This window comes from uncultured Ruminococcus sp., from assembly GCA_902785355.1.
In the GTDB taxonomy this organism is placed as follows: Bacteria; Bacillota; Clostridia; order Oscillospirales; family Acutalibacteraceae; genus Ruminococcoides.
The window spans coordinates 1-55,446 of sequence record CACZYF010000014.1 but is presented as its reverse complement, the minus strand read 5'-3'; the positions used below and the strand labels follow the sequence as shown (position 1 = coordinate 55,446).

Here is a 55,446-nt window from a genome sequence, read left to right as displayed (position 1 = left end):
TATTTTCGATGTCGATCCCGCTGTCTTGAATCTCGATCAGATCGTCCGTCGCAGCGCCGCTTTTTGACTCCAAATCGGAACCGATCATATAGATCATCAGTGTGGTTTTTCCGTTTGCGGCAGCAGAGTCGCCGACCGCTCTCCCTCCACCGCAGGCTGCCAAAGAAGCGAGAATAGCCGCAACCAGTAGTAACGCAAGCGCTTTTTTCATATTATATCCCCATATTCACCAAAATCTGCTATTAAGTATACAACAATCAGTCGATTTATGTCAACCTTTTTCAAAATATGACTATATTTTTTTGAAATACTGGTTATTATCACAAATAATAATTATACTCTGTTCTTCTTCTGTTTCATTCTCAATCTTCTAAGAAAACTATAATCAAAAGCGTAATACTATTTTCTAATGGAACGACTTAACAACTGTTGTGTCTGATTCCGTTTTATTCGAAAAAACAGTATAAATCACGACTCCGGAATCACCTTCGGATTGTTCCTCTCTTTCCGCGCTCCTACTTATACTAATCCTTAATAAAAACCTTTATCATCTATTGCGCTATATTTCGTATAGCTTTGTTGGGCTCCTTGACAGGGCTCCTTGACAGGCGCCAGCCTGTCTGCGTCTCCCGTCGCGCTATCCGAAATATATCACTAATATCTGATTAAATCTTTTTATTAAGGATTAGTATTATCGTATGAACAAATGTTATTGACATCACTGTAGATAAAAGATTAACAAGGCGCACATTCAGTCGTTAGCTGTGAATCAACCAACACCGCTCAAAGCACCGGAGCGGTAACAGCATCAATTACAACGTAGACTTCTAAAACAAAAACCCTCCCCTAACCTCGAAGTAATCGCCTCAAGGCACGAAGAGGATTATTGTCATAATCCTTGCGCTTTAATTCTGTTTCGGAAATATAGTCCATTATCACGCAATCCACGGACAACGATTATAATTCTAGTTTAGAATTATAGCTGCAACCGATCATATTTTAATATTCACCAAATGTGCGATCGAAGGTATCGTCTGCTTCTGAAGAACCGTTGTCGGACTGAGCAGAGCACCGGTCGCGATGAATAGGATATTATGATACCGATGCAGGCACATTTTTTTCAGAATATGTCCGCACAGAACAGACGCACAGCAGCCGCATCCCGAGCCTCCGGCGTGTACATCCTGCTCCTCATCGAAGATCATCACACCGCAGTCCTGATGCTTCGACTCGATATCGATACCCTTTTCCTTCATCAGATCATACAAAAGCCCGCTTCCGATACGTCCCAAATCTCCGGTAAAAATAACATCATAGTCATCCACACCCGTCCCTGTCGCCCGTAAATACCGCGCTATGGTATCTGCAGCCGCAGGTGCCATAGCGGCTCCCATATTATTCTGGTCGCTGACGGCGTAATCAGTGATAATGCCCGGACACGCGGCGTGAATATACGGCATATGAGCGTTCGGGAGAATTGTTTGACGATGAGTTGTATCAGAGCGTTCATGCTTGCGAAGCTTGCTGTCTGCTTCTATCACACAGGCACCTGATCCTGTCACTGTCCATTGTGCCGTCGGCGGACGTTGAGAACCATATTCAAGCGGCATACGATATTGCCGCTCTGCCGTACAGTAATGGGATGACGCGGCACAGACCGCGCGTACGGCAGCTCCGCTGTCTACCGCCAGAGCTGAAAGCATCAGGCCTAACGCCATCGTAGAACACGCGCCGTAGATCCCGATATAGGGAATCCCGAGTCCGCTCATCGCAAAACTTGAAGCGACACACTGATTCAGCAGATCGCCGCAAAAAGCAAGGTCGATCTCCTCATGCATCAACCCGCCTTTTTCCAGTGCCGTCTCTACAGCGGTACGCATCATCTCCGTCTCGGCTTGTTCGAATGACTGCTGACCGAAATAACTGTCATAAACAGCCTTGTCAAAATCATCTCGCAGAGGCCCCTCCGCCTCCTTCTTCCCAACAACAGAAGCAAAGGCGCTGATACGCGGCCGGTGTTCATACAAAATGACTCCGTTTTGATTAATCATATAAATCTCCCCTTTGCGTTAGTGTTCGCAAAAGACCTTACTTCATACATAAATATTCCTGTCTAAAATCCCCATAAATACACAGATATAGTATTCAGTGTTATATACGACCATAATTCTGCTTTGGAATTAATTTTATAACAAAATGTGAATATTCGTTTTTTTTAGCTCGAAATATAGACAAAGGAGAAAAAATGATGTATATTATATTAGTTAAATCATACTATCATGCGGTAGTTTACTATATTCAGCTTCGCATGAAGATAAACAAAGGACGGTAATTAAAATGAAGAATTTTGCGAAAATCCTCTGTGTGGTTCTGGCGCTGGTCATGGCGCTGACCGCGGCATCCTGCTCCATGTCTAAGCAGTTCGCCTACCAGAAAGACGACGTCGAGTTGCCCATCGGCACATATATCCTTTATCTCCAGCAAGCTTACAACCAGGCTCAGGGATTTGCTCAGAAGTCTGATCTGTACGATTCCGAGAAAGGCACCTACGACGGAAAGAAGTCTTTCCTGAAAATGGAGATCACCGATGACGACGGCGAGACTGCCGTAGCGGAGGATTGGATCATTAAGAAAGCAGAAGATTTGACGATCGATGCGATCGCCGGTATGAACAAAGCTAAAGAGCTCGGTTGTACGCTTGACGAGGCGGCCGTTGCCGACACCAAAGAGCAGATCAAGAGTTTCTGGGATCAGGGCTACGGCGAGCAGTACGAGCAGTACGGTATCGGTATGGAATCTTTGATCGCTCTGAGCAACGCTTCTACCATGCGCGATGCTGCGTTCCATAAGCAGTACAGCGCTGAAGGCCCCACTCCGGTAAGCGACGAGGAGCTCGCGAAGTATTTCACCGAGAACTATACCTCCTACAAGTACTTCTCCGCTAACCTTTACACCTCAACAACCGCAACCGACGGAGCCGAGGAAGGCAGCGATACCGCTCAGACAGTTGATACTCCCCTGTCCGATGAAGAAATCGCAAAGTACCAGAAGGATTTTGAAGGCTACGCCTCTACTCTCTCCGGCGGCGGCAGCTTTGACGATGTTCTCAAGCAGTATATGGAAGCTTACAACGTCACCGAAGATCCTCATACCGAGAATGTTGCCGTTCTCGACGACAGTGCTACTGACGAGGTCATGAAGACTATCAAGGAAATGAAGGACGGTCAGGCAATGACCATCACCGTCGGAGATGACGCTGATTCAAAGCAAATCTATCTGATCTACAGAGAGCCCATCGAAAAGCAAGTCGACGCCTACACTAAGACCGAAGAGCCGAAGGCTGAGGCTACCGGTGACGAGGCGGCACCGGACACCACTGCCGAGAGCAACCGCGACACGGTACTTGAAAAGATGAAGTCCGATGAGTTCGACGAGCTTATGAAGAAGTATGCAAAGGATGCGGGTATTGCCCTCTCCTCCGCATGCAAGAACTACAAGCCCTCGATGTTTGAAGCGACTAAATAATATTTCCGCTGATTAACGATTAATCCGAACGGAGTTGATTGAATGAAAAAGTCACTGAAATACTTATCCCTTGTGATTGCCGCGCTGTTTATTATCGCAGGTTCCACGCTGGTAGCCTTTGCGGATGATCCGCCCGCAGTCGAACCCGTTACTCCCGAACCCGTTACTCCCGAGCCTGTTACCCCCGACCCTGTTACCCCCGACCCTGTTGTTGAACCGGATCCCTATATCGAGCCCGATCCCGGTCCTTACACTCCTGACGACGGCTCCGGAACGAGTACCGGCGTTGACGGTGACAGCGGCAATACAGGCGGTTACACCTCGACCGATGATTACTATCGTAACACCGACGATCCGCTCGTCTACAGCTTCGGCGATGACGCTAACGTCAATCGTCCTTCCGCAAGCGATGAGGCGGCCGGCTCCGTCACCTCCAAGACAAAGCTCTATGACTCAACAGGAATAAGCGATAAGGAAGCCGCTCCTAACAAGTGGACCGAGATCACTCTGGATGAGAAAAAGACTACGACAACCACAGGTGTAGCAGACTTCTCCTCCATCAAAAATGATACCAACAAAAATGCGCATCATTATGATTGGCTGATCTATGTCGGCTACGCATTGATCGGTCTCTCTGTACTGGGTATCCTCTACTTCATCATTGCAACTGCTGTTCAGCGTAAGGCTGACAAACAGTACGAGTATCGGGAGTCCTCCTACGAGGCGCCCCGTACCTCTCGCTTTGCCGACGAGGCGACCTATTGTCCGCGTAAAGCATCCGCTAAAGCAGACACGGATGAGGTATATGTTCCCCGCAGAGCAAGACACGCAAAATAACCCCATAACGTCAGAACCTCCCGATATTGCTCGGGAGGTTCTTTTTTTGATCGTGCCTTGCCGATTATCGGAAAGCGATCACGGTGTACTGACTTCCGCTTGAATTCAGGCTGATTCGGGAGCCGGAGGCAGCCGCCGTTTCAGATACTGTCACGTTACTGCCGCTGATGCTGACGCCGCCCGTACCACTTGCGCCGTAACCGGAACAGCCGCAGTTAACAACCGTAACGCCGTTTTCAACCATTACAGGCGGGGTATTGCGCTTATAGATAATGACGAGCTTCGGCGCAAAATCCAGTATGATGGTACGGCTGCTCTCACCCGAACCCGAATAGGTCTTTAGGACGAACGGAGCGGCTAGCTTCTGCTTTTCATCCGCTGTCATATGGATACCCGCGTTTGCGAGATGACCGCCCAGCTGTGCGTCGATGATCGCATTGTCCGAAACAAAGTCCGCACGCTTAGGTCGATCATTCTCCGTCCATGCACACAAACTTAGATTTGTCGTATAATTACTTGAAGCCATTTTACCTCCTTATGATTCGTTTTGTCGGTTGTCTATCTGATCCCAAGTCAGATCCTCACTGTCAATGGAGCTGAAGGTACGGTTCATATTGTCCAGCTCCTGCCAGGTCAACGTATTAAAGGATAATTGACAGATAAGATGAGCCGGGACCATTCCGCTGACCTGACTGCGAATAAACGCCTGTTCCTTAAGCGTATGATCGGATGTCACGGTAATATTCACCCTGCGCTGTGCGGGATATTCGTTCAGGTCATAGCTGACGCCGAGACTGTCAAGTGCTCTGCGTATTCCGGCAGGCGTAAAGTCATCTTCACGCAGCGACATACGCAGCAAAAGACTCTCGCGCCGCTGTTCGACTGTCTTGCCCTCTGTCACTGCGTCGAATAACCGTTCATATGCTCCGAGGCCTTCATCCTGCGCTGTCGTGACAAACCGCTCACGCAGCAGTCTGTCTAGTATTTCGCGCGATCGCTCGAGCTCCTCGGCATAAACCCTTATTTCGACACTCAGGCGCTCTGCGTCGTCGGAGTAGATTCCCGCGGTGCCGGTGCGCTCTTTCATTCTCTCATAGATCATGATAAGCTCCCTGTCAAAATACTGCCCGGAACAGGATACTGGCTGTCGTCGATCTCACGATTACCTCCGTAGGATTCCTGAAACTTATAGTCGATAACACCCTCTGTATGATGAACGATATCTCCGATGTTACTCAACAGAACATCCTGACCGATACCGAGCGACGTGATATATTCGCTGACTCTCTCCTTAACAGTGTTTGCAAGCGCGGTCGAATTGTATCCCGATTCCGCTTTCAGAGCAATATACAGATTCACATTCACCGCCGTGGGACTCTTCACCTGCACATCAACGTTTAACTCACGCGCTTCATTGTACTTCTCCTGTAAAAGTGTCAGCGTATTTTCGTCCAAGGGCGTCCCCTGACCGCAGACATAAACGTCTACCGTACCTGCGCCTCTTGAACCGCCGACAACCGCTGCTGAATATACGCCGTCCGTAGCCATCGCGATCGAACGATAATAAGCGGCGTTCGTTCCGTTGGAGATTTCACGATAACTGTTGATGATACGCTCTCTGAGTTCGTCGTCACTTTCATTATCGCTTCCGCCGTAAAATGCAGTCACATTTGTCACGCTGCCGACTCCCATGACCGGCGTAACAATCACACCCACGGTACCAATTGCCGCGTTATAATCGCTGCCGATCTCTGCCGCCGTCACCGTGACCGCCGCGGTACTGCCGGCGCTCTGGATATAGGTCACGTCGTCTGTCACGAAACGATGACCGTCTTCCGACGTACATACGACAGTCCCCCTCGGCACGGTAATCACATCATGCTCCGGCTCGGCGGCGGAGAACACTACTTCTCCGACCGCCTTGGTTCCGTTTTTACGTCTGATTCCGCGCACAGCGGCATGACCATCGAGATATGTACCCTGAGCTGTCTCGACAAAGGATTGCCTTCGAATGAAATCAGCATATACAGCCTGTTCATACAGCTCGCCTGCGAGAACTCTCAGACGCAGCATGATATCCGACTCATTCTCGGGAATGATCCCGCTGAGTTCCCGGTATTTTCTCTTCATTCTCTCTAAAATATCATTGTAGGATTCCAGATAGATCCACCTCCGTAGTTGTTTCTTGTCCGCCGTAGATCACGCGGATAACCGCAATGCAATTCTCACATCTCAGCACCTCAACATCCGTACCGAAGATATCGGCACAGGACTCCTTGATGACCATATCGAGCTTTTCGCAAAGCAGCGGGTCCGAACTGTCGATGCCGCTGTAATCCGTTCCGAGTTCACGGTCATAGACAAAGTCTCCCCGAACCGTCAGCGCAGAGATGCGCACACGCTGAACCGCCTCCTCGATACCGCATATGTACTCGTAACTGCCTGAGGAAAGCGCTGCGATATCGCCGTTGCTGATACGTACATCCATCATTGTACCTCCCTGCCGTTGATCAGCACCCTACCGTCGTTTTTCAGTACGATCGAAGCGCCGCCCGCAGACCTCAGCATCAGTTCGCCGGGTTCAAGATTTGACGGCGGCTGAATGATCACCCCGGGGCATACCGCACCGCCGGAGCTCTGCACCACCACGGTTCCCGCGCCGCGTCGAGGGATCGAAACAACCCCTTCCGGCAAAATCAGCGGAACGTGATGATACCCCCTTGTCGCACTTACGTCGACGCGGCCGTTCTGCACCGCGCCGACCCTGCCGATCACGCTCTCCTCCTTCTCTCCGGAGCGGGCAGCGATATATTCGTTTATCCACATAAGCTGTTTCTCCTTTTCAGTCTAACGTCCGTATATTCTCCGTTAGCAGTCAGCCGATACTGCAGCGAGCTGACATATAACTCCGTTCGCTCGCCCAATACCGGGTCATCAAGTTCAGCAATGCTGCCTTCTGCACCGAGCAGGCACCCAAGGCAGCGGAGCTTGAGTGAATATGCCTTATCAGCGCCGTTACGGAGCATCATATCAGCGCAACGCATGGGACTGTCGGAAAGAAGCGCATTCAGATACCGTTCGCGTTTGATTCCTCGTTTTTGTGCGTCCTTATTGCTTACACAAAGGTTGTAGTTTCCGGGATTCTCCGTTTTAACACGTACAGCGGACAGCTCGGCGCTGCGTTTGTTCAATTCGCTGATACGCAGATAACTCACGCCTCCTTTGCCGAATCGGATCCGCTCCCTCTCCTGCAATCCTTTCATATATAAAACGCCGTCGGAAGTAATGCGCGGCGGGGTTGCATAACTGGCGTTACAGAAGTTTTTCAGCACGCTCCAACAGGATGCTCCCTTCGCAATCGTCTGTTCCGAGATACTCACCGCATCATCGAGATCGGCGCACCTGATCCCGAACGGCGCAACATAGCGTTCATAGATAAATCCCGCTGTAGGGTGATCATATACGCACGGCATCGCCTCGTTGTCAAGCAAAAGCGCCGCCAAGCTGCGCGCCGAAATCCGAAGATACTCGCCGTCCCGATAGATTACCTTCTCCTCCTCGTCGACAATCCCGTGAAAAACCGTCCGATCGTCATTTAATACCGTAATCTCACAGAGCTCATCTGTTTCTACATACGGGAACTCAACATTCAGAGAATCGGCGGGGACTTTTTCATCCACGCTGACACTCATCGTGAGCGGGTAGGGCGTGATGATCTCACGCCCTTTGATATCTTTCCATACACATCTCAGCACAGCCTGACTCTCTCCCCTCTTTTCAGTTCATCAATATGCGGTATCTGCGGATTCAGTCGAACCAAGTTTTCGATCGGAACCTTGTATCGAAAAGCGATATTCCACAGCGATTCACCCTCTGTTTCCGTATCATAAGTGATACCGCACGACTCGTGCCGGCGGGGACTCTGCGCTTGTACGAATACAAATCGAAATGTCAGAATATTTTCCAAAGGCTCTGCCAGCAATCTCAGTTCTTTAAGATAAGCGTAGATCGGCGTCATATGAGGCAGTACCAGCTTGCTGCGCTCATGGGCGAGGCAGAGCTTTTCCAACGTGAGATACTGCTCCACACAATCCAAGCCGTACAGTTCCCCTTCTCCGCTGACCACGCAAGGCATACGATTCAGGTACAGGCTGTCCGGCGAGGCAGTCGGCGAGACGACCGAACGTATATGATGTTCATTCTCGATACTCAGCTTATGAGGATTATGATGCAGGCTGACGCCGCCAAAGCGTATCGGCGCATTCTTCATCGCAGTCTCACCTCGGCTTCTTCGGTGTAGGCCATATCGTAACGGCGCGCGTCACGCTCCATCTGATCGCTGATATCGTCATCATCCGCGTCGTCCGCCGGCAATATTTTTTCATACTCAGTCATCGTCTATCTCCTGCTCTCTCATAAATTGTGCTTCGATCTGAAACACTTCTTTTACGCTCTCATTTCCCTGCACATCGGTATAACGCTCCACGACGCGGCACTGCTCATAGATATACAAATATTCGCCGTCGTTCAGCGAGAGAGAAAAGGATCTGTCCATCGGGATCTGCTCACTGAACATAGACAGCAGCTTCAACCGGATGCGGTAGCGGTTGCCCTGACCGATCGCGTCATAAGGTGTTTCACTCAGGTATTCGTAGATATAGCGAAGCCTCGGTTTATCGGTCACATCCAGCTCGCTCAGTCCGAACAGCGGCGAGTTGTTGATCTTCGCTTCAATATCTCTGCCGCGAAGGACTTTCAGCGTACTCATTGCTCTGTCCCCTCTTCCGTTATGATTTCAAGCTTCAATATCACATCGCGGTACTCGGTACGCGACGCGGTATCAAAGCCGATTCCGGTCAGCAGAAAAGATCGGATCCAGCCCTCACTGTCCTCGCGTTCCGCTGCGTCCATCACCATAGAGGATGCACGCAGAAGCGCCGAGCCGGAGGTGCGAGAGGGAGCGTAGACCCTCAGCCGCAGCTTCACCTGTTCCAGATAACCCTTCTCGCGGAATCCGACGCGGTTACCGATGAAGAAGCGCTTATTGCTGACCTCGCGGTTCTCGACGGCGACCGTATATTTCGTGATAGGATTCGGCGTTTTACGCGGAGGATACGCGGAGATGAAGATAAACTCGGACAACGCTTGATTGTTCTTGAGACGTCTGATCAGCACGTCGATCCGATTATCCGTTAATGTCATCATAGTAATCCTCCTTACCTGTCGATTCGGGCATCAGTATTGCCCAGACATAAATATCCTCATCATGTGCCGTAAATATTTCCGAGGTCACAACCGTATATTCCGTGTTTTTACAAGTCACACGCATCCCGTCGTCAAGCGGTAGATCGGGCGATCCGATATACAGCAGATATCGATTATCGAAATAACCTGCCGGAATATAGCGATCATTAATATACAGCCTGTGGCGCCGCCTGAGCGGCTGGACAAAGGCCTTACTGACCTTTGCCCTGCCGTCATAACAGATTTGCACAGTGTTACCGTACCTTTTGAGCGCGCTTTTAAGATAACCTGTCATCCTCATACGCGCACGCTCCTGAATATCCCGCTTCCGATATTCCCGATATCGACGATATCCGCGATGCTCTCGCGTTCCTCAGCCCAGAGTCTCTCGGCATAAGCGCCGAGGGGCTCCGGCTCCATCTGTACGTCGCCGACGCGGAACGATTTCAGCGCGTCGGCACTGCCCATCATGCTGATCTTATAAAAAGCGTAAACGGCGCAAGCGTGCTCGGCACGCCTCTGATCCGCCTCGCTGAGATCATCATGCAGGCGTTCCTCAAAGTACAGACGGCAATCCTCGATAATCGGCAAATAGCGCGATACATCCTTCATTTCGAGACCCGACACCAGAGTGAAGCGGTCGATTACTCCTTTCAAGCTCAAGTGTCACGCCCCCTTTAGTAACTGAGCTTCTTTGCCGCGCCGTTGTAGATCTTGGCGAAGCCCGCGATACAGCTGATGGTCGCGCGCTCCAGCTGACGATCGATCAGCTTGTCGTAGTCGACCGCTACGTCGCCTGCGACGACCATCTCGAGCGCGCAGTTCTTATCCAGACCGATGATAGAGTTGCCGCTCAGTGCGGGAGTATGGATGAGCTGAGCACCCATCGGAGTGATCATCTTGCCGGTACCCTGGAAGTTCAGACCGGCGACTGCGTCCTTCATCTCGGTCATCGAGAGCAGATCGCTCATCGCAGCTGTGGAAGCCAGCACGGTATTCAGACCGAAGGGAGTCAGCGCGCTCCACATGGCGATCAGGTCGGCATAGCTCAGACTACCTGCAGCAGCGGGAGTCACCGTGTCGCAGGGATTGGCGTTACCGTCGCCGTTGATCAGTACATCGACCGCGTCAGCGAGCTGTGTTCTTGCGATATAAGCGCCGATCTGCTTCAGAGTCACGGTAAACAGGTCGATGCGCTGGAAGCGAAGCGCCTCATAGGAACTGACCAGCATTCTGCCGCGCTTATGGAGCTTGACGAGATTATCGTTAGTCTTGATCTCGGTCACGGGGATGAACGCACCCTCCGCAACGCGCTTGAGGCTCTTATCGTCCTCGGTCAAACCTGAGGAAATGGAGCGATAGTCCATGCCGTCGATCTTGGTGACAGTCGCGACAACGTCGCCCAGCACGTCCGCTTCCTCGATACCTGCGTTGACGGCACGGCTGACATACTCGGGGAACAGCGCCGCGGAGTTGGAGGTCGCGAAGAACTTCTCGATCGTATCGGAGCCCTTGCCGCTGACCTTGATATCAAAGCGCTTGAGCTGACGGGAGAAAGCGTCCAGCCCCTCCATGGATGTACCCTGATAGTTCTCGGAAGGATCCATCGCTTCGAGGATCTCGGTCAGTGATTTACCGTTCTGGTACATGCCCTTCTCTAATGTAATATTCTCATATTTTGCCATATTATCAGTCCTTTCCTCTTACAGAATGATGCCGACGGTACTCTCGTCGCTGTAGATGACCAGTCTTTCGATGCCCGAAGAGCCTGTCTTGACGCCCTCCGCGGCTGCGGTAAGCTTGTTATAGCCGACGTTGATCGTTCCGTTCTTTGCAGCCTCGGTATAGCCCTCGAGCTGTACAGCGGCATAGCCGTCTCTGACGCCCACGCATACGCCGACGAAGTTGCTGTTCTCTGCTGCCTTTGTCACCTTACCGGAAGAGGTCATCATCACGAGACCGCCCTCCTCCACGGTGTTATCACACGCAAAGGTCAGCACATTTTCCTTAAAACCGTTGAAATTAATATCCATCATAACCTCCGTTAAATTCTGAATTCCGTATTGCCGGGAACATCCTCGGCGCGACCGCCGCCGAGCTGCGGCATAAGCTTCTGTTCCTTCTTCTCCAGTGCCTGATACAGGGCTTTCGCCTCATTGACACTGAGCTTTTTGAGGATACACTCCTCTACGGTATAGTCGAGTTCGACGCCTTTCTTTCTCAGCGCCTTGCGGAGCTTGTCCGTCAGCTCCTCGCGATATGCCGCGGCACATTCGCTGTCCTGCTCCAAGCCGGCGATATACGCCTTGAGCTTATCTGCCTCGGGCTTGGAAAGAGTCACCTCGCGCTCACAGTCGAGCGCCTTACAGATCTCGTTCATATCCTTCTCCTTCATCATTTTGATCACGCCGGCTGACCGCTGGGCGGGTACGGCGACAAAGCTGAATTCATACGCGTCCTGCGGGTCGGTCAGCTCACCGTAGCACAGCGCGCCGTCATACTCGCTGCCCTTGTGGTGCGGGCACAGCGGAGAGTGCATGTCGTTGCGGCAGATCGAACAGAGCGTATGCCCCATACTGCAGCCGACGGAAACCTCCTTGACGATCCCCGCCTCGATCGCCTCGATCAGCTCGCGGTTGCCCTCGGTGCGGCGCATATAAGCGCGCGCCGTCAAACGAAAGAGCTGATCGCCGAGCGCGGTCACAGCACCGTCCACGCTCTCTACGCGACAGGAGATGATCCTCGCCTTCTGATTCTTCGCGGTCGGGTCATGATCGATAATACCCGTCTTGCCGACGAAGAGCTTCTCCAGCTCGAACAGCGATTCCACGGTAAACCGCTCACAGTCTCGGTCGATATCGTTATCGCATAATACAACTGAGAAGAGATAGACCTCATCCGCCGTAAGCTCACGGCGTGAATAACCGTTTACCAGCGTCAGTTCCTCGGCGGATACCGATTCCACGGCACTTTTGATCACCTGACCGTTTTTCATTCGTTCACCTCCATACTCTGTTCGAGCTGTGCCGCACGCGCATTATTCAGGCGCGCTTCGGCAAGCTCCGTTTCATCCTGCAGACTGATATTGCTCCACTCTACGCTGACGGCGGGATCAACGCCCTGCGCATAGAGATAGGATCTCGCGATCTTCTCGATGACCGGCGTCAGGAGCGAGCGGTAATACTCGAGCTCCGACGTCAGGATATCCGCCTGCTGCGTCGACATACGTTCCGTCGACGACCAAGACAAACCTAAGAGAAACGGCGGCACCGAGAGCTTCGACACGATCTGCTCGAGGATATGCCTGACCGGCACATCACAGTCCAGGATCTGGCTGTCCGCGCCGATTGCGCGGATGCTCACATCGCCGACCGATACGAAGTCGCAGACGTGCTTTTTGTCACGCATGGCGCGGCTCCACTCGTCGGCGATCTCCTTGACCCGCTGACGGGAATTGAACGTCGAAGCGCCGGCGGGCGGATTGTAGGTCACCGCGAAGCGCACGTTCCCCGCACGTTCAAAGTTCTGTCCCACGCAGTCGAAGATCTTCATCAGGATCTCGCTGACGAACGGCAGCCCCTGCAGGATCGAGGTTCCGTGTACCGTACCGGGCGCGGGATTCAGCAGGGTCAGCAGGATCCTCTCGGGATGCTTCGCTTCCTTTACGAGTCCCGCACCGCGAATCCCGATCTTCAGATCGAGGGGATTTTCGCCGACGCCCAGCTCCACGGCTGAGACAGGCGCATGATACAGCGCCTTGACGCAGCCCTCGTCGTCGCATACCATCTCACCCACCGCCGTCCCGTAGGTCAGCAGCTGGTCGAAGTACGCGCAGATAAAGCCGTATAACCCTGTACCCGCCGCACCTACCGGCACACGCCGTACAAAATCATCCATCATCCGCTGAGCTCTGTCATCGTTACAAACAACCGTAAAGCTGCCTAAAAGTCGGATCAGCTTCATGATCGCCGCGTCGATGATCGGCACATGATCCCTCAGCTCCCTGTAGAATCGGGCGGCAGCGGGATTATCCGCAGCAAACAGCGGAGGGATGATGCCCCTCGACGCCGCACAGGTCTGGACCTGCGGGGTATCGGGGGGATTTTTCTTGGGAAATAATCGCATACTTTCCTCCTGTTTGTGGACGTATTCGCCAAACCGATCAATGCGGTCTGAACAGATTATCCGTCCGTCTTTGTATAGAGGCACAGCCGAAGCCGTCGTCCGCCGCCTTTATATAACTGACAAAATAGCGTATGTCATCCATCGCGTGATCGTCGCGCTTGATGACCGTATCCATGGGCTTATTCTCATCCCAGCGATAAAGAGAAAACTCACGTATCGCGTCGGCACAGGTATTACAGATCACAACCTCGCCGTTACGAAGCGCCTGGGAGGTCTTGCGGATACCGTCAATGACATTGTTATCCGCCCGCGTTACCGCGTAGCGACCGTGGCGCTCGATCACCTCGATGAAGCTCGCCGCGGAGGGGTCTACAATCACCGCTGTCGGTATGATCGAACCGCATAATTCTTCCAAGGAATTATAATGCTCCTCATCCGTTCGGCTTTTCCCCTCCTTGCGCGCGTCATAATACGACTCGCGCAGGCGGTACCACGTTTCGCCGATACGACCCCACAGCCCGATCGAAGTCGGATTCACCGTGCCGTAATCGCAGGACACGCAGTATTCCTCACACGCCTCTGTCGGCGGGGATACGAACATACGCCCATCCTCCATGAAAGGATAAACAGCGCCCGAGACGCTCACCCACTCGCCCTCGACGAACCGGCGGTAAAACGCGCCCGAATACAGGCCCTCATACCGACGAAGCATCTCAGGCGACAGCGACGGATTATCGCTCATTCTGAAATGGATGTACAGCGCGTTCTTACGCTGTCGATTCTGTATCCACTCCCGATAGAACCAGTGGGACGGATACTCGGGATTACAGTTGAAGAAGAACCGCGAGCCCTGCACCGAGCATCGCGCAAGCGCCTGCTCCACAAAGGAACGCGGCATCAGCGCCACCTCGTCGAACATCACGCCCGACAGCGTCACGCCCTGGATCAGCGCCGCGCTGCCCTCGTCCTTCCCCGAGAAGAAGAAAAAGGTGTTTTCCCTTCCCGCGCAGCGCACCGTCATGCGGTTCGAGCTGATATTCTCTCTGACTTCGAGCCCGAGCTCCTGCAGACAAGGCAAGAGAGGCATGATCACGTTGCGTCTGAGCGCCGTGATTGTCTTGCCGCAAAAGCCCAGCAGTGCGTTGTCAAAGCTGAACATCGCCCACAGCACGAAGGACAGTGACAGCGAGAAGGTCTTGCCGGAGCGAACGGCGCCGTCGCAGATGATCGCGTCATAGCGCTCGGTACCGCTGCCCTCGACCCACCAGAAGAGGGATCGAAGCTGCTTCTCGGAAAACGGCTTATACTTCACCGTCATCCACCACGCTTCTGCCGCCGAGCGCCGCCGCGGACATCCGCATCGCTTCCAGCAGACCGCCCGCCGTTCCGGACTCATTACCGCCGCCGAGCAGCTCACCGAGCTTATCGACCGCCTTCACGCGGTCACAAAACTTGATCTCCACACCTTTATCGGTGCGCTTGATCTCCGACACACGGCTCAAGTCCATCTCCCTGAGCTGATCGGCAGTGAAGGAATCGCCGTACAGGAGCATCAGCGCGTCGCCCACACCGCCGTATGCGAACTTATACAGTCCGCAGATCGAGATACTCTCGTACACCGAGCGCATGTTACGGCTCAGACGTTTTATCTCATCGGCGATATCCTCCCGTGCCATCAGCTTACACAAGCTCTGCTCGGGATGTCTGAAGCCCGCCTCACGCACCGCCCGTATCGGGTCGGCACATAGCGCGAGCCTACGGCAAAAATCCTTTTCTTTCGGTTTCATCTGTTTACCATTCCTCCTCATCATGGATGATACCGATGCAGACGATTATCGGTATCACCTATAGCCGCATAAAGAAAAAAGTTGCATAAAACTATGCAACCGTACAAAAAATAATAGAAAATTTTGAAAATAATCTTTTTCTCATTCAAAGCCAAAGGAGAGAATGAATGTTTACAGCCGATTATGAGCAGAATCGAAAGCTGATCGCCCGTCTGCTGCGATCCGACGAATGCTTCGACATTATCGAACGTCATATTGTCATCGCGGGTAAAAAGGCAGTCATCTTCTACATCAACGGACTGATCAAGGATGATATCATGGAGAAGCTGATGGAGTTCTTCTACAATAACACCCGCCCCGAGTATCTCAGCTCCGCCGAAGAATTTACCCGCCACTGCGTACCCTACGTCGAGATCAGTATCGTCGATCATCCCGACGAGGTCGTCAAGAACGTATTGAGCGGTATCCCGTGCATGATGGCGGAGGGCTTTGCGTCCGCCATCGCGTTCGATATGCGCACCTATCCCCAGCGCAGTACCTCGGAGCCCGAGGACGACAAGGTGCTCCGCGGCAGTAAGGACGGCTTTGTCGAGACAGTCATCTTCAACTCCGCGCTGATCCGCCGCCGCATCCGTTCATCACACTTTATCACCAAGGCGATGACTGTCGGCAGAGAGAGCAAGAGCGATATCATCATCTGCTATATGGACAACAAGGTCGACAAACAGCTCCTACACAACATCACCGACCGTATCAAGGGGCTCAACATCGCGAATCTGAGCATGAATCAGCAGAGCCTGATCGAAGCGCTTTATCAGAAGAAGTGGCTCAATCCCTTTCCGAAGATCAAATATACCGAACGCCCCGACGTCGCGGCGGCAGTCTGTCTTAAAGGAAATATCGTCATTCTTGTCGACAACTCCCCCTCGGCGCTCCTGATCCCGACCTCAATCTTCGATGTGCTTGAGGAAGCGGACGACTACTACTTCCCGCCGATCACGGGTACCTACATCCGCGTCACCCGATACCTGATCACCCTTGCATCTGTTCTTTTAACCCCTCTGTGGCTGCTTTGTCTGCAAAATCCCGAGCACGTCCCCGAGATCTTCCGCTTCGTGCTGAATATTGAACCCACATCCCTGCCGATCTACTGGCAGCTGATCATCATGGAGCTGTGTATCGACGGACTCAGGCTCGCCGCCCTCCATACGCCGTCCTCCCTCACCTCGGCGATCGGCATCATCGGCGCGATTGCGTTCAGTCAGTTCGCCGTGGACGCGGGATGGTTCACCACCGCGTCGACTCTCTACGTCGCCTTCGTCACCATCGCGAACTACAGCCAGCCGAACTACGAGCTCGGCTATTCGCTCAAGTACGCCCGCTTCATCCTACTGACCGCGACCGCGATCGGCAACCTACCGGGCTTCATCATCGGGATCATCCTACTGATCGCTCTGCTCGCTTCTAATAAGACAATCAGCGGAAAAAGCTATCTCTATCCCCTTATCCCCTTCAAGCCGCAGGAGCTAAAGAAAAAGCTCATTCGTACACGTATGCAGCAAAATTGAAGATATCTTGATCGGGAGACGCAGACAGGCTGGCGCCTGTCAAGGAGCCCAACAAAGCTATACGAAATATAGCGCAATAGATGATAAAGGTTTTTATTAAGGATTAGTATGGGGAGGCGTATTCATGAACTGTCCTTACTGCGGCAATCCGATCAAAGAGAATCAAAGGTTCTGTACCCGTTGCGGTGCTCCCCAAAAGCAGATTTCCCAATCGCCCGTTAACGGTCAAGAAGCAACCAAGCACGACCGAAAAGTCCTTCCGATCGTGCTCATTATAATCGCAGTATTATTATGTATCAGCATCGCAGTGCTGATCCTACTCCTCTCCAATAATCAAAAGCCCGCTCCCAAGGTCGCTCCCAATTCACAGCCGCAGACGACAGCAGAAACGGAAAAGCCTACGGAGAAAGCAACTGAGGCGACCAAACCCGCCCCCACCGAAAAGCCCTTCTCGATCACGCCCGAAGAGATCGATTCAGAGATTGAATGGATCCGCGCCTGCTACTATACGCCCGGCAGTGACGACACCCGCCGAGAACTCACAAAGGGCGAGAACGGCTGGGATTACGCGCGGGATTACCGATATCATAACGGAAAGCTGATTTTCGCGTTCGTCTTTGACGGTTCGGAAGAACACCGGCTCTACTTCAAGGATGACCGTATGATCCGCTATATCGACGAGAACCATACCACCTTCGATTATCCCGCTACCGAACCCTATACCTCATGGGAACAGAAGGTACTGTCCGAAGCATATGAACAAGATTCAAAGTCTGCCGAAAGCGACTCATCCCCGTGGCTTGGCACATGGACGGCGGAAAACGGCGCAAGCCTGATCATCCGCAGTGTGACCGAGAGCGGGATAAGCCTCGTATTCCACAAGCAGAGTGAGTCGGGCAGCTGGATGGATATCGACTACGAGATGGAATTCGATAATGCCGACGGTACGATCGCATCCGAGATCGGCGACGCACAGGATCACGGAGGCTGGGAATACACCTTCAAACTGAGTGACGGCTTCATCACCGTTAAGTCACGCTATCCCGACCAGATCTTTTACAAAAGCTGAAAATGATCATCAAGAACGATCAACCCATCAGCCACCCCACCGTGACGACGCTCATCACAATCGCAGTAAAATCCGCCAGCAGTGCTGAAATCAGCGTATGGCGGATTTTTTTGATACCTGCCGCGCCGTAATACATCGTCACTGCATAGAATGTCGTCTCGGTCGAGCCCGCAATCACTGAAGCACACCTGCCGACGAAGCTGTCCGGACCGTTGTTCTCATAGATACCCGTCAACAGCGCCGTTGCGCCTGAGCCCGATACAGGCCTCAGCAACCCCATCGGCACCAGCTCCGCAGGGAAGCCGACCGCCTCGGCAGCGGGTCTTACCATCTCAGCCAGTCGGTCGAACACGCCCGACGCCTTCAGCGTTCCTACAGCAATCAATAGCGCGATCATCGTCGGCGCGATCAGTTTCACTGTCGTTATGCCGTCCTTCACGCCCTCTACAAAGCTTTGAAAGATATCAACACGGCACATAAGCGCATAGATACACAGCGCGACGGTCATCACCGGTACTACCGCGTCCGTTGCGACCACCTCCCGAAAAGCTTTGACGAAAACAGTCCCACCGCCAGCGCCGTGATTGACGTCAGCCATACGCACACAAGGATGTCAAAGGGCTCGCGGGAGCCGTAGTTCTTTCTCAGAGCCGCAACGGTCGTTGGGATCAGCTGGATAGAAGCGGTATTCATCAGCACGAAGGTCACCATACTGTCGCTCGCTTTTTCCCCGATGTGATGGGATTTTAATTCTTTCATAGCATTAAGTCCCATTGGCGTAGCGGCATTTCCAAGCCCCAAAAGATTCGCGCTGAGATTCATCGAGATATAGTGAAACGCCTTCGAATCTGAATCGACATCGGGATAAAGTCGTCTGAGAATTGGTGCCGCCAAGCGCGACAGCTTCTCGATCAGTCCGCAGTCCTGTGCTACCCGCATAAAACCCGACCACATACACAGCATTCCGCTGATACTCAGCAGCAGCTCGATCGCCTCCCCCGCCGAATCCATCAGTAGAGTGCCCATCATTCCCAAACTGCCTGTGCAAAGTGAAAAAAAGAAAGAAGCCGCGATCATCCCCGCGAACAAATATGACATATAATCCTCCTATCTGACAATTTCCACTGTTTTGAGAAAAAACTTGATATATCTTGACAAATTTACCTTATTTTGGTAAAATCTGATAAAATAAGCAGATGATGATTAATCCAAGCTCGGCCTAATCAGCGACTGCCTAAAACTTAAGGAAAGGAAGAGCTTTATGAGACCGGCAGGCCTGGTATGTAAAATTGACAAGCTCGGGCGTATCGTAATCCCCAAGCCGCTGCGCAAAGAATTTGAGATAGACACCGGAGATACCATCGAGTTCTTTACCGAGCCCGGTGCGATCGTGATGAAGAAATACGCTATGCGCTGTATCTTCTGCGGTAACCGCGACGACCTGACCGAGTATCAGGGCAAGCCTGTCTGCGCCGAGTGCATCGATAAGCTCAAGACCCTGTAATATCATATTCACGCGATAAATCCAATATTCCAAGGAGGTCATTATGAAACGAGAAGATCACATCTCATGGGACGAATACTTTATGGGCGTTGCCCTCTTGGCGGCAAAACGCTCTAAAGATCCAAACACCCAGGTCGGCGCCTGCATCGTCAATAAGGCGAAGCGAATCCTCAGCACCGGTTACAACGGTTTCCCCTACGGCTGTTCCGACGACACCTTCCCGTGGAATCGCGATGGCGAGGACACCAAGTACAAGTACGTCGTCCACGCGGAGCTAAACGCCATCCTTAACGCGCACGGCAAATCGCTCGAGGGCGCCAGACTGTACGTTGACCTCTTCCCCTGCAACGAGTGTACCAAGGCGATCATCCAGTCCGGCATCGCCGAAGTCGTGTATCTATATGATAAATATGCCGACACGCCTGAGATCATCGCATCCAAGCGGATGCTCGACGCCGCCGGCGTTCGTATGACCCAGCTGCAGCTCCAACGCGAGTCGATCACCATCGACTTCAACAAAAATAAATAATCATTTCTATGCAAAAAGCCATCTGCATTCTCCGTGCAGATGGCTTTATCTTATTGATTTAGTTATGTTTATTCAGCTACATTGCCGTCATCCGGCGTATCCTGGATCGCTTGCTGATCGAGCGCCTTATCCTCCGCTGTATTATTCCTATCCTTATTCTTCTGCTTCTCGGCATACTTATTGATCTCATCGATGCTCACGGCGTCCTCCGAGATCGTAATTCCGCCGTCGCCGGTCTTGCCCTGCTTCTTACGACTGTTCATCATCGCAACGCTGTAGTTATAGATCTTGCGATAATACTCAACCGAAACCTCCCACTCCGCCTTCTGTGCGTCGGTAAGCTCAGCCTTGGTCATACCGTAATCGTTGAGCAGCATATTCGCGATATAATCGGTCAGCTTCTCGCTGCCGTAGACGTTCAGATGATCCCAGTTGTAGAAATCCTTGTTAACATCAAAGCCCTCGCGTGCGCTGTAACGCTCGAGATTAACGAAGTCGTAGCCGTAGCTCTTAATGATCTTCTCCGCCTCGTTGGTACGCTCACAACGAGCGATCGCGTGACGGCGCACGACATGCGGGAAACGCATGAATACAACGTTGCGGATATCCTTATCCTTTAGATACTCAAGCGTTTCTCTCAAACAGCGTTCGCCGTTGACGCCCATCGGAGCGGTAGCATCGAGTGTCTCCAGCATGTCGTTATAGACCTTGACCGGGGGATGGAACTCATTCGCTGTGGTTTTGTAGCCGCGGAACAGGGAGTAACCGCGCTCCTTCAGCTGGAGCTCCGCGGTCAGGAACTTCACCTTCCACGGATAATCCGTCCATGAGCCGTGATACTTGATGATCGGTAAAAAGTACTCGGGGCGTTTATCCGCGCTGAAATAACGCTGGATATACCCAAACTTGATTTCATCGTCGGGGATGTTATCCAGGAACATGCGGCTGCTCGCCTCGGATGGAATCTCGCTGTCCTTATACAGGAACGCGTTGATCTCCACGATAATCATTTTGGGATTCTGATACTTTATGACCTCTTTGATCTGAGGTAGGACAATGTTCGCCGGAGCGCTCTGAGTAGCGTAAGGATAGCTCGTGTAGCCGTACTTCTCATACGCATAGGGCGCCGAATAACCGGCGTACACATCGCTCGCGCCGATCAGTACTGCATCAAGCGAACCCTTCTCCTCCAGATAGAACGCATCCATACGCAGCGAGTTGTTGTCGATGCGCTTGAGCAGAAACACCTGCAAGAGGTAAGTTGTCAATATCACCGCGAGGGCAAAGGCGATAAGCTTGATCCCCCGCGTGATGGTTTTCTTCTTTTTCATAGAGTAATGCCTCGTTCCGTCAGAACTGCATATATACAAAGTCAGCCGCCGCGTAACCGGAGCCGTAAATACCGAAGATGATCACCGCCATGATACAGAGGAAATAGAGGACAAAGCGGAGCACAAACGGCTTTTTATCCAGCAGATGGCGTATATCCGTATCAGTATGACGTTCCTGGATAATACTGATGATCAACACCACGAACAGGCATACGCCCAACAGGAGATAGTCTTTCCACGAAAGTCCGAGTTTATCAAAGATCTCGGTCTTGGCGCGCATAAGATCCTGGTTATTGAAGAATCGGGTGATGGTCATCATACCCTGTTCAAAGGACGGCGCTACGTCAAAAACATAGCCGACCAGTACGATGATAAAGGTACGGAACATCTGGAAGAAGCAGAACAGCCAATTCTTGCGGTTGATATGGAGCTTGTCGACAGCACCGTCGAACAGCGGCTGCATCAGGGTTGACAGCATGATGATCACACCGTTCCACAGACCGAACGCAACGTACTTATAGTTAGCTCCGTGCCAGATACCGACCACCAAAAAGACGATCAGTGAAGCAAACGCTGTAGGCAGAACCTTTGCGATATGAGCGCCTGCCTTGGTTTTGCCGAAGCGGGTGCCGCGCATCTTCTTGCTCGCGTTGAGGAACGCGGACGAGATTGCCAGCGGATTGAAGATATAGTCCTTCATCCATGCGCCCAGCGAGATATGCCAGCGGCGCCAATACTCGTTGATAGACTTTGAGAAATACGGGCGCTTGAAGTTGTCGATCATATCGATACCAAGCATCTGCGCCACACCGCGGGAGATATCGATACCGCCCGAGAAGTCGGCGTACAGCTGGAAGGCATACAAAAGGATGATAAAGGTCAGCGTCGTGCCGGAATACTTGTTATAACCATCCGCAGTAGCAGTCACGGTATTGATTGCGATAACCGCCCTGTCGGCGATGACGAGCTTCTTGAAGAAGCCCCACAGGATCAGCTGACAGCCGTGTTTGAAGCGCGTATAGTCAAAGTCATGACCGTCAAAAAGCTGATGAGCAAGCTGCTCATAGTTGCTGATCGGTCCCTGGATGATCTGCGGGAAGAAGGAGACGAACAGCAGAAACTTGAACGGATTACGCTGCGCCTTGGTTTTTTCGCGGTAGACATCCACGATATACCCCATGCTCTGGAAGGTGTAAAACGAGATACCCAGCGGCAGAAAGAGCTCCAGTGTCGGCGCTGAAAAGGTTGCGCCGAACGAACCTAAGATATCGTTCAACGAACCCGCGAAGAAGTTATAATACTTCAAAAAAGCGAGGATACCGAAGTTTAAGATCAGACACAACGCCATGATCCAGCGCTTTTTGATCTTTAGCTTATTTTTATAGTCTTTCTTCTGCTCGCGATCCCATTCGCCCTTCTTTGACTTCAAGAAAGCCTTGCCGTTTTCGTTCACCTTTTCGAGCCAGATGCCGATACCCATGGTAGACATAGCGGTAAATACGATGAAGACGGCATACTTATAGCTTGCCAGGCTGTAAAAAATCACGCTGGCAGCAAGCAGAACCGTCCAGCGGTATTTCTTCCACGGTAAGATGAAGTAAATCAGCGCTGTCGCAAGCACAAAGAATAAAAAGTTAATGGATGTATATGTCATAATGAACCTAATTCGGATTTATTTGAGTTTTTTCAATTGTGATTATCTGCGGGGAGTGTTCAGCTTATCGGAGAACAGCATACTTCTGAGGATACGCAGTCCTTCCTTCTCACTATACTCGGCGATAACGGGCAGCTCGCGGCTGAGGAAGGTCGAGATGCCCTCCATACACGAATAAGCGCCCGTGCGGCAGAATACCAGCACGTCGCCGATCTCAAGATCGGTGAACACGGCGTTCCTCGCCAGAACGTCAGCGGTCGTACAGATCGAGCCGCACAGCGTCCACGGCTGCTCCTCGCCCTCAGGCTCGCTGTCCTTGAGATGGAGGATCTCGGGAATCTGCATACCCTGCAACTGACCGTTATACTTAAGCTGGTTCATACCGCCGTCGACGATCGCGTAATTGATGTCGAAGTTGGTTTTTGCATCGACAACCTTGGTGAGATAATAACCGCAGGGAGCCGCGAAGAAGCGACCCATCTCGACAGTCAGCTCGGCGACCTCAGCAAGCTCCTTCAGCTTCGGCGCGACGGACGCGAGACGTTCCTCCTCCTCCGCATCAGCATTATCGGAGAAGTAATCGACCGCAAGCCCCGTGCCGTACTCGATACGCTGTACGGTAAAGCCGAGCTCCGCCTTGATGCGTGCTGTCAGGTCGATCAGGTAGTCGCACTCCTTCTCGATCGGCTTCGCTTTTCGCTTCGCCGTACCGGTGAAGTAATGCAGACCGACGATCTCTACGCCCTGATACTCGTCACGGCGACGGATGAGGTCAAAAACAGTCTCCTCGCTCATACCAAACTGGCTGCCGCCCTTGATGTCGGTCACACGGAGCAGAAGCGGGAAGACCTTGCCCCGGCGAACGCCGGCGTCGCTGACCAGTTTCAAATGCAGCGGGCTCTCAGCGGTAAAGGTTCCGACGTTATCATCGGCGGCACGTTCAACGTCGGCAAAGCCCTTGTTGACGCCGGAGAAGATGACCGTGCTCATATCGGCGCCGGTTCTTTCGCATACCGTCAGCTCACCGGGCGAGCACACCTCGATCTTATCAAAGCAAGCGGGCATCCTACCGAGCAGAAAAGGGTTCGCCTTGATGGAAAAGCACATACCGACTGTATCGCCGAAGTATTTTTTAACCAGCAAAGCACGCTTTTCAAATTCGTCGAGATCAAATATATAAGAGGGGGTTCCTACCGCGGGCAGAAGCTCCCTTAGTTTATTGATATCCATGCTATCAGTCCTTACTCGGGCTCCCTGTGACGAGGGAGCCCGGATCATTGTAATGACAGTTATTCGATCACTCGTCCTGGAGCTGCTCGATCAGCGCCATCATTGCCTTGGCGGAGTTGAAGTTCTCGGGAACCAGGTTGTTCGGCTTGATCTCGATATCGAAAGCGTCGTTCAGCTCGCCGACGAGCGCAACGATATCAAAGGAATCGAGGATACCGTCCGTGATCAGCGCGGTCTCGTTCTCAAAGTCAACATCAGGTCTGAGTTCTTCTAAGATTTCCATTAATTCATCCATGATTAAATCTCCTTTTTCTGAATAATTGATTTGTTTATTAGGGTTTGTTTATGAGGGAGGATTATGTCCTCCCGTTCACGCAACGACAATGAAGCCGCAATGCGCGTTATCGATTATTTAAACATCGCCTTAAGCGCCTGCATATCGGTCTTGCCGTTGGGCAGAGCGGGCAGCGCCTCAAGGTTGATGAGCTTACGCGGTACCATGAAGGCGGGCATGTTCGCTCTGAAATACAGCACGATCTCCTTGCTTGTCGCCTCGCCGGTGTAGAAGAGGTAGAGGGTCGCCTTCTCCTTATGATACAGGGAACAGCAATCCTTCACGCCGTCCACCTTGCGGGCGGTCTCTTCGATCTCACCGAGCTCGATACGATGACCAAGGTGCTTGATCTGGCGATCCATACGACCGTGAAAATACAGGTTTCCGTCCTCGCCCCATCTGCCGAGGTCGCCGGTTTTGTACAGCAGCTCGCGATAATTCCCGTTCAGCGGATTCTGGATAAAGGACGCCGCAGTCACCTCGGGATTGCCGTAATAGCCGAGTGCAAGAACAGGACCGCTGACGCAGATCTGACCGATCTCGCCGGGCTTAGTCGCGGTGTTATCATCGTTGAGCAGAGTGATACGGTAGTTATCATACGGCTTGCCGATAGGGAGCACGGTATCGTCGCTGACCTTCTCCCCTACCACATAGTAGGTGCAGGAGGCGGTCGCCTCGGTGGGACCGTACTGGTTGACATACAGCACGTCGGGCAGGTTCTCCTGCCAGATCTTCAGGTACTTACAGGGCATGACGGAGCCGGAGAAACACAGCTTCTTCAGATACTCGGGCTTACCTTCGTCAAAAGCGCCCAGCTTTGCGGGCAGCTCAACGCCCGCTACGCTCCAGCACAACGCAGTGATCTTCTCACGATTAAGCGTATTGAACAGCGCCGTCGGCACGGCGAATTCATTCTTCGGGATGATAAAGGTCGACGCGCCCTTGCTGATCGGGAAGTAGATATCGCGAACCGCCGCGATATAATCCAGCGGGCTCTGATTACCCATGATATCGGTATCGTTGATATCGAGCACCTTGCTCACGCTGTCGATATAGGTCATCAGGCTCAGGTGTGAGGTGATAACGCCCTTGGGCTTACCGGTCGAACCGGAGGTGAAGATCACATACAGCGGCGCGGTATTAACTAAGGTCGCCGCACGTTGAGCCAACAGTGCTTCATCCGCGGGGGTCTGCATGATCTGTTCCATCACGATGATCTCGCCGTCGAAGTCGAGGGACTGCGCCGCTTCCAGATGCGCCTGATCGACCAGCATATAGGGCGCCTTGATGACGGAGAGGATCTGATTGAGCCTCGCCTTGGGCATATCGCCGTCCATCGGGGCATAGAAGCATCCCGCCCTGACCGCGCCGAGAAAGCACGCGGGGGTGTAAACATGACGTCCGGACATTACCGCGACAGGGTCGCCGGGCTTCACAAGACCGGCAAGATAAGTGCCGATCGACCGGGTGAGCTCATCGAACTGACGGAAGGTCAGACTGTTCTCGGGATCCTTGAACATCACCTTATCAGCATAGGACTTTGCGACATAGTCAAGCCGTTCCAAAACGGATGTCTGCATAGATAACACATCCTTTCAAAATACTGCGGTCTTTTCCGAATCAACAGATTGACAGAGCTGAAAAGTCATCGGGACAATCATATATCAGCTTAACCGATTCAGAATATATTTATCCACATTACTCCATAATAATACATTTTATATTATATCATAAAATGTAATAATTTCAACTGTTTTTATCATGATTCGGCTGACTTTTCTGTTTTTCGCTATATTCGTGCAGAAAGTGAATAACAATTCATCGAAAGCCCTTAAAATACGATTCTCACACTTGCCAAACAACTGCTTTTGTGATAAACTGTGTCAGATAAAGCACAACCGAGGTATATTATGACATATAAGCTGATCGCACTGGATATCGACGACACCCTGCTCAATAAGAAAAAACAGCTCTCCCCCGTCACCCGCTCCGCCCTGATACAGGCGCAGAAAAACGGCATGACAGTCGCTGTCGCGTCGGGCCGACTGCCCTACGGCGTTCGTCCGTACGCCGAGAAGCTGGAGGTCTTTCGCTACGGGGGTTATTACATGGGCTTCAACGGCGGGGCGATCATGAACGCCCGCGATGAGTTGATCGGCAAAAGCTATCTGGACAGCCGCTACATCAAGCCTGTCTACGACATTCTCCGCCCCACCAACGTCACCGCCATGGTGCATAAGGGCAGTACTATCTACGCCGACAACAAGGTCAACGATTATACTCATATCGAGAGCGACGTCATCGGACTTCCGTTGAACGTGGTCGACGATCTGCCGAACTTCATCGACTGGCAGATACACAAGTATCTCTTAGCGGGCGATCCCGCAGAGCTCAGGGAGCTTGAACAAAAGCTGATCGAAGCTCTCGGCGACGAGGTCGATATCTATCTATCCGCTCCGTGGTTCCTCGAGGTCATGCCCAAAGGCGTCGACAAAGGCACCGGCGTCACAGCAATCTGCAACGACATGGGTATCACCACGGATGAAGTGATCGCCTTCGGCGACAGCTACAACGATATCCGCATGATACAAACAGCCGGCATGGGCGTCGCGATGGACAACGCCGAAGAAGCGCTCAAGGAGGCCGCGGACTATGTTACCGCAGACTGCGATCACGACGGTATCGTCGCCGCCCTGAGGCACTTTAATATCATTTGACGATCAATAAAACACCGCCGTTTCGGACAACTCCGAAGCGGCGGTTTCTTCATCTTATTCGGTTTCTTTTTCGGGCTTTAGCTTCTCGCCGATAAAGCCCAGCAGTTCATCGCTACACAGCTTCTCAATCATCGCGGGATGATCGGGCAGCGCAAGCAGAATCTGGCTCTTATAACGTACGATATAGCCCTGCTCCGCACCGTCGGCACTCAGCCGGCGCATATTCTCAAGACTTAATCCTGAGTTTGAAAACACCCGAGAAAGCACGGTTGAGAGATTATCATCCCCTTGAGCGCTCAACCCTCCGACGATCACGGTCAGCGGACAGGTACGCAAGCTGCGGGAGACCTCCTCGCCCAGCGTCACGGGAGAGGTCGCAGCGGTGATCCGGTAAACTTCTCCGTCAATTGACGACAGCGATCTTTTAACGGCCTTCTCACAGTAGGAGGTCTTTTTTGCAAGATAAAAAACTAAATTATATTTCATCGGCTTATTCCTTTGGCGTCGACTCTACCTTCGGGTAGATATCCAATCCGACATTCAGCGCATTGATATCTACGCCCGGGATATCGAGGTTCCATCCCTTGAAGGTGTAGTTGTAATAATCATCCGACGGCAGCTTTGGCACGCCGTCCGGGATGGGCAGCGGATCGCCCTCCTTGACGTTATAGGCAGCGTACTGGGTACCGTCGAAGTTGCGGAAGGTCACGGGATAATAGGTGACCACCGGCGGCTCGGTCGGGATGGTCTCACCGGGCTTCGGCTTCTCGGTGGGTGGCTCAGTGGGGTTCGAGGCTGCAGTCGCCGTCAGGACCTCACTGCCCTCCAGGTTGCCCTTGCCGTCATACCAGCCGATCTTACCTTTACCGTTAGCGGACTTAAAGGTTCCCGGATCGGGTCGGGTTCCGCCGTAGCGTTCGTAGTACGACTCGGGGAACAGTGGAGAATCGTTGAGCTCCGCGAGCTTGACGTCAACTCCCGGATCCTCTCCCGGACGCACCTTACGCGCCACAACGACGCATCGCCACTGATAGAACTCGTAACAGCAGGTGGAAAGCGTAATGATCTGATCGCCCTCGTTACAGGTGACGGGAGTATTGACCATAGAACGAATTCGCGTATGATAAACAAAGTTCATAAACTCCGCGTCGGAGTTGAACTCGCCCTGCATATAATTAAAAAACTCGCCGTCCTCATAACGGGTCGAAGTTTTGAAGATCGAGATGATCTTGTACTTTGCGTCGCCGTCCGGGGTGTTGAAGGTGATAACGGGATGGTCTCGGTAGTAATCAAGATCCGCTTTCAACGAGCCTTCATGCGAATAATTGAGCAAGGAATGGAACTGACTGCCGTCACGCATATTATGACCGTGCATGATCACGTTGCGTGACTTTACGCTGTCGGTGGAGCGGTAATCGAGGAAGATACTGCCGTATTCGGTACCGTCCTTCTTATAGGAGCGCTCCAGATAGTACTGGTTGTAGCGGTCGTCGCCCTTATGCTCCAGCACGGGATAGTCGATCACCGTATCGGGAATCGTGATCCAGCCGACGATCTCCTCGTTGATCTTTTTCAGCGCCTTCCAATCCTGAGCGGAGCCGTCCTTCTTTCCGTCGCCCTTGCTCTCGCCGCTGTAAGCGATCTCCTGGATTTCGCTTGTAATGGCATTGTTGCGCATGGGTGCGAAAACATAGAAGTTCAGCACATAAATCCCCGCGCCGATAAAGGCGACGATTGCGAGCAGAACGGCGATTTTACGCGCCTTCTGCTTAGAGGTATCGCTCTTCTGCGGAATAAAGGATTGGATAAAGCCCTGCTTGGAAGAGAGCATGAGGAGTTCGGGAGACACGCGGTTCAGCTCAGGGTCAGCCTCAACTCCCTTTTTATCAACGAAGGCAATGCCCTCGGGATATCGCTCTCTCTGTCTTTCGAATATCTCGTCGGCTTTTTGAAGCGCCTCATCGGTCAAACTCTCATAAGCCTTACCGGCCATCGATACCTGAGGCAGAGCGACAAAGCGTCTTCCGCCGAACGAGAAGCAGTAACCTTTACAGCCGCCTCCGAGTTCGCCGAGGGAGCTTACCTTGACGACAGGGCGCAGATTTTTATGCTCCTTATCGATCCTGACACTCTTTTCCAGTGTGCCGATCAGGTCGTAGAACAGCTTGCGGAATCCCTCGGCACCGGATTGATCCAGCGCGTTCATAAAGACGAACAGCTCCGTATCACCGCCGCCGATCCGCTTGATAACATAGTCGGTAATCTTCTTCGGCGCGGGGCTGAGCGTGCTCGTGCTGTTAAGCTCTGCGGCATGCTGATACAGGATATCGGAGATTGCAGATTGATTCGCGGTAAGCTCCGAATCTGCAGCAGCGTCCCGCTTGATCAAAACAAGTTCGGTTTTATACATAATTTACCCTCTTTTCGGGAGAGAATCGCTTATACTAAAAATCAATGGTCTTAAGCGTGGTATTCGCGATCGCTTCTTCGATCAGCTCGTCGAGCTGTGATTCGCGCTCCGCCTGCTCGACAAAATGTAGGATCGGCTTGGTACGCGGGTGCTTGGGCGTAAAGATCGTACAACAGTCTTCATACGGCTCGATCGAGGTCTCGAAGGTACCGATCCGGCGGGAGATATTGATGATCTCCTGCTTGTCCATGCCGATCAGCGGACGGAACACGATCTTCCCCGCCGCGGCGTTGGTACAGTTCAGGGCGTACATCGTCTGGGACGCGACCTGACCGAGGCTCTCGCCCGTGATCAGCGCGCCGGACTTGGTCTGTTCCGCAAAGTGCGTGGCGATCTTCATCATCACGCGGCGGAGTAGGATGGTAAACAGCTCCTCGGGACAGCGGTCGCGCATCGTCTCCTGTACCTTGGTCAGCGGCACGGTGTACATGTCGATCGAACCCGCGAAACGGCTGACTTCGGAAAGCAGCTTTTCGACCTTCAGGCGCGCACGCTCGGAGGTATAGGGCGGGCTCTCGAAATGAACGGCGTTGAGCTTCAAGCCGCGCTTTGCCATCATATAGGCGGCGACGGGAGAGTCGATACCGCCGCTGATCAGCACGGTGGCGAGTCCCGACGTACCCACCGGCATACCGCCCTGACCGCGGATGGTCTCACAGCGGATATAAGCGCCGAAGTCACGCACCTCTACCGTGACAGTGACCTCGGGATCCTTGACGTCGACCTTGAGGTGCGGGCAGGCTTCGAGGAGCTTGCCGCCTACCTGCGCCGAGATCTCGGGACTTTTGTAGGGAAAGCGCTTGTCGGAACGCTTGCTCTCAACCTTGAAGGTCTTAGCGTCCTCGAGATAGGGCGCGCAGTATGCGGGGGCTTTCGCAAGGATATCGTCGAAATCCTTCTCACACACGCAGGCGCGGGAGAAGGTCACGATGCCGAACACCTCGCCGATACGCTCGCATACTTCATCGAGGTCGGTATCCTCCGAGAGAGGATTGATATAGATGGTGGACTGGGCGATCTTGATCTCGAATTTACCGAGTCCCCTGAGTCTGTATTTGATATTTTTGAGGAGCACATCCTCGAAGGTGCGGCGGTTGAGTCCCTTTAAGACCATCTCGCCGAGCTTGATCAAAACGATTTCTTTCATAAACTTTCCTTTGCTGATTTTCAACGTTTTTGAAGGGTCGCGAGTCCGTCGCGAAGTCCCTCGACAAGAGCGTCGATATCTTCCTTAGTGTTATACTTGCTGAAGCTGATACGCAGGGAGCTGTCTACCCGATCATCGGGGAGCCCCATCGCCGTAAGCACATAGCTGCGCTTGCCCTTGGAACAGGCGCTTGACGAGCTGACATACACGCCGAACTCCTTTTCCAAATGATGGAGCATCGTCTCGCTGCGGATGCCCTCGGCAGAAATGTTGATGATATACGGCAGCGCATCTTCGGATGAATTGAACGCAATGCCTTCGAGCTCACTCAGCTGTTCGGTCGCATAAGCGTTCAGCTTGCGGATATAGGTACCGTTCGCGGTAATATCCGCTTCTTCGACCGCCTTAGAGAAAGCGGCGATCAGCGGCGTGCTCTCGGTACCGGGACGCTGACGTCTCTGCTGCTCGCCGCCGTACAGAAGCGGCACCACACGTCCGCCCTCGATACGCGCGCCCGAGCCGATGTACAGCGCGCCGCAGCCCTTTGCGCCGTGGATCTTATGCGCGCTGACGGTCATCACGTCTACGCCCCATTTCTTCGGTTTCAGCGGCATCTTGCAGTATGCCTGAACCGCGTCGGAGTGAAAGACCGCCTCGGGGCTGCACTTATGTACAAGCCTCGCGATCCGCTCGATCGGCTGGATCGCGCCCGTCTCGTTGTTCACCGTCATCACGGATACGAGGATGGTCTTTTCGGTCAACAATGCTTTCAACGTCTCGACATCGACGACGCCGTCGGAGCCGACAGGCGCATACTGCACGTCGAAGCCCTGCTCAGAGAGCCGCTTCGCGCTCTCGTAGACGGAACTGTGTTCCACCGCCGAGACGATGATACGGTTGCCGCGGCGCCTGAGCGCCTCAGCCACGCCGAACAGCACGGTATTGTTACCCTCGGTACCTCCCGAGGTGAAGAAAATGCTTTTCGCGTCCGCGCCGAGGGATCCGGCGATCGTCTGCCGTGCCCGCTCAACCGCTTTCTCCGCGTTCAAGCCGACCTCGTGGAGCGACGACGGATTGCCGAAGTTGTCGCGCATCATACCGAGCGCCGCCTGCGCAGCCGCCTCGCTCACCCGCGTGGTCGCGCTGTTATCTAAATAATGAATATTCATCACTTTCTTTGTTGCGTATTTACAGTACGCCTATTTTATCAGGATAATTATATATCCAACCGCGTCTAATATCAAGCGATATTGATTAAAAAAACCTGAATATTTTGTAAACGGCGGTAAATACTAGCTTCGGTGATATTATGACGAATGAAGCTTACGCGCAGCTGGTCAAGCAGCGCTCCAAAAACAGCACGAGCGTCAAGGACTGCGCCAAAGCGTTCTGCATCGGCGGCGCGATCTGCCTGCTCGGTCAACTGATCCTTACGCTGTATTCTGCTATCGGGATCGAAGAAGAGACCGCCAAGACCCTTACCTCGGTCACGCTGGTCTTTCTCGGCGTACTGCTGACGGGGCTGCATCAGTACGAACGCCTCGCAAAGCACGGCGGCGCGGGAACATTGGTGCCGATCACGGGCTTCGCCAACGCCATGTCGGCGCCCGCGATCGAATTCAAAGCGGAGGGACTGATCACGGGATTGGCGGCGAAGATGTTCATTATCGCGGGTCCCGTCCTCGTCTACGGAACGACCGCCGCAGTGCTGTACGGCATCATCTACTTTATATCGACGCTCCTGTAAAACGGCAGAAAAACAGACCGACGTGAATACACCGGTCTGAATTCTTTTATTCGATTTCTCAGCCGATCTGAGTGACGTTCAGATTGCTGTCGACGCTGACGGTCATCGGTACGGGTACCTGAACGCCGTCGTCGGTGTTGTAATACAGGGTGAAGGAAGTCGTACCCTCGCTGACGCCGGTCACAGTGAAGTCATACTGCTTGGCATCGAAATCATAGGTGCAGTAGATCGATACGACACCTCCGCCGCCCGAGTAGTTCCAGTCGTAGCCGTAAGAGGTCTGGCCGTTCGCGTAATAATGAAGAACGTTGCCGCCCTCGACAGCGCCGCCGGCATTACCCTGCGCGTTACCGCTGTTTGTGTTGGTGTTTTCGCCGTTGTTGGCGTTATTGGTATTATTATTGAGAGCGGGATCGATGCTGCCGCTGTTCGCCGCTTCGGTCGCGGTTACCTGAACCGGCTGCGTCGCCTGCTGCGCGGTCTGACCGTTATTCTGCGCCTGAGTCGTCGCAGGCTGTGTCGCCGCTGTGGTGCTCTTCGCCTCGGTGGAGATGGTCGCGGTCACGGTAGTGGGGGCGGTTTTCTGATCCTTCTTACCGCCGCCGATCAGCTTGACAGCGCCGAAGATGATCGCAGCCAGCAGCAGAACGCCGACGCCCGCGAATACCGCCGTCGTGATCATACTCTTGCGGCGGGTCGCCTGTCTGCGCTCCATTCTTTCGCGCTGGATAGCGTTCATCTCATCTCTCTCGTAATCATCATTTCTCATATCCATCAACACTCCTTGCTGTTATTTTTCTTTTCTGCAATAATGCTGTAGCATATTATACATGAAAGCGCCCTGTAAAGCAAGAGTCATTCTGCATAATTTTTGAATTATTTACATTTAAGCGGTTTTCCTCTTTCCTGTAGGCAAAAATCATAAAACTGCCCGACATTCCCCGCGAAATGTCAGCGATAGCGCTATTGAATCTTTTGCCCAATGTGATATAATACAGAAGTAACCATATCATAGGCAAAGGAATGATCTATATGAGAAAAATCGTACCCGTCACCCTGCTGACCGGTTATCTCGGCGCAGGCAAGACGACTCTGCTTAACCATGTCCTCAACAATCAGGAGGGCTACAAGGTAGCGGTCATCGTCAACGATATCGGCGAAGTCAATATCGACGCCGATCTGATCCAGAAGGGCGGTATCGTTAATGAGAAGGACGACACTCTCGTCCCCCTGCAGAACGGCTGTATCTGCTGTACCCTCAAGACCGACCTGATCGAGCAGATCCTCGGACTGGTCAAGCAGCAGAAGTTCGACTACATCCTGATCGAGGCTTCGGGTATCTGTGAGCCCATCCCGATCGCCCAGACCATCTCCATGCTGGACGGCTCCTACAACGATCCCAGACTGCCCAAGCTCTGCAGACTCGACAATGTCGTATCCGTTGTTGACGCGGCGCGTCTGTCGGCTGAGTTCGGCTGCGGCGGCGATCTGCTGAAGGAAGATATCGACGACGAGGATATTGAGAACCTGCTGATCCAACAGATCGAATTCTGCAACACCATCATCCTCAACAAGGTCGACCTCGTATCCGAGGAAGAGCTGAAAAATATCAAGAAGGTCATCCGCGCGCTCCAGCCCGAGGCGAAGATGATCGAGACCACCCACGGTGAAGTGGATTTCAAGGAGATCCTCGACACCAACTATTTCGACTTTGACAAGGTCGCATCCTCCGCCGCTTGGGTACAGGAGCTCAACGCCGACATCGACGAGGATGAGGACGATCACGACGAGCATGAGCATCATCACGACCACGATGATCACGACGAGCATGAGCACCACCATCACCATCATGACGATGATGACGATGACGATCATGATCACCATCATCACGATCATGACCACGACGAGCATGAGGAGCACGGTCACCACCATCATCACCACCATCACGACGGCGGCGAGGTCGAGGAATACGGCATCGGCACCTTCGTCTACTATCGCCGTCAGCCGTTCGCAAAGGACAAGTTTGAGAAGTTCCTCGCCTCCTTCCCCAAGGGCATCATCCGCGCAAAGGGTCTGTTCTGGATCAAGGAGGACAAGGACTGGGCGATCATGTTCGAGCAGGCTGGTAAACAGATGGACTGCTCCGACTACGGTCAGTGGCTCGCCGCCGCTCCCGCTCACATCCGCCGCAAGATGTTCAAGGAGGATCCCGAGCTGCAGAAGGATTGGGACGACAAGTACGGCGACCGCATGATCAAGCTGGTCTTTATCGGTCAGAACCTCGATAAGGAAGGCATCACCAAGGCGCTTGACGATTGTCTGGCCGAGCTGTAAAAATGAAGCAGGTCGATATCTACACCGACGGCGCCTGCTCCGGTAATCCCGGCCCCGGTGGCTGGGGCGCGGTACTGCGCTACAACGGTCACGAGAAGGAGATCTCCGGCGGCGAGGCTCACACCACCAACAACCGCATGGAGCTCATGGCGGTGATCGAAGCGCTGAGTCTGTTGAAGGAGCCGTGTAAGGTCACGCTGTACTCCGACAGCCAGTACGTCTGCAACGCCCTGAAACTCGGCTGGGCGCGCAAATGGAAGGCAAATAACTGGATGCGCAACAAGAAAGAAAAAGCCCTCAACCCGGAGCTGTGGGAACGGCTGCTCTCGCTGTGCGACGTACATGAGGTCGAGCCTGTCTGGATCAAGGGACACGCCGGCCATCCCGAGAACGAGCGCTGTGACCGCCTCGCGGTAGCCGAAAGTCAGAAATATATGTGATATATAAATGCCCTGTGTCAAAGCAGGGCATTTTTCATAATTCCCTTTTGATGCTGTCGATCGCGCCCTTTTCGATGCGGCTGACCTGTGCCTGAGAGATGCCGATCTCCTCGGCGACCTCCATCTGGGTCTTGCCCTTGAAGTAGCGCAGGGACAGGATCTTCTTCTCGCGGTCAGAGAGCTTCTTCAGCGCCTCCTTAAAGGCGAGCTCCTCGAGCCAGTCGCGGTCGTCGCTGGTGTCCCCCACCTGATCCATGACGTAGACAGTGTCTGTACCGTCGGAGAATACCGGCTCATATAAGGATACCGGCTCAACGATCGACTCAAGTGCGAGTACCACGCTCTCTTTATCGGTATTGAGCCGCGCGGCGATCTCCTCGACGGTCGGCTCACGGTTGAGCTGTGCGGTCAGCTCCTCCTTCATCTTCATCGCGTGGTAGGCGGTATCGCGCATGGAGCGCGAAACGCGGATCGCCCCATTGTCCCGAAGATGGCGCCTCAATTCACCCAAAATCATGGGTACACCATAGGTACTCAGCCGAACATCGAGGTCCACATTAAAGTTGTCGATCGCCTTGATCAGACCGATGACCCCTACCTGAAAAAGATCGTCGAGGTTCTCTCCCCTGCCGGTGAAGCGCTGGATCACGCTGAGCACCAGACGCAGGTTGCCTTGGATCAATTCCTGACGCGCCTGTTTTCTCTCAGCGGGCGTACCGTCGCGCATCTTGAGCAGCAAAGCCCGCTTTTCGTCCTCGGTGAGCACCTTCAGGCTCGCGGTATCGACGCCGCACAGTTCCACTTTATTATACTGCAAAAAATCCCCCCGTAACAATACTGCAATTAGTATTGTCACAGGGGGCATATTTCATTCACATAAACACCTTGCTTAAAAAAAGACAGTCCGGACTAATCCTCGCCTTCGGTGTAGCTGTCGATGGTAGAGAAGTAGGCGCTGACGGGCGTATCGTTACTCTCGACGGCACTGAGCTTGCGGCTGATCTGACGCGAGCGAACACCCACGAGCTTATCGAGCTCCTTGTTCGCCTGATCGAGCCGCGTCTGGGTCGCGACAAGCACGCTGTTGAAGGTCTCGAACTCCTTCTTCACGGAGCCGAGCAGGTTCCAGACCTCGGCGCTCCGCTTCTGTACAGCAAGGGTCTTGAAGCCCATCTGGATCGAATTGAGCAGTGCAGCCATCGTAGACGGTCCGGCGATATTCACCTTGTATTCACGCTGCAGCAGCTCGACCATGCCGCGGTTGACGACCTCGCTGTATAATCCCTCGAAGGGTAGGAACATCACGGCAAACTCGGTGGTGTTAGGCGGATCGATATACTTATCGCGGATATCCTTCGCCTCGCGTCGGATAGTGTTGATCAGCGCCTTGGCAGCGGCGTCGACCGCCTCCTTGGAGCCGCTCTCATATGCGTCGCGGAGTGCCGCATAAGTGTCGCCGGGGAACTTCGAGTCGATCGGCAGATAGATATAGCCGTCGTCGCGGGCGGGTAATTTCACCGCAAACTCGACCACGTCGCGTGAGCCCTTTTTGGTTGCGACATTCGTATCATACTGCTCTGAGGTCAGGATATCCTCGAGGATGCTGTTCAGCTGGATCTCGCCAACGATGCCGCGGGTCTTGACGTTCGATAGCACCTTCTTCAGATCGCCGACGCCGACAGCAAGATTCTGCATCTCACCCAGTCCCTTATAGACCTGCTCGAGCCGTTCGCTGACCAGCGCGAAACTGCGATCCATCTTCTCATCGAGCGTTTTCTGCAGCTTCTCGTCGACCGTAGTACGCATCTCGGAGAGCTGCTTGTTATTATCCTCACGGATATCGTCCAGTTTCATTTCCATCGTTCGGCGGATGTTCTCGAGCTTCTGCTCATTCTCGAGAGAGAATGTCTTGAGCCTGTCCTCAAAATGCCCGAGCTTCTCACTCTGAGCCGCGGAAAAACTCTGCTGATTCACCGCGATCATATCGCCCATATTCTTAACGGAGCTCTGAGTTGAGTTGACGATCTCGGTACGTAGTTCAGCCAACTCCGCAGATGCAGCTTTATTCTTTTTCGGAATAATAACGATCGCGCTGACGCCGACGGCGATCGCCGTAAGCAACAACAGGATCAGGATAATGAACTGATATGTTTCCATAATATACCTCCGGATTCTCCTCATATTTTATCACCAAGCCGCAGCTATGTCAAACAAAAGTTTCAATACCATCCTGCCACACCGCATTTTTGCAACTTATCATTGTTGCAGTTGCAGATTTTAACTATTTTAACTTGTTAATTCGTTAACAAACGACAGATTTTGCAATTTATTTAAAATTATAATGCATTTCGGTATTGACATCGGACAAAAAAGTATTATAATAAATTTCAATAGTATTTTTACATGTCGCAACGATTCATTTGTTAAAAATACATCAAAACCGAAAGGAGTGGAACAATGGAAAAAATACTCGTTCTGAATTTTGGAGGACAGTATAACCAGCCGATTGCCCGCAAGGTACGCGAGCAGAACATTTACGCCGAAATCGTAAGCTACCAAAAGATCACCGTAGAGGAGATCGTTAAGGCGGACTACAAGGGCGTCATCTTCACCGGCGGACCCGACAGTGTGTTCGATGAAGCTGCGCCGCACTACGACCCCGCGATCCTCGCGGCAGGTATCCCTATCCTCGGCATCGGCTACGGCTGTCAGCTGATCGCCTATATGGCGGGCGGCAAGGTCACCTATTCAAGCGAAGTCAGCGAGCACGGCAAGGTCGAGCTGATCTCCGACGGCAGCACGTTGCTGGACGGCTTCCCCGCCGTCAGCGTCAGCTGGATGAACCATCGTAATCATATCAAGGAAGCGCCCTTAGGCTTTGCTGTTACCGCCTACACCGAACGTTGTCCCGTAGCTGCGATGGAGAATGAAGACCGCCACATCTACGGCGTACAGTTCCATCCCGAGGTCACCGACACCGAGTACGGCGAGCTGGTGATGCACAACTTCCTCTACAATATCTGCGGCTGCTCCGGAGAATGGACGATGGAGAAGCTTGCCGAGCAAAAGATCGCCGAATACCGCGAGAAACTCAGCGGAAAGAAGGTTCTCTGCGCCCTTTCGGGCGGCGTAGACAGCTCCGTCGCCGCCATGCTGCTGCATAAGGCGATCGGCGACGATCTCATCTGCGTATTTGTCGACAACGGACTGCTCCGCAAAAATGAGGCGGAGACCGTCATGCGCACATGGAGCGAGACCTTTGACTTTAACCTGATCAAGGTCGACGCGCAGGATCGTTTCCTCGCCCGTCTGGCGGGCGTGAAGGATCCCGAGCAGAAGCGCGCCGTTATCAGCAAGGAATTCATCTCCGTCTTTAAGGAACAGGCGGAGAAGCTCGGAAAGATCCACTACCTTGTACAGGGTACCATCTACTCCGACGTCCTCGAGCGCGGCTCGGGTGATATCGGCGCCGAGAAGAGTGAGCTTGCCGCCGCGGCGGAATTTGATGAGATCATCGAACCGCTGCGAGATCTGTTCAAGGACGAAGTCCGCAGAATGGGCCAGGCGCTGGGGATCCCGAAGAAGCTGGTATGGCAGCAGCCTTTCCCGGGTCCGGGACTCGCTCTCCGCTGCACCGGTGAGCTTACTGCAGAAAAGCTTGATCTTCTGCGTGAGACCGACGCGATCTTCCGCGATGAGATCATGAGGGCGGGCTATGACCGCTACACCAACCAATACTTCACGGTTCTGACCGATACAGTCGCCGTAGGCGTTATGGGCGATCACCGCACCTTCGGCAGCACCGTCGTGCTGAGAGCCGTCACCAGCGATGACTTCATGACCGCCGACTGGTCGCGTATTCCCTACGAGGTACTCGACAAAACCTCCACCCGCATCACGAGCGAGGTCGAAGGCATCACGCGCATCGTCTACGACATCACCCCCAAGCCCCCCGCAACGGTAGAGTGGGTCTGAGGCGGAGGACAGAGAACAGAGAACGGTGTCGGGAAAGCCTGACGGCTTTTGGATTGATATAACAATTACTGTATTAAAACGTCTGCGACTCTACGTAGGGTCGCAGACGTTGTTTCTTTATCATACGTATTATCAATCAGGTGCGGACAGCGTCCGCCATTCTCCATTCACCATTCTCCGTCATCTGTTCTCCGATAATCCAAAATCCGTCCCGATATATCTGCTGCACTCGGGCGGCGAGTAGACGAAGCGGTCGATATGACCCTCGGTGATGTAGTAATCGGGCGGGAGAACCGGCGCTTCATCACAGAAGCTGTCCACGATTGCCAACTTCAATTTCATTTTCTGCGGGATGATGCTCTTGATGTACACAGCGGCGGTATCGCCGACATGCAGATTATCGCGCAGCTCCGCAAGTCCCGCAAGGTTCGGGGTCAGCTCGACAAAGGCGCCATAGTTCTCGATCGAGCGGATCACACCCGTGACGGTATCCCCTACCGAGAATCGCGAGGCGTTCTCTGCCCATGTACCGAGCAGCTCCTTATGGCTGAGGGTAACGCGGGTACCGGTACGCGACTTGATTACCGCGAAAATATCCATTCCCACACGAAAACGCTCGTCGGGATGATCGATACGAGAGACCGAGATCGTGTCGATCGGCATCAGCGCCGCGAGTCCGCAGCCGATATCACAGAATGCGCCGAACGGCTCGGTATGAGTCACGCAGGCGGGGATCACATCGCCCGCTCTGAGCGTGCCTATGTATCTATCGGCACACATCCGCTGTGCCTTCGCGCGGGAGAGCACAGCACGGGGCGTACCCGAACCGTCGGTGAACAGATCGTTCACGACAAAGCAGACTGCTCTGCCTACGCGGGAGATCACCGCAATATCGCGTACCGTTCCCTCGCGGATTCCCAAAGCCCCCTCCTCACGCGGGATCACTCCCCGCATCGTCGGCAGATCGACGATCAGGTTATGCTCCCGATCGCACATTAGGGCGCGCGCCTCAAGTATCTCTCCCCTCTCCATTGCCGTACGCATACCCTGCATACTTCCGACTGCGGCACGGTTTGCCGCGGTTAACAATCTTTTTCCCTCCGGTAAGAATAACGTCATACCGACCCTCCTGAGATTTATAATAAGGTTGAGATCGCAGCGGCGGGGCTCTCCCGCCTCGCAACGACTTTTCATATACCGTTACCGTCGCAACAGCTATATCATATACCCTCACAGTAACCATCCATATGAAAAAACCTTGTCAGATATGACAAATTTACAGATAGGTATTGAAAAAACGCGCCGTATCGTTTACAATAACGAAGTAAGCGCGATAAATCATTCGCGTAAAGAAAGGAAGCAATTTATGAAACGTATCTTAGCGATCATCATGAGCGTACTCCTCGTCGCGGCGATCACCTCCGGCTGCGGGGAAAAGGTCGTATCCTCCGGCACCGTAAAAGGTACCGCTACCGAAGCAAAGAACGAACAGAAAGAAGGCTCTACCGTGAATTACGAACCCAAGACTACCGAGACTCTGCTGGATATCAACGAGGTTCCCGCCGCCGACCTGAACGCGGCAGACGCGGAGTATCAGCACAAGGCACCCGCCAAGGGCGAGGAGGTCTGTACCATCCATACCAACTACGGCGACATCTCGTTCAAGTTCTTCACCGAGGTTGCTCCGAAGGCGGTCTACTCCTTCAAGGCGCTCGCCAAGGCAGGCAGATATGACAACACTATCTTCCACCGCGTCATCAATAACTTCATGATCCAGGGCGGCGACTACACCAACTTCAACGGTACCGGCGGCGAATCCGCTTTCGGCTCCGAGTTCGACCTTGAGATCTCCGATTATCTGAGCAACATCGAAGGCTCCGTCGCGATGGCGAACCGCGGTCCCGGCACAAACGGCTCCCAGTTCTACATCAACCAGGTCAACAACCAGCGCCTCGACGGCGGCTACACCGTCTTCGGTCAGGTATATGAGGGCATGGACGTCGTCAACAAGATCGCTCAGGTTCAGACCGACGCGTACGACAAGCCTGTGAGCGACGTGATTATCGAAGGCGTTGAGCTGCACAGCTACGAATAAGGTAAACGATGCCGCCCTGATAAACAAGGCGGCATTTTTATAATTCTCTTCAGCATTACTACAGGCGGGGTGAATCCCGCCCTTACAAGAATCAACAACCAAAGGAGTCTGCTATGGAACGACCGATCATTGCTGTCATGTACGATTTTGATAAGACTCTCTGCACCAAGGATATGCAGGACTATGGCTTCATCCCCGACCTCGACATGCAGCCGTCCGAGTTCTGGCAGAGGGCTAACGATTTCGGTTCAGCTGCCGAGATGGACGGCGTACTCGCCTATCTGTACACCATGATCGAAGAATGTCGCCGCAAGGGAATCTCCCTGACGCGAGAGAAGCTGATCGGCAACGGCAGGGGTATCGAGCTCTTTCCCGGAGTACGGGAGTGGTTCGAGCGCATTAACCTCTACGGCGCGGCTCAAGGCGTCCAGGTCGAGCACTATGTCATCTCCTCCGGTCTCAAGGAAATCATCGAGGGCTCGGGTATTGCCGACAAGTTCACCAAGATCTTCGCCTGCGAGTTTCTCTACAACGAGAACGGCGAGGCTCTGTGGCCGAAAACCGCCGTCAACTATACCAACAAGACCCAGTTTGTCTATCGTATCAACAAGGGCGTGCTGGATATTTCAAACGATACAGACCTCAACCGCTCTATGCCCGACGATTCGAAGCGCGTACCGTTCACTAACATGATCTACATCGGCGACGGTCTCAGCGATGTGCCATGTATGAAGATGATGAAGGCGTACGGCGGCTGCGCGATCGCGGTGTATCAGGACTCAAACCGCGAGAAGGTCGAGGAACTGCTGAGAGGCGACAGGGTGGACTTCATTTTCCCTGCCGATTACACCAAAGACGGCGGGTTGAACAAAACCGTCCACAATCTGATCAAGAAGATCGCTATCAACGACGAGCTCGTCAAGGAGAACGCCCGACAGCTCGCTGAATTAAACTAAATCCCGGTTTACTTTTATTTGATAAGATATCAGCGGATAATATAGCAGAGCGAGACAGATGGCGCAGATAGTCCGTCGCCTGTCAAGGAGTCCGTAAAACTATTCGAAATATATCATTAAAAACTCTGATTAAATCATTTTATCAAGAATTAGTATTAACCCGATAATCAAAAGGCTGACTCGTTGCAGTTCAATCTGCTGAGTCAGCCTTTTCCTTTACTAAACATCCCTGCCGAATAAGCTTCCTGTTTTAAAACGGGCTCCGCTTTTCATTGTTTCAAAGCCGCTGACAAAGAGCTTCTGCAGCGAACTGACGACCTCGCTCTTGCGCTCGTCGTTGATACCCTTCAGCGCCTTGATGATCGAACGGTAGGTGGCGAGCTTGTTATTGCTCAGATCGGTGATGGTCTTGGCGCCGTTTATCATCAGCGCGTCAAAGAAGGTATCCACCAACGTGCGGCGTTCCTCGTTTTCCATACCGCTGAGCCAATTGCTCAACACATTGTCGACAAAGAGACTGAACTGCGAACGCTCATCGGCGTCCTCAAAGTGCGTACAGACGAGACACCAAGTATAGGGATTGTGCTGCATTATACCCTTACCGGTACTCTTGATGAATCGCCTCTCCTCCATATCCTCAAGGAGAATACCGACGGGCGACGATCCCGGAACCAGCTTCACAATCCTATCGGTGATCCCAACATAGCCCTCGCGCTCCGTGATCTCGGCCTTGAAGCCGGGTCCGTCGTTATTGTAGACCTGCACGATGCGATCGTCGCGGATCCTTTCATCACAGAAAGCGGACGCATAAACAGCAAAGTTTCCTCCCTTGCTGTGACCGCCGACGATCAGCCTTCCGTCGAACCTTTCCGCGATATGCTCGAGATACCTTACCGAATCATGTTGTCCGGGCGTTTCATCGAGAAAGCTCATATTGAAGTCCTCGCGCCAACCGACGATCGTGCTGTCGGTGCCGCGGTAGGCGACATATGCTTCTTCCTCCGCGTAAATAAAGGTTACCGCCGCCATCTGACTGTGGTTATCATGGTCGATCTCGCTGACGTAGTACGCAACCTTCACGTCCTTGAAGCGATCGGACTGAGCCGCCTTCTCGAGAAGGGGCTCGGGGGTGAGGAACTGCATTGACGTATGGCGTCCCTCCTCGGTATAGAGCTCATGCAGCTTTTCGATCGTCACGATCTTCTCTCCGTCTGCGTCGACGAAGTCCTCCATCTCGATATAGGACAGCACCGAAAAGATCAGGTTGTCTATCTCGTTGAAGCCTCGCTCGGCGAAGGTCAGGTCTCCGCGCCAATCGAGGTAATCCATCACATTCATCGTATGCCTCCTGTGTTGATCTGAGGGTATTATAGCAAAAAGCAGTGGATTTGTCTATGTTTTTAGATGATTTGCGGGCAAGAGCCGAGAAATCGCCCCTACGGCTGACTCCTCATTCCTAATTCCCATAGACTTCGGGACAAATCTCGTTTATTTTCTCTCTGAGAATTAAAAAATCGCGGAAAGCTCCCTCCATGTTGGCGGGATTACGCAGCAGCGCCGCGGGGTGAAACATCGGGATCATGGTTATCCCCTTGCGCTCGATAACTGATCCATGCTCGCGGGTGATGCGCAAATCGGGCTTGATAAGCTTCATGCCCGCGATCCTACCCAGCGTCACAATGATGCGCGGGCGGATCAGGCGCGTCTGCTCTCTGAGGTATCCGATACAGCTCTCCTGCTCATCCTCCTGCGGGTCGCGGTTCATGGGCGGCCGGCACTTGACGATATTGGCGATATAGACGTTCTTGTGCCGATCGAGATCGATAGCGTAGAGCAGCTTGTCCAAAAGCTGACCTGCTCTGCCGACGAACGGCTCGCCTTGCAGATCCTCCTGTTCGCCCGGACCTTCGCCGATGAACATAACGCGGGCGTCCTTCTTCCCTACACCGAATACAACGTTATGCCGCTTCTCACATAAACGACAGGCGGTACAATCCATGCACCGCGCTTCTAATTCTTCCCAATTACTCATATTATCCCTCTGTTCTATCAGAAAAAGCACGCATACATACAATAAATTCCAAATAGCGGTTGAAATCCGCCGCAATTTCATGTATGATAATAATAACCATGGGCATTCCCATGAACTAAACTATGATTGGTGGTAATTATCATGAAAAGTACAATTATGGTCGAGACCTCCGCTCACCATCTGCACGTCACAGCCGAGACCTTCGCTACTCTTTACGGCGAGGGCAAGACCCTGACCAACAAGAAGGACCTCTCCCAGCCCGGACAGTTTGCCTGCTCCGAGAAAGTGACCGTCGTAGGTCCCCGCGGTGAGATCACCATGTCTATCCTCGGACCGTTCCGTCCGGAGGATCAGGTAGAGATTTCGATGACCGAGACTCGTAAGCTCGGCGTCGTCGGCGTGATCCGTGAGTCCGGTGATTTAGCAGGTACTCCCGGCTGCATTCTGCGCGGACCCGAAGGCGAGGTTGAAATCGACCACGGCGTCATCGTCGCTCAGCGCCACATCCATCTGACCCCCGAGACCGCTGTCGAGTACGGCGTAGAGGACAAGCAGATCGTCAAGGTCGCTGTCGGCGACAATGGCAGAAAGGTCATCTTTGACGACGTGATCGTCCGCGTTTCCCCGAAGTACGCTCCCGCTGTTCACCTCGATACCGATGAGGCGAACGCAGCCGGCCTGATGGGTACTACCGACGGCGAGATCATCCTGTAAGATCCACTCCAACGTCGAAGCTCCTCCGAAAGGGGGAGCTTTTTTAGTTAGGAATGAGGAATTAGGAATTAGGAATGATTTAAACGTCGGATAGTATCGTAGGGGACGGCGCCCCGACGCCCCGCGTCCCACAAGCGACAGAGGGGAGCCGTCTCCGGCTGAGGAACCGTCCCCTACAACTCCTCACTCCTCACTCCTCACTTCTAACTTCTCTCTCCTAACTCCCTACCGTTTCCGTATCGTCAAAATTCAGCTCGCCGACATTTCGGGCGGGCTTTGCGAGCTCCAGCGGGGATTTGGTGTAGAATACCACATCGCCGAGGGGAACGCTGACGTAATGCCAGCCCTCATTTAATTCTTCTGTGGAAATATCCCCCTCATGCATCCTGATCTGAGTCATCGGCTCGGGCAGATAGATATGTCGTGCCGCGGCGTTCTGGCGGTAAACAGGCGCTATCATCAGCCTGTCACCGACCATCAACTGATCTTCTACCGTTGCAGCGATCTCGTCATCCTCATAATCAAAAACAAGGGGACGGAAATACATCTCGTCACGCTCGACCGCCTCCTTCAGCGAGCGGTACAGATACGGGATCAGACGGTATCTCAGCTCGATGATATGGCGGAAAACCTCGGTATCACCGAAGGCGAACGCCTCCTGACTGCGCGTACCGAAGGCTGCGTGGTTCCTCATCAGCGGGGTAAACAGCGCAAAGCTCATCCAGCGAATCAGCAGATCGCGAGTGCAGTTGCCGTTGAAGCCGCCGATATCGCTGCCTGAGTACAGAAAGCCGCACATATTCAGCCCCGGCATCTGCTGTAAGCTCTGCAGAATATGGCTCCACCAGCTGTGGTTGTCGCCTGTCCAAACGCCGCCGCAGCGGTGAGCGCCGATATAGGAAGCGCGGGAGAACAGCAGCGGCGGCTCGCCGCGCAGCTCGCACAGCGCATTGTAGGCGCTCTCGGTCATCCGATAGCCATAGAGATTATGCACATCATAGTGGCGTACTCTACCCTCAGGCGTTTCATGATAAAAGCTCTTGTAGTCATCTTCGGCGTTCTGCAGACGCACTAAGGTATCGCGCACGCCGAAGAAGCTCAGCGCGTCCAGTCGTTTGCTGTCTAACTCTTTTATTTCTTTATAAGCATTATTAAGTCCCTTTTCGCTGTAAAAAAGCGCGGGCTCGTTCATATCATTCCAGAAGCCCTCTATCCCGAGATCGGTGAGACGCTTATACTTCATGCCGAACCATCGGCTCGCCTGCGGATTCAGGAAATCGGGCAGAACGCTCATGCCCGGCCATACGCCGACGACAAAGTCCTCGCCCTGTTCATCCTTGCAGAAGTAACCCTCACGGTGACCTTCGTCATAAACGTCGTAGCCGCTCTCCTTCTTCACAGCGGCGTCGATGATCGGGATGAGTCGGATACCGCGCTCCTTCATCTCTGCGGAGAAGGCGCCAAGGTCAGGAAATCGTTCTGAATTCACAGTAAAATCCTTGAATGAGTCCATGTAATCAATATCGAGATAGAGCATATCGAGCGGGATACGCGCGTCGCGGTACGCATCGGCGCAACGGCGGATATCCGCTTCGGTGACATAACCCCAGCGGCTTTGACCGTAACCCATTGCCCACATCGGCGGCAAATAGCTCTTGCCAATCAGGGTGCGGAACTCCGATACGATCGCTTTCAAGCTCTCGCCTGTGATGATATAGAGATCAAGGGCAAAGCGTTCGGGCGTGATCACGACGGTATCGCTGTCGGTGTAGCCGAGGTCGAAGGTGATCCTCCCCGGGATATCGAAGAACGCGCCGAAACGCTCCTCGCCGTCAAACAGCAGGAAGTTATGCGCGCCGTAGAGGGAGCGCTTCTCCTCCGTATGGAAGGGATCGTCGGAACACCAGCTCTCATAGATCCAGCCGCGTTTGTTGATCCCGCGAATAGACTCGCCGAGTCCGTAGATTCGCATATGCTCGTCCATATGAAGGCTGAATACGCCGTTGCTGAGCGAAAAGGGCTTGGGTTCACTGCTCGATAACGGTACCTCCCGCACGACCGCTCCGGTGTTGATAAAGGGGTCAAAGCTGTAACGTTTTACCATGAAAATCACCACTCTTGATTTTTCTTAATAATGTTGTATAATAGTATAGCAAAGATTTAGAAGATATACAATATTCTATGTCAATTTTTCGGGATATATCAGGAGGTCATTATGGGAAACAAGGTCATCATCACCGCGGATATCAGCTGCGATCTGAACCGTGAGCTCGAGCAGCGCTACGGCGTAGAGGTCATGCCGCTGCATATCGTTATCGGCGGAAACAGTTACGAGGACTGGGTCAATATCACTCCGGAAGAGTTGTACGATATCTTCTACAAAACCAAGGAGCTGCCTCACACCACAGCAGTCAGCGTCGGCGAATATGCCGAATTCTTCAAGAAATATGTCGATCAGGGTTATGACGTTGTTCACCTCAGCCTCGGCTCGAAACTGAGCGTCACCCATCAGAGCAGCGTGCTGGCGAGCGAGGAATTCCCCGGCAGAGTCTACTCTGTCGATACCCAGAACCTCTCCACCGGTTCGGGTCTGCTGGTCATCAAGGCATGCGAGCTCCGCGATCAGGGCAAGAGCGCCAAGGAGATCTACGACGAGGTCAACAAGATGGTACCGAAGGCTCATGCATCCTTCGTACTCGACCGGCTCGACTTCATGCACGCCGGCGGCAGATGCTCCGCGGTTGCAATGCTGGGCGCGAATCTGCTGAGTCTAAAGCCCTCCATCGAAGTACATAATAACGACGGCGGCTCGATGGGCGTCGGCAAAAAGTACCGCGGCAAGTACGACAAGGTGCTTCTCCAGTACATGGAGGACACGATCGCCAAGTACGACGACATCGACCCCTCCCGCGTATTTGTCACCCACGCAGGCGCCAATCCGGAATACGTTGACGGCGTCGTCAAGGCAGTCAAGGAGAAGGGCATCTTCAAGGAGATCCATATCACCCGCGCTTCCTGCACGATCTCGAGCCACTGCGGTCCGAACACCCTCGGCGTGCTGTTTATGACGAAATAAGGACAATAGTAACGGAGAGCTTTTCAATCGAACTAACAACGTCTGCGGCTTTTGGGTCGCAGACGTTTTCTTTTTGGCGTGAGCAACGTGTGTATTCCTTACGCTCTTCGGCAGTACATGATTTCATAAGCGAAAAAAGCCCGTCCGACGCAGGTCAGACGGGCTTTCGTACCCTATTCGATTATCAGGACTTGAGCGCTCTCTCCAGCCAGACGTCGGCGATATCGAGCGCTACGTACAGACCGCTCTTCTCACTGGACTTGACCAGCTGTTTACGGGGGCTCAGGTCGGGGTCGGTACACAGCAGCTGGATCGCCACCTTATCGGCGATCTCGGCGTCACCGACGGTCTTCTTACTCTTGATCTGCATACGGATGACGAAGCGATCAGCCATGCTGCCGTAGTAAAGCTCGTCGCCGCAGCGTACCAGAGGCTTGCCCTTATAGGTCGAAAATTCCTTTTCAGCCATGGAATCCATCCCTTCTTAGATATTGAGGTAAGACTTCACCATGACCTCGAGGAGGTCGTCTCGGTCAATCTTACTGATGATGTTGCGGGCATTGCCGTATGTCGTGATGTAGGTGGGGTCCTCGCTGAGGATATAACCGACGATCTGGTTGATCGGGTTATAGCCCTTCTTCTGCAGCGCGTTATACACGGTAGAAAGCGCCTCTTTCATCTCATCATCTCTGTTTCCGCCTAAGGAGAACACCATAGTCTTATCTAACATAGCAAACACCTCCGCTATTTAATCCAGTATATTATACACCATCTTTTCAAATATTGCAAGTCCTAAAGGAAAATGGCACAGAAAGCCTCTCCGCCGTTAACGGCAGAGAGGCTCTGCAGATAATGTTTACTTTTTCAGTGTGATGCCGTTCTGTTCAAGTTCGGCGACGATACCGTCTACGACCTGTGCTACCTCCTCACGGGTGAGGGTACGGGTGTTGTCGGAGAAGGTCAGGCGCACGGCGATGGAGGAATTCTCGTCAGCCTCGTAGATGTCGATGACGTCCACGCCGCGGATCAGCTCACAGGCTGCGTTCTCGATCGCCTTCTTGATCGGAGCGAAGCGGGAGGTAAGGAAGCTCAGATCGATCTCGATACCGGGGAACTTGGACGGTTCGACGTAACGGATCGAGTCGTTCTCGATCGCGGCGAGCTTATCCATGTCGATCTCGGCAAAGACGACCACGGCGCGCTTGTCGAGCTTCTTCATCACGGAAGGATGGATCATGCCGATCCTACCCAACTCCACACCGTCAACGATTACGGCGTTCAGGTTCACGGGATGCTCGAAGTCGAAGGTCGGTTCGAGCTTCTCATAGCTTACAGACTTGTGCTTAAGCTCATCGACCAGCGTCTCAACGATCTCCTTCATTCCGAAGTACAGCGAGCGGATATCGCTGCCCTTACGGTACAGGGTGATGCCGAGCTTCTTCTCCTCGATACAAAGGTTGTCGTCGGTCATGCCCGCAACGACTCTGCCGACCTCGAAGATACCGAACGACGGCGCAAAGCCGAGGTTTGATCTTACCTGACACAGCTGGGTCGGGATCATGGTCTTACGGATGGTCTCGATGTTGGGATTGGAGGCGTTCATCAGCTTGATCTCGCCGACGTTCGCGATCCCCAGCTCCTTGAGCTCATCCACGTAGTTCCAGACGTAGGAGTGCAGCTCGTGGAGGTTGAAGTGCTTGACGAGGATATCCTTGACGTTGTCCTCGTCCTTTTTCACCGGCTCGGGTCGGGTCGGGAAGAGCGGCGCGTTTGCCGTATGGATCTCAAAATTATCGTAACCGTAGATACGGGTGATCTCCTCGATGATATCCGCCTTGATGGTGACGTCCTTGGTGGCGCGCCATGAGGGAACCTTGACCTCGAAATTATCGCTGTCGCAGGAGGCGGTGAAGCCCAGTCGGGTAAGTGTGCTGAGGATGGTGTCGTTGTCGATCTCGATACCGGTGTACTTATCGACGTAAGCCTTATCAAAGCTGAGAGTGACCTCGGGATAATGATAGGCGTAGTCGTCGGTCAGAGCAGAGACAACCTGCACGGCGGAATCGTACTGCTTCAAGAGATAGACGAAGCGGGCAATCGCCGCAGTCGTCAGCTCGGGATCGAGCGACTTTTCATAACGCATGGAGGCGTCGGTACGGTGAGAAAGACGAACGGTCGACTTACGAATAGACGCGGCGTCGAAGGTCGCGGACTCGAGGGTTAGAGTGTGGGTATCTTCCACAATCTCACTGTCCAGACCGCCCATGATACCCGCGATCGCGACGGGCGTATCGCCGTTGCAGATCATCAGGGTGTCGGTGTCAATATGGCGCTCCACACCGTCGAGAGTTTGAAATTCAAAATCCTTATCAAAGCGCTTGATACGGATGTTCTCCACCTTGCGGCTGTCGAAGGCGTGCATCGGCTGACCCATCTCGAGCATGAGGTAATTTGTCATGTCGGCGAGGAAGTTGATCGCGCGCATACCGCAGTAGAACAGGCGGATACGCATATCTACCGGGCTGACCGAGCGGGAGATATTCTCAAATTGTAGGCATGAGTAGCGCTGGCAGAGCTTGTCCTCGATCTTCATGTCAACCTTAGGCAGATTGTCATAAGCGCTCAGGTCGTCAAAGTCGAGCGGTTTCAGCGGACGCTGAGCGATCGCGGCGAATTCACGCGCGATACCGTAGTGGCTCCACAGGTCGGGGCGGTTGGTCAGGCTCTTGTTATCGACCTCGAAGATGATATCGTCGATAGCGTAGATTTCCTTGAGATCGGTACCGTTTTTGACATCGTCGGTGATCTCCATGATACCGGAGTGATCGTCGGAAATGCCGATCTCCTTCTCGGAGCAGCACATACCATGGCTCATGAAGCCCGCCAGCGGTCTGGGGGCGATCTCGATCTCGCCGATCTTCGCGCCGACCTTTGCGAAAGCGGTCTTCATCCCGACGCGGACGTTCGGAGCGCCGCAGACGACGTCCACGAGCGCCTCCTCGCCGATATCCACCTTCAGCAGATGGAGCTTCTTAGACTCGGGATGGTTCTCTACAGACTTGATCTCGGCGACGACGATGCCGCTGATATCCGAGCCCTTGAACTGTATATCATTCTCGACCTCCGCGGTGGAGAGTGAGAACTGGTTGATCAGCTTGAGTTCGTCCAGACCGCTCAGGTCAACGAAATCCTTGATCCAATTCATTGATAAAAACATCTTGACCCCTCCTTACTTATCGTCCGTGAACTGCGACATGACCTTCAGCGAGCCGGAGTTCAGATCACGGATATCCTTGATACCGTACTTCATCATCGCGAGTCGGGTCAGACCCAGACCGAACGCGAAGCCGGTGTACTTCTCCGGGTCGATACCGCCCTCCTTGAGCACCTCGGGGTGGATCATGCCGCAGGGGCAGAGCTCCAGCCAGCCGGAGTGGTTACAGGAAGGACAGCCGGTCTCTCCGCCGCAGATCAGGCAGGAGATATCGAGCTCGAAGCCGGGCTCGACGAAGGGGAAAAAGCCCGGGCGCAGGCGCACCTTGACGTCCTTTTGGAACACCTCGCTGAGCATGGTCTTCATGAAGTAGATCAGGTTCGAGATTGAGATATCCTTATCGACCATCACGCCCTCCATCTGGAAGAAGGTGTTCTCGTGGGTGGCGTCGGTGGCTTCGTTACGGAAGCAGCGGCCGGGGAAGATCGCGCGGATCGGCATGCCGTCCTCCATCAGCTGCTTGCCGTATTTCTTCAGGATCGCGTTCTGAGCGGCGGAGGTCTGGGATTTCAGCAGTTCGCCGTTCTCAAGATAATAGGTGTCCTGCATATCGCGGGCGGGGTGATCCTTCGGCACGTTGACCGCCTCAAAGCATTCGTAGTCGGTGACGACCTCGGGGTAATCCTCAACGTTGAAGCCCATCGTGGTAAAGATGCGCTCGCACTCACGCTGTACCAGCGTGATCGGATGATAGGAGCCGCGGTCGGCACGCACGGGGATGGTCAGGTCGAACTCGGGCGTGCTCTCGATCTCACGCTCGATCTCGAGCTTTTTCAGCTCCTCGGCACGCTTGGATATACCTTCGGCGGCGGTCTGCTTGAGGTTGTTCACGAGCTGACCGAAGGCCTTTTTCTCATCGTTGGAAAGGCTCTTCATGCCCTTGAGCAGATCGGTGATAGAACCCTTCTTGCCCAGATACTTGACGCGCAGGCTCTCGAGAGTCTGTCCGTCGGCGGCAGCGGCGAGCTCAGCGCCCAGCTGCGCCTTCAACTGTTCCAGTTTTTCTTTCATATTGTCCTCCAATTAATAATACTTTAGAACAAGGGAGAGTTAGAAGATAGAAGTCAGGAGTTAGGAGAAGTTTCGATTGGTCGCTTCGCTCCGAAAAGACAGCTCCTTTTTGCACAGAGAGCCTTAACTCCTCACTCCTAACTAAAAAACGGCTCCCCGTCCGTAAGGGACGGAAGAACCGCGGTACCACCCAATTTTCCGGAATCGTTCGGTCGAGATCATCGCGTCGTACAGTCGATAACCGCACCACTCGCAATGACCGTTGATCGTATGATCCGGACACTCGTCGACCGGTAACGGGGTCATCCGTCAGCGCCTACTGATTCGGTGTATGGTGAACAGTGACGGGGGAACATCGCTCTCCCCGGAGCCCTGTCGCTCGTAGCACTGCCGTCTCGGCAAATCAACACGCACGCGTGTTCAGCGCTGCCGCTCGGGAGTGAACTTCGCCCCCGCTCCGTCCGCCTGTACTCTCAGCCCATGATACAGACTCTCTGACGACCTCTGCGGGAGTTACTCTCTCCGTCAACGCGTTATCAAGTAGTATGATAGCACTATCGGAAGAATTTTGCAAGGGTTTATTGAAAAATAACCGCCGATGTGTTAAGATAGAGAAAAATGTGATACAAGAGGTGTTTCCCATGGATAATACTACGCTGTATGAACAGGTCGTTCGGAGAGAACGCACCCCGAAGCACGGACTTACCGTCGCGCTGATCGTCCTCGGCGTGATCGGTGTACCCGCGATCATCTTCACGATCTCCATCGTCGCGAAGATACCGTATCTGAACATCGTCGCGCTGTTCATCTTTGCGCTCGCGATCTACTTCGGATGGTATCTCATCACCTCGCTGAACGTCGAATATGAATACGCCTTCCTTTCCTCTACCCTCAGGGTCGACAAAGTCATCGCCAAACGCAGACGCAAGAAGGTCGTAAAGCTCGACGTCAAGCGGCTGGATGACTTCTTCCCCTACTCCGACAAGGAGATGACCGCGCGTCATTTCACCAAGGTCTACCACTGCGGCTCCAAGGAGTTCTCCGACAGCAACTACGTCGCCGCCTTCCACGATGAGGAGAAGGGCAAGTGCGCGCTGGTATTTGCGCCGAACGAGGAATTTCTCGAGGGCATGAAGCCGTATTTCAACGCCGATATCAGGAAGAAGCTCTTCTTCGCACAGAAGAAATGAAGCAAGTAGATTTCAATTATCTCGTTCGTCATTTCCCCGATCGTCCGGATAACGCGCACAAAGGTACGATGGGCACGCTCTGCTCGCTCACGGGCAGCAGGGGCTTTTCGGGAGCCGCGATCCTGTCCGCACAGGCGGCGCTACGCACCGGGGTGGGGCTGCATTACCAGCTGATCCCCGACTGCATCTATCCGATCTTTGCCTCGTCGGTGTATGAGAGCGTGTGTGTGCCGCTCACGGGCGGCAGGGATACCGTCTGCCCCGCCGACCTTGACGCCATCCACACCGCGCTGCAAAAGGCGACCGCCGTGCTGCTCGGCTGCGGACTGGGGCTGAACGACGATACCCGCACGGTCGTATTTAACCTTATTCGAAGCTGTGAAAAACCGCTGATCATAGACGCGGACGGCATAAACGCGCTTAGCGGACATATACATATCTTAGAGGAGCGCAAAGCGCCCGTCATCCTCACCCCGCACGTCAAGGAGTTCTCACGTATCAGCGGTCTGAGTGTGGAAGATATTCTGCAAGCCCCCGCCGAAGCGGCGCGGAGCTTTGCATCAGCGCATGAGAACACCGTTCTCGTCCTTAAAGGTCACCGAACCTATATTGCGCAGAACGATCGGCTCTACGAGAACACCGCGGGCAACAGCGGCATGGCGAAGGGCGGCTCGGGCGATATGCTTGCCGGGATCGTTTCATCCCTTGCTGCTCAGGGCGCAGAAGCCTTTGACGCTGCGGTCATGGGCGTGCATATTCATGCGCTTGCAGGTGATCTCGCTGCGAAACGGCTCTCACGTACCGCCATACTCCCGAGCGATATCATCTGCACCCTGTCCGAAGTCTATTCCATGATCGAGGACAGCAAAAATAACGCATAACCGGACATAAAAACTCATAGGATGTAAAAAGCCGACAGGATCAGCACCTGTCGGCTTCATTATTATCTACGTTTTTGGAGGTATCCCGATGAAAAGATTCATCCTTATTCCGCTCACCGCTCTGCTGTTCTGCCTTGGCGGATGTGCAAAAAAGCCGCCGACGCTCAGTGACAGCTTCACGCTCGAGTTTCAAACAGCATATAACGGTCTTGAACTGAGCGGAGAACTCAGTCAAAGCGCCGACGGTACACAAATCAGGCTGAATGGGCCCTACACCGTGGACGGTCTCCGCTTTGACTACGCCAACGAACAGCTTCGCATCGGCTACGCCTCGCTTGAGACCCGTTCAAAAAGCGATTATCTGCCCGAAGCCTCTCTCCCCTCCCGCGTTTACGACGCGCTGCTGTACCTCTCTCAGGCACAGTACACGGGCTCGGAGAATGACGTCGATACCTTCACCGTCCCCACCCCGCAGGGCGAGGCGACAATCACCGCCGCCGAGGGGATACCGACGGGCATGACCCTTCCGAGGTCGGGAATCAAGCTGCGTTTTAATACTAATCCTTGATAAAAAGATTTAATCAGATATTAGTGATATATTTCGGATAGCGCGACGGGAGACGCAGACAGGCTGGCGCCTGTCAAGGAGC

General features: G+C 53.3%; 61 protein-coding genes (1 of these 61 only partly in view). 18 read left to right on the top strand and 43 right to left on the bottom strand.

Going from position 1 to position 55,446, the window contains the following annotated elements:
- Positions 1-211: the start of a clostripain-related cysteine peptidase gene (locus R2I50_RS04955; protein ID WP_316608053.1), read on the bottom strand. 1,127 nt of this gene lie to the left of the window's left edge; 211 of the gene's 1,338 nt are visible here — the first part of the coding sequence; its start codon is at positions 209-211; its stop codon lies off the left edge, out of view.
- A gap of 781 nt (positions 212-992) precedes the next feature.
- The gene (locus tag R2I50_RS04950; RefSeq protein WP_316608051.1) at positions 993-2,051 is read right to left on the bottom strand and encodes a stage V sporulation protein AD; all 1,059 of its coding nucleotides are present in this window, start codon (positions 2,049-2,051) and stop codon (positions 993-995) included.
- Positions 2,052-2,337: 286 nt separating this feature from the next.
- Here R2I50_RS04950 and R2I50_RS04945 point away from each other — a divergent pair, with 286 nt between their 5' ends.
- Positions 2,338-3,525 (top strand): hypothetical protein, encoded by a 1,188-nt coding sequence (locus R2I50_RS04945; protein WP_316608050.1) that lies wholly within the window; start codon positions 2,338-2,340, stop codon positions 3,523-3,525.
- Positions 3,526-3,567: 42 nt separating this feature from the next.
- Positions 3,568-4,362 carry a hypothetical protein gene (locus tag R2I50_RS04940; protein ID WP_316608048.1) on the top strand — a complete coding sequence of 265 codons (795 nt, stop codon included), beginning with the start codon at positions 3,568-3,570 and terminating at the stop codon, positions 4,360-4,362.
- 64 nt (positions 4,363-4,426) lie between these two features.
- Here R2I50_RS04940 and R2I50_RS04935 read toward each other — a convergent pair whose 3' ends face one another.
- From R2I50_RS04935 to R2I50_RS04850, 18 genes are read right to left on the bottom strand one after another with little or no spacing between them, the layout of a single operon-like run.
- Positions 4,427-4,888, bottom strand: coding sequence for a hypothetical protein (locus tag R2I50_RS04935; RefSeq protein ID WP_316608047.1), 462 nt, complete (start codon positions 4,886-4,888; stop codon positions 4,427-4,429).
- Between the two features lie 9 nt (positions 4,889-4,897).
- Positions 4,898-5,464 (bottom strand): putative phage tail protein, encoded by a 567-nt coding sequence (locus R2I50_RS04930; RefSeq protein WP_316608046.1) that lies wholly within the window; start codon positions 5,462-5,464, stop codon positions 4,898-4,900.
- Positions 5,461-6,492, bottom strand: coding sequence for a baseplate J/gp47 family protein (locus R2I50_RS04925; protein WP_316608045.1), 1,032 nt, complete (start codon positions 6,490-6,492; stop codon positions 5,461-5,463). Before R2I50_RS04925 ends, R2I50_RS04930 begins: the two co-directional genes overlap by 4 nt.
- Positions 6,493-6,505: 13 nt before the next feature.
- Positions 6,506-6,850, bottom strand: a complete 345-nt coding sequence (locus R2I50_RS04920; RefSeq protein ID WP_316608043.1) for a hypothetical protein — start codon at positions 6,848-6,850, stop codon at positions 6,506-6,508.
- Positions 6,850-7,188, bottom strand: coding sequence for a hypothetical protein (locus R2I50_RS04915; protein WP_316608042.1), 339 nt, complete (start codon positions 7,186-7,188; stop codon positions 6,850-6,852). Before R2I50_RS04915 ends, R2I50_RS04920 begins: the two co-directional genes overlap by 1 nt.
- Entirely contained in the window at positions 7,179-8,117 is a 939-nt protein-coding gene (locus R2I50_RS04910; RefSeq protein ID WP_316608040.1) for a hypothetical protein, read from the bottom strand. Before R2I50_RS04910 ends, R2I50_RS04915 begins: the two co-directional genes overlap by 10 nt.
- Positions 8,111-8,632, bottom strand: a complete 522-nt coding sequence (locus R2I50_RS04905; protein WP_316608038.1) for a LysM domain-containing protein — start codon at positions 8,630-8,632, stop codon at positions 8,111-8,113. The genes R2I50_RS04910 and R2I50_RS04905 overlap by 7 nt, the downstream gene beginning before the upstream one ends.
- Positions 8,629-8,757, bottom strand: coding sequence for a hypothetical protein (locus tag R2I50_RS04900; protein WP_316608036.1), 129 nt, complete (start codon positions 8,755-8,757; stop codon positions 8,629-8,631). The genes R2I50_RS04905 and R2I50_RS04900 overlap by 4 nt, the downstream gene beginning before the upstream one ends.
- Positions 8,750-9,130: a hypothetical protein gene (locus tag R2I50_RS04895; RefSeq protein WP_316608035.1), complete on the bottom strand. Its 381-nt coding sequence runs from the start codon at positions 9,128-9,130 to the stop codon at positions 8,750-8,752. The genes R2I50_RS04900 and R2I50_RS04895 overlap by 8 nt, the downstream gene beginning before the upstream one ends.
- Positions 9,127-9,567, bottom strand: a complete 441-nt coding sequence (locus R2I50_RS04890; protein WP_316608033.1) for a hypothetical protein — start codon at positions 9,565-9,567, stop codon at positions 9,127-9,129. Before R2I50_RS04890 ends, R2I50_RS04895 begins: the two co-directional genes overlap by 4 nt.
- Positions 9,548-9,907: a hypothetical protein gene (locus tag R2I50_RS04885; protein WP_316608031.1), complete on the bottom strand. Its 360-nt coding sequence runs from the start codon at positions 9,905-9,907 to the stop codon at positions 9,548-9,550. Before R2I50_RS04885 ends, R2I50_RS04890 begins: the two co-directional genes overlap by 20 nt.
- Positions 9,904-10,269, bottom strand: coding sequence for a hypothetical protein (locus R2I50_RS04880; RefSeq protein ID WP_316608029.1), 366 nt, complete (start codon positions 10,267-10,269; stop codon positions 9,904-9,906). The genes R2I50_RS04885 and R2I50_RS04880 overlap by 4 nt, the downstream gene beginning before the upstream one ends.
- 14 nt (positions 10,270-10,283) lie before the next feature.
- Entirely contained in the window at positions 10,284-11,291 is a 1,008-nt protein-coding gene (locus tag R2I50_RS04875; RefSeq protein WP_316608027.1) for a phage major capsid protein, read from the bottom strand.
- A gap of 18 nt (positions 11,292-11,309) precedes the next feature.
- The gene (locus tag R2I50_RS04870; RefSeq protein WP_316608026.1) at positions 11,310-11,639 is read right to left on the bottom strand and encodes a hypothetical protein; all 330 of its coding nucleotides are present in this window, start codon (positions 11,637-11,639) and stop codon (positions 11,310-11,312) included.
- 11 nt (positions 11,640-11,650) lie between these two features.
- Entirely contained in the window at positions 11,651-12,601 is a 951-nt protein-coding gene (locus R2I50_RS04865; protein ID WP_316608025.1) for a hypothetical protein, read from the bottom strand.
- Positions 12,598-13,731 (bottom strand): serine/threonine protein phosphatase, encoded by a 1,134-nt coding sequence (locus R2I50_RS04860; protein WP_316608023.1) that lies wholly within the window; start codon positions 13,729-13,731, stop codon positions 12,598-12,600. Before R2I50_RS04860 ends, R2I50_RS04865 begins: the two co-directional genes overlap by 4 nt.
- Before the next feature lie 37 nt (positions 13,732-13,768).
- Entirely contained in the window at positions 13,769-15,043 is a 1,275-nt protein-coding gene (locus tag R2I50_RS04855) for a PBSX family phage terminase large subunit (RefSeq protein ID WP_316608021.1), read from the bottom strand.
- The gene (locus tag R2I50_RS04850; RefSeq protein ID WP_316608020.1) at positions 15,033-15,518 is read right to left on the bottom strand and encodes a hypothetical protein; all 486 of its coding nucleotides are present in this window, start codon (positions 15,516-15,518) and stop codon (positions 15,033-15,035) included. Before R2I50_RS04850 ends, R2I50_RS04855 begins: the two co-directional genes overlap by 11 nt.
- 167 nt (positions 15,519-15,685) lie before the next feature.
- Here R2I50_RS04850 and R2I50_RS04845 point away from each other — a divergent pair, with 167 nt between their 5' ends.
- Positions 15,686-17,086 (top strand): spore germination protein, encoded by a 1,401-nt coding sequence (locus R2I50_RS04845; protein WP_316608019.1) that lies wholly within the window; start codon positions 15,686-15,688, stop codon positions 17,084-17,086.
- Positions 17,087-17,210: 124 nt separating this feature from the next.
- Positions 17,211-18,155, top strand: a complete 945-nt coding sequence (locus R2I50_RS04840) for a zinc-ribbon domain-containing protein (RefSeq protein WP_316608018.1) — start codon at positions 17,211-17,213, stop codon at positions 18,153-18,155.
- Positions 18,156-18,174: 19 nt separating this feature from the next.
- On the opposite strand, the gene R2I50_RS04835 is transcribed toward R2I50_RS04840, so the two are convergent.
- Together R2I50_RS04835 and R2I50_RS04830 are read right to left on the bottom strand one after the other, a co-directional pair.
- Positions 18,175-18,663, bottom strand: coding sequence for a nucleoside recognition domain-containing protein (locus tag R2I50_RS04835; protein ID WP_316608017.1), 489 nt, complete (start codon positions 18,661-18,663; stop codon positions 18,175-18,177).
- An 8-nt stretch (positions 18,664-18,671) separates the two neighbouring features.
- Complete coding sequence (locus tag R2I50_RS04830) at positions 18,672-19,253, bottom strand: nucleoside recognition domain-containing protein (protein ID WP_316608015.1); 582 nt, start codon at positions 19,251-19,253, stop codon at positions 18,672-18,674.
- 163 nt (positions 19,254-19,416) lie between these two features.
- Here R2I50_RS04830 and R2I50_RS04825 point away from each other — a divergent pair, with 163 nt between their 5' ends.
- Both R2I50_RS04825 and R2I50_RS04820 read left to right on the top strand, forming a co-directional pair.
- Complete coding sequence (locus tag R2I50_RS04825; protein ID WP_316608013.1) at positions 19,417-19,659, top strand: AbrB/MazE/SpoVT family DNA-binding domain-containing protein; 243 nt, start codon at positions 19,417-19,419, stop codon at positions 19,657-19,659.
- A gap of 43 nt (positions 19,660-19,702) precedes the next feature.
- Positions 19,703-20,188, top strand: coding sequence for a dCMP deaminase family protein (locus R2I50_RS04820; RefSeq protein ID WP_316608011.1), 486 nt, complete (start codon positions 19,703-19,705; stop codon positions 20,186-20,188).
- Positions 20,189-20,256: 68 nt separating this feature from the next.
- Here R2I50_RS04820 and R2I50_RS04815 read toward each other — a convergent pair whose 3' ends face one another.
- The 5 genes from R2I50_RS04815 to R2I50_RS04795 form a co-directional block, all read right to left on the bottom strand.
- The gene (locus R2I50_RS04815) at positions 20,257-21,519 is read right to left on the bottom strand and encodes a hypothetical protein (RefSeq protein WP_316608009.1); all 1,263 of its coding nucleotides are present in this window, start codon (positions 21,517-21,519) and stop codon (positions 20,257-20,259) included.
- A gap of 19 nt (positions 21,520-21,538) precedes the next feature.
- Complete coding sequence (locus tag R2I50_RS04810; protein WP_316608008.1) at positions 21,539-23,173, bottom strand: MBOAT family O-acyltransferase; 1,635 nt, start codon at positions 23,171-23,173, stop codon at positions 21,539-21,541.
- Positions 23,174-23,215: 42 nt separating this feature from the next.
- Complete coding sequence (locus tag R2I50_RS04805) at positions 23,216-24,403, bottom strand: diaminopimelate decarboxylase (RefSeq protein ID WP_316608007.1); 1,188 nt, start codon at positions 24,401-24,403, stop codon at positions 23,216-23,218.
- Between the two features lie 67 nt (positions 24,404-24,470).
- Positions 24,471-24,698: a phosphopantetheine-binding protein gene (locus R2I50_RS04800; RefSeq protein WP_316608005.1), complete on the bottom strand. Its 228-nt coding sequence runs from the start codon at positions 24,696-24,698 to the stop codon at positions 24,471-24,473.
- 113 nt (positions 24,699-24,811) lie between these two features.
- Positions 24,812-26,317, bottom strand: a complete 1,506-nt coding sequence (locus tag R2I50_RS04795) for an amino acid adenylation domain-containing protein (RefSeq protein WP_316608003.1) — start codon at positions 26,315-26,317, stop codon at positions 24,812-24,814.
- 330 nt (positions 26,318-26,647) lie between these two features.
- Here R2I50_RS04795 and R2I50_RS04790 point away from each other — a divergent pair, with 330 nt between their 5' ends.
- Positions 26,648-27,454, top strand: a complete 807-nt coding sequence (locus R2I50_RS04790) for a Cof-type HAD-IIB family hydrolase (RefSeq protein ID WP_316608002.1) — start codon at positions 26,648-26,650, stop codon at positions 27,452-27,454.
- 54 nt (positions 27,455-27,508) lie between these two features.
- Here R2I50_RS04790 and R2I50_RS04785 read toward each other — a convergent pair whose 3' ends face one another.
- From R2I50_RS04785 to R2I50_RS04770, 4 genes are read right to left on the bottom strand one after another with little or no spacing between them, the layout of a single operon-like run.
- Positions 27,509-27,940: a hypothetical protein gene (locus tag R2I50_RS04785; protein WP_316608001.1), complete on the bottom strand. Its 432-nt coding sequence runs from the start codon at positions 27,938-27,940 to the stop codon at positions 27,509-27,511.
- 4 nt (positions 27,941-27,944) lie between these two features.
- Positions 27,945-29,864: a class B sortase gene (gene srtB / locus R2I50_RS04780; protein ID WP_316608000.1), complete on the bottom strand. Its 1,920-nt coding sequence runs from the start codon at positions 29,862-29,864 to the stop codon at positions 27,945-27,947.
- Between the two features lie 34 nt (positions 29,865-29,898).
- Positions 29,899-31,071: a tRNA uracil 4-sulfurtransferase ThiI gene (gene thiI / locus R2I50_RS04775; RefSeq protein ID WP_316607999.1), complete on the bottom strand. Its 1,173-nt coding sequence runs from the start codon at positions 31,069-31,071 to the stop codon at positions 29,899-29,901.
- 20 nt (positions 31,072-31,091) lie between these two features.
- A complete protein-coding gene (locus tag R2I50_RS04770) occupies positions 31,092-32,240 on the bottom strand; it encodes a cysteine desulfurase family protein (protein ID WP_316607998.1) in 1,149 nt (382 codons plus the stop codon).
- Between the two features lie 140 nt (positions 32,241-32,380).
- Here R2I50_RS04770 and spoVAC point away from each other — a divergent pair, with 140 nt between their 5' ends.
- A complete protein-coding gene (spoVAC, locus tag R2I50_RS04765; RefSeq protein ID WP_316607997.1) occupies positions 32,381-32,818 on the top strand; it encodes a stage V sporulation protein AC in 438 nt (145 codons plus the stop codon).
- Between the two features lie 58 nt (positions 32,819-32,876).
- On the opposite strand, the gene R2I50_RS04760 is transcribed toward spoVAC, so the two are convergent.
- Entirely contained in the window at positions 32,877-33,593 is a 717-nt protein-coding gene (locus tag R2I50_RS04760; RefSeq protein WP_316607996.1) for a hypothetical protein, read from the bottom strand.
- Between the two features lie 257 nt (positions 33,594-33,850).
- Here R2I50_RS04760 and R2I50_RS04755 point away from each other — a divergent pair, with 257 nt between their 5' ends.
- Positions 33,851-35,152, top strand: coding sequence for a GTP-binding protein (locus tag R2I50_RS04755; RefSeq protein ID WP_316607995.1), 1,302 nt, complete (start codon positions 33,851-33,853; stop codon positions 35,150-35,152).
- A gap of 2 nt (positions 35,153-35,154) precedes the next feature.
- Positions 35,155-35,592: a ribonuclease HI gene (gene rnhA, locus R2I50_RS04750; RefSeq protein ID WP_316607993.1), complete on the top strand. Its 438-nt coding sequence runs from the start codon at positions 35,155-35,157 to the stop codon at positions 35,590-35,592.
- Between the two features lie 34 nt (positions 35,593-35,626).
- Here rnhA and sigG read toward each other — a convergent pair whose 3' ends face one another.
- Together sigG and R2I50_RS04740 are read right to left on the bottom strand one after the other, a co-directional pair.
- Positions 35,627-36,409 (bottom strand): RNA polymerase sporulation sigma factor SigG, encoded by a 783-nt coding sequence (gene sigG, locus R2I50_RS04745; RefSeq protein WP_316607991.1) that lies wholly within the window; start codon positions 36,407-36,409, stop codon positions 35,627-35,629.
- A gap of 92 nt (positions 36,410-36,501) precedes the next feature.
- Positions 36,502-37,749, bottom strand: a complete 1,248-nt coding sequence (locus tag R2I50_RS04740) for a DNA recombination protein RmuC (RefSeq protein WP_316607989.1) — start codon at positions 37,747-37,749, stop codon at positions 36,502-36,504.
- 300 nt (positions 37,750-38,049) lie between these two features.
- Between R2I50_RS04740 and guaA the strand changes: the two genes are divergently transcribed.
- Positions 38,050-39,567, top strand: coding sequence for a glutamine-hydrolyzing GMP synthase (gene guaA / locus R2I50_RS04735; RefSeq protein ID WP_316607987.1), 1,518 nt, complete (start codon positions 38,050-38,052; stop codon positions 39,565-39,567).
- 180 nt (positions 39,568-39,747) lie between these two features.
- Here guaA and R2I50_RS04730 read toward each other — a convergent pair whose 3' ends face one another.
- Positions 39,748-40,686, bottom strand: a complete 939-nt coding sequence (locus R2I50_RS04730) for a S1 RNA-binding domain-containing protein (protein ID WP_316607986.1) — start codon at positions 40,684-40,686, stop codon at positions 39,748-39,750.
- Positions 40,687-40,933: 247 nt separating this feature from the next.
- Here R2I50_RS04730 and R2I50_RS04725 point away from each other — a divergent pair, with 247 nt between their 5' ends.
- Together R2I50_RS04725 and R2I50_RS04720 are read left to right on the top strand one after the other, a co-directional pair.
- On the top strand, positions 40,934-41,662 hold the full coding sequence (locus R2I50_RS04725) for a peptidylprolyl isomerase (RefSeq protein ID WP_316607985.1): 729 nt from the start codon (positions 40,934-40,936) through the stop codon (positions 41,660-41,662).
- 113 nt (positions 41,663-41,775) lie between these two features.
- Complete coding sequence (locus R2I50_RS04720; protein ID WP_316607984.1) at positions 41,776-42,618, top strand: haloacid dehalogenase-like hydrolase; 843 nt, start codon at positions 41,776-41,778, stop codon at positions 42,616-42,618.
- 219 nt (positions 42,619-42,837) lie between these two features.
- On the opposite strand, the gene R2I50_RS04715 is transcribed toward R2I50_RS04720, so the two are convergent.
- Positions 42,838-43,956, bottom strand: a complete 1,119-nt coding sequence (locus R2I50_RS04715; protein WP_316607983.1) for an Mbeg1-like protein — start codon at positions 43,954-43,956, stop codon at positions 42,838-42,840.
- Between the two features lie 118 nt (positions 43,957-44,074).
- Positions 44,075-44,650 carry a uracil-DNA glycosylase gene (locus R2I50_RS04710; RefSeq protein ID WP_316607982.1) on the bottom strand — a complete coding sequence of 192 codons (576 nt, stop codon included), beginning with the start codon at positions 44,648-44,650 and terminating at the stop codon, positions 44,075-44,077.
- Positions 44,651-44,791: 141 nt separating this feature from the next.
- Here R2I50_RS04710 and pduL point away from each other — a divergent pair, with 141 nt between their 5' ends.
- Positions 44,792-45,364 carry a phosphate propanoyltransferase gene (gene pduL / locus R2I50_RS04705; protein WP_316607980.1) on the top strand — a complete coding sequence of 191 codons (573 nt, stop codon included), beginning with the start codon at positions 44,792-44,794 and terminating at the stop codon, positions 45,362-45,364.
- 217 nt (positions 45,365-45,581) lie between these two features.
- Here the strand turns inward: pduL and R2I50_RS04700 are convergent, their stop codons facing one another.
- Entirely contained in the window at positions 45,582-47,468 is a 1,887-nt protein-coding gene (locus R2I50_RS04700; protein ID WP_316607979.1) for a TIM-barrel domain-containing protein, read from the bottom strand.
- Between the two features lie 111 nt (positions 47,469-47,579).
- Between R2I50_RS04700 and R2I50_RS04695 the strand changes: the two genes are divergently transcribed.
- The gene (locus tag R2I50_RS04695) at positions 47,580-48,440 is read left to right on the top strand and encodes a DegV family protein (RefSeq protein WP_316607978.1); all 861 of its coding nucleotides are present in this window, start codon (positions 47,580-47,582) and stop codon (positions 48,438-48,440) included.
- A 184-nt stretch (positions 48,441-48,624) separates the two neighbouring features.
- On the opposite strand, the gene R2I50_RS04690 is transcribed toward R2I50_RS04695, so the two are convergent.
- The 5 genes from R2I50_RS04690 to R2I50_RS04670 all read right to left on the bottom strand — a co-directional run bounded on the left by R2I50_RS04690 (position 48,625) and on the right by R2I50_RS04670 (position 53,031).
- Entirely contained in the window at positions 48,625-48,909 is a 285-nt protein-coding gene (locus tag R2I50_RS04690) for a hypothetical protein (protein ID WP_316607976.1), read from the bottom strand.
- A gap of 15 nt (positions 48,910-48,924) precedes the next feature.
- On the bottom strand, positions 48,925-49,170 hold the full coding sequence (locus tag R2I50_RS04685) for an IreB family regulatory phosphoprotein (protein WP_316607975.1): 246 nt from the start codon (positions 49,168-49,170) through the stop codon (positions 48,925-48,927).
- Positions 49,171-49,296: 126 nt separating this feature from the next.
- Positions 49,297-51,657 (bottom strand): phenylalanine--tRNA ligase subunit beta, encoded by a 2,361-nt coding sequence (gene pheT, locus R2I50_RS04680; protein WP_316607974.1) that lies wholly within the window; start codon positions 51,655-51,657, stop codon positions 49,297-49,299.
- Positions 51,658-51,669: 12 nt separating this feature from the next.
- The gene (gene pheS / locus R2I50_RS04675; protein ID WP_316607973.1) at positions 51,670-52,725 is read right to left on the bottom strand and encodes a phenylalanine--tRNA ligase subunit alpha; all 1,056 of its coding nucleotides are present in this window, start codon (positions 52,723-52,725) and stop codon (positions 51,670-51,672) included.
- Positions 52,726-52,866: 141 nt separating this feature from the next.
- The gene (locus tag R2I50_RS04670; RefSeq protein ID WP_316607971.1) at positions 52,867-53,031 is read right to left on the bottom strand and encodes a hypothetical protein; all 165 of its coding nucleotides are present in this window, start codon (positions 53,029-53,031) and stop codon (positions 52,867-52,869) included.
- Positions 53,032-53,366: 335 nt separating this feature from the next.
- On the opposite strand from R2I50_RS04670, the gene R2I50_RS04665 reads away from it, so the two are divergent.
- From R2I50_RS04665 to R2I50_RS04655, 3 genes are all read left to right on the top strand, one after another.
- Positions 53,367-53,915 carry a hypothetical protein gene (locus R2I50_RS04665; RefSeq protein ID WP_316607969.1) on the top strand — a complete coding sequence of 183 codons (549 nt, stop codon included), beginning with the start codon at positions 53,367-53,369 and terminating at the stop codon, positions 53,913-53,915.
- On the top strand, positions 53,912-54,796 hold the full coding sequence (locus R2I50_RS04660) for an NAD(P)H-hydrate dehydratase (RefSeq protein ID WP_316607967.1): 885 nt from the start codon (positions 53,912-53,914) through the stop codon (positions 54,794-54,796). The genes R2I50_RS04665 and R2I50_RS04660 overlap by 4 nt, the downstream gene beginning before the upstream one ends.
- An 88-nt stretch (positions 54,797-54,884) precedes the next feature.
- Positions 54,885-55,364 (top strand): hypothetical protein, encoded by a 480-nt coding sequence (locus tag R2I50_RS04655; RefSeq protein ID WP_316607965.1) that lies wholly within the window; start codon positions 54,885-54,887, stop codon positions 55,362-55,364.
- Positions 55,365-55,446 lie beyond the last annotated feature (82 nt).

What these genes read in the sequence shown, in the direction of transcription:
- R2I50_RS04660 (WP_316607967.1), top strand. Translation starts at nt 53,912, where the DNA reads ATGAAGCAAGTAGATTTCAATTATCTCGTTCGTCATTTCCCCGATCGT.
- R2I50_RS04800 (WP_316608005.1), bottom strand. Translation starts at nt 24,698, where the DNA reads ATGGATGAATTAATGGAAATCTTAGAAGAACTCAGACCTGATGTTGAC.
- R2I50_RS04760 (WP_316607996.1), bottom strand. Translation starts at nt 33,593, where the DNA reads ATGGATATGAGAAATGATGATTACGAGAGAGATGAGATGAACGCTATC.
- R2I50_RS04770 (WP_316607998.1), bottom strand. Translation starts at nt 32,240, where the DNA reads ATGAATATTCATTATTTAGATAACAGCGCGACCACGCGGGTGAGCGAG.
- R2I50_RS04870 (WP_316608026.1), bottom strand. Translation starts at nt 11,639, where the DNA reads ATGGATATTAATTTCAACGGTTTTAAGGAAAATGTGCTGACCTTTGCG.
- R2I50_RS04740 (WP_316607989.1), bottom strand. Translation starts at nt 37,749, where the DNA reads ATGGAAACATATCAGTTCATTATCCTGATCCTGTTGTTGCTTACGGCG.
- R2I50_RS04935 (WP_316608047.1), bottom strand. Translation starts at nt 4,888, where the DNA reads ATGGCTTCAAGTAATTATACGACAAATCTAAGTTTGTGTGCATGGACG.
- guaA (WP_316607987.1), top strand. Translation starts at nt 38,050, where the DNA reads ATGGAAAAAATACTCGTTCTGAATTTTGGAGGACAGTATAACCAGCCG.
- R2I50_RS04840 (WP_316608018.1), top strand. Translation starts at nt 17,211, where the DNA reads ATGAACTGTCCTTACTGCGGCAATCCGATCAAAGAGAATCAAAGGTTC.
- R2I50_RS04860 (WP_316608023.1), bottom strand. Translation starts at nt 13,731, where the DNA reads ATGCGATTATTTCCCAAGAAAAATCCCCCCGATACCCCGCAGGTCCAG.
- pheT (WP_316607974.1), bottom strand. Translation starts at nt 51,657, where the DNA reads ATGTTTTTATCAATGAATTGGATCAAGGATTTCGTTGACCTGAGCGGT.
- R2I50_RS04885 (WP_316608031.1), bottom strand. Translation starts at nt 9,907, where the DNA reads ATGAGGATGACAGGTTATCTTAAAAGCGCGCTCAAAAGGTACGGTAAC.
- R2I50_RS04845 (WP_316608019.1), top strand. Translation starts at nt 15,686, where the DNA reads ATGTTTACAGCCGATTATGAGCAGAATCGAAAGCTGATCGCCCGTCTG.
- R2I50_RS04715 (WP_316607983.1), bottom strand. Translation starts at nt 43,956, where the DNA reads ATGAATGTGATGGATTACCTCGATTGGCGCGGAGACCTGACCTTCGCC.
- R2I50_RS04670 (WP_316607971.1), bottom strand. Translation starts at nt 53,031, where the DNA reads ATGACCCCGTTACCGGTCGACGAGTGTCCGGATCATACGATCAACGGT.
- R2I50_RS04710 (WP_316607982.1), bottom strand. Translation starts at nt 44,650, where the DNA reads ATGAGTAATTGGGAAGAATTAGAAGCGCGGTGCATGGATTGTACCGCC.
- R2I50_RS04725 (WP_316607985.1), top strand. Translation starts at nt 40,934, where the DNA reads ATGAAACGTATCTTAGCGATCATCATGAGCGTACTCCTCGTCGCGGCG.
- R2I50_RS04730 (WP_316607986.1), bottom strand. Translation starts at nt 40,686, where the DNA reads ATGACGTTATTCTTACCGGAGGGAAAAAGATTGTTAACCGCGGCAAAC.
- R2I50_RS04825 (WP_316608013.1), top strand. Translation starts at nt 19,417, where the DNA reads ATGAGACCGGCAGGCCTGGTATGTAAAATTGACAAGCTCGGGCGTATC.
- R2I50_RS04830 (WP_316608015.1), bottom strand. Translation starts at nt 19,253, where the DNA reads ATGTCATATTTGTTCGCGGGGATGATCGCGGCTTCTTTCTTTTTTTCA.
- R2I50_RS04915 (WP_316608042.1), bottom strand. Translation starts at nt 7,188, where the DNA reads ATGTGGATAAACGAATATATCGCTGCCCGCTCCGGAGAGAAGGAGGAG.
- R2I50_RS04925 (WP_316608045.1), bottom strand. Translation starts at nt 6,492, where the DNA reads ATGAAGAGAAAATACCGGGAACTCAGCGGGATCATTCCCGAGAATGAG.
- R2I50_RS04835 (WP_316608017.1), bottom strand. Translation starts at nt 18,663, where the DNA reads ATGACCGTCGCGCTGTGTATCTATGCGCTTATGTGCCGTGTTGATATC.
- R2I50_RS04655 (WP_316607965.1), top strand. Translation starts at nt 54,885, where the DNA reads ATGAAAAGATTCATCCTTATTCCGCTCACCGCTCTGCTGTTCTGCCTT.
- R2I50_RS04920 (WP_316608043.1), bottom strand. Translation starts at nt 6,850, where the DNA reads ATGGATGTACGTATCAGCAACGGCGATATCGCAGCGCTTTCCTCAGGC.
- pduL (WP_316607980.1), top strand. Translation starts at nt 44,792, where the DNA reads ATGAAAAGTACAATTATGGTCGAGACCTCCGCTCACCATCTGCACGTC.
- pheS (WP_316607973.1), bottom strand. Translation starts at nt 52,725, where the DNA reads ATGAAAGAAAAACTGGAACAGTTGAAGGCGCAGCTGGGCGCTGAGCTC.
- R2I50_RS04900 (WP_316608036.1), bottom strand. Translation starts at nt 8,757, where the DNA reads ATGACTGAGTATGAAAAAATATTGCCGGCGGACGACGCGGATGATGAC.
- R2I50_RS04820 (WP_316608011.1), top strand. Translation starts at nt 19,703, where the DNA reads ATGAAACGAGAAGATCACATCTCATGGGACGAATACTTTATGGGCGTT.
- thiI (WP_316607999.1), bottom strand. Translation starts at nt 31,071, where the DNA reads ATGAAAGAAATCGTTTTGATCAAGCTCGGCGAGATGGTCTTAAAGGGA.
- R2I50_RS04685 (WP_316607975.1), bottom strand. Translation starts at nt 49,170, where the DNA reads ATGTTAGATAAGACTATGGTGTTCTCCTTAGGCGGAAACAGAGATGAT.
- R2I50_RS04930 (WP_316608046.1), bottom strand. Translation starts at nt 5,464, where the DNA reads ATGATCTATGAGAGAATGAAAGAGCGCACCGGCACCGCGGGAATCTAC.
- R2I50_RS04810 (WP_316608008.1), bottom strand. Translation starts at nt 23,173, where the DNA reads ATGACATATACATCCATTAACTTTTTATTCTTTGTGCTTGCGACAGCG.
- R2I50_RS04945 (WP_316608050.1), top strand. Translation starts at nt 2,338, where the DNA reads ATGAAGAATTTTGCGAAAATCCTCTGTGTGGTTCTGGCGCTGGTCATG.
- spoVAC (WP_316607997.1), top strand. Translation starts at nt 32,381, where the DNA reads ATGACGAATGAAGCTTACGCGCAGCTGGTCAAGCAGCGCTCCAAAAAC.
- R2I50_RS04795 (WP_316608003.1), bottom strand. Translation starts at nt 26,317, where the DNA reads ATGCAGACATCCGTTTTGGAACGGCTTGACTATGTCGCAAAGTCCTAT.
- R2I50_RS04690 (WP_316607976.1), bottom strand. Translation starts at nt 48,909, where the DNA reads ATGGCTGAAAAGGAATTTTCGACCTATAAGGGCAAGCCTCTGGTACGC.
- R2I50_RS04695 (WP_316607978.1), top strand. Translation starts at nt 47,580, where the DNA reads ATGGGAAACAAGGTCATCATCACCGCGGATATCAGCTGCGATCTGAAC.
- R2I50_RS04950 (WP_316608051.1), bottom strand. Translation starts at nt 2,051, where the DNA reads ATGATTAATCAAAACGGAGTCATTTTGTATGAACACCGGCCGCGTATC.
- R2I50_RS04665 (WP_316607969.1), top strand. Translation starts at nt 53,367, where the DNA reads ATGGATAATACTACGCTGTATGAACAGGTCGTTCGGAGAGAACGCACC.
- R2I50_RS04905 (WP_316608038.1), bottom strand. Translation starts at nt 8,632, where the DNA reads ATGAAGAATGCGCCGATACGCTTTGGCGGCGTCAGCCTGCATCATAAT.
- R2I50_RS04940 (WP_316608048.1), top strand. Translation starts at nt 3,568, where the DNA reads ATGAAAAAGTCACTGAAATACTTATCCCTTGTGATTGCCGCGCTGTTT.
- R2I50_RS04895 (WP_316608035.1), bottom strand. Translation starts at nt 9,130, where the DNA reads ATGAGTACGCTGAAAGTCCTTCGCGGCAGAGATATTGAAGCGAAGATC.
- R2I50_RS04790 (WP_316608002.1), top strand. Translation starts at nt 26,648, where the DNA reads ATGACATATAAGCTGATCGCACTGGATATCGACGACACCCTGCTCAAT.
- R2I50_RS04865 (WP_316608025.1), bottom strand. Translation starts at nt 12,601, where the DNA reads ATGAAAAACGGTCAGGTGATCAAAAGTGCCGTGGAATCGGTATCCGCC.
- R2I50_RS04785 (WP_316608001.1), bottom strand. Translation starts at nt 27,940, where the DNA reads ATGAAATATAATTTAGTTTTTTATCTTGCAAAAAAGACCTCCTACTGT.
- srtB (WP_316608000.1), bottom strand. Translation starts at nt 29,864, where the DNA reads ATGTATAAAACCGAACTTGTTTTGATCAAGCGGGACGCTGCTGCAGAT.
- R2I50_RS04850 (WP_316608020.1), bottom strand. Translation starts at nt 15,518, where the DNA reads ATGAAACCGAAAGAAAAGGATTTTTGCCGTAGGCTCGCGCTATGTGCC.
- R2I50_RS04815 (WP_316608009.1), bottom strand. Translation starts at nt 21,519, where the DNA reads ATGAAAAAGAAGAAAACCATCACGCGGGGGATCAAGCTTATCGCCTTT.
- R2I50_RS04720 (WP_316607984.1), top strand. Translation starts at nt 41,776, where the DNA reads ATGGAACGACCGATCATTGCTGTCATGTACGATTTTGATAAGACTCTC.
- R2I50_RS04805 (WP_316608007.1), bottom strand. Translation starts at nt 24,403, where the DNA reads ATGGATATCAATAAACTAAGGGAGCTTCTGCCCGCGGTAGGAACCCCC.
- rnhA (WP_316607993.1), top strand. Translation starts at nt 35,155, where the DNA reads ATGAAGCAGGTCGATATCTACACCGACGGCGCCTGCTCCGGTAATCCC.
- R2I50_RS04755 (WP_316607995.1), top strand. Translation starts at nt 33,851, where the DNA reads ATGAGAAAAATCGTACCCGTCACCCTGCTGACCGGTTATCTCGGCGCA.
- R2I50_RS04700 (WP_316607979.1), bottom strand. Translation starts at nt 47,468, where the DNA reads ATGGTAAAACGTTACAGCTTTGACCCCTTTATCAACACCGGAGCGGTC.
- R2I50_RS04875 (WP_316608027.1), bottom strand. Translation starts at nt 11,291, where the DNA reads ATGGCAAAATATGAGAATATTACATTAGAGAAGGGCATGTACCAGAAC.
- R2I50_RS04890 (WP_316608033.1), bottom strand. Translation starts at nt 9,567, where the DNA reads ATGATGACATTAACGGATAATCGGATCGACGTGCTGATCAGACGTCTC.